We start from the raw sequence: 55,774 nt of genomic DNA on the forward strand, positions 1-55,774 counted from the left end.
TCCTGCCCCGTAGCGAAGCGTACGGGGGAGGTGGCGCGGCGCCGATAGGCGACGTGACGGAGGGGGCGCTGCTGAGCTAGCCATCCAACTCTCACCCTTCTCGGACTTAGAGTTAGTCCGCTATCGAGGCGAGCCCACTGTCCGGCTAGCGCACGCCGCCCGTCATCTCTCTACCCCACCAAGTTCCGCTCCTTGGCGAAGTGGCTCAGCCCCAGCCAGGTCTGGATGTTGGACGCCAGGTCGCGGTCGCCGGTCAGGGTCATTCGGCCGCTGTCCAGCGCCACGCGAACGGTCTCGTAGCCCATCCAGATCGAGGTCATGGTCTTCAGGTCGGTGGAGACATAGAGGTCGACGTCGAAGCCCAGGTCGGCAGAGCACAGGTCGACGTCGGTGTCGGCGGCGGGATCGACGATCAGCCACCACGAGCGCTGGACGGCCGGGCGCTCGGGATAGACGAACTGGATGACGCTGCGCTGCTTGGGCATTGGCGTCAGGTTCAGGTTGCGGCGCATGTCCCACATCAGCAGTTGGGCGTCGAGGTTCTGCAGCGAGACCTCGGTCTTGATCCGGCGCTGGCCCCACAGGCCGAAGGCCTCGACGATCGGCTCCAGTTCGCGACCGGCCGTGGTCAGGTGGTATTCCAGCACGCCGGGGTCGGTGGGCGAGGCCGAGCGATAGAGGATGCCGGCCGCCTCCAGTTCCTTGAGCCGCTGCGACAGCAGGGCCGGCGACATGCGCGGCACCCCGCGCCGCAGGTCGTTGAACCGCGTCGAGCCGGCGACGAACTCGCGCAACAGCACCACGGTCCAGCGCGTGCACAGGATCTCGGCCGCCATGGCGACGGGACAGAACTGCTTGTAGCTGCCTTGGGTCATGGGTGGTCCCCCTCAGGATGGCGCAAGCTTAGGATTACGCCGTTCTTCGGCATAGTTCAGTTTCTGTATCGCCTTGATTCAGTTTCTGAACTGGCCGCGATCGGGTCGCTCGAACCATGTTATGCCAAGGGCGAGCGACGGGCTGGCCGACTTGGAGACTGGCCATGGACACGCGGGCCGAGACGACGATGCAAACCACGCAAGCCAGCTGGCTGGAGCGCGCCGACAAGATCGCCGAGGCGATCGCGGCCCAGGCCGCCGCCCATGACGAGGCCGACAGCTTCGTCGCCGACGGCTTCGCCCTGCTCAAGCGCGAGGGCTTCTTCAAGGCCGGGGCGCCGGCCGAGTTCGGCGGCGGCGGGGCCAGCTATCGCGAGATCTGCCAGATCGTGCGCCGGCTGTCGGCGGCCTGCGGCTCGACCGGTCTGGCCTTCTCGATGCACTCGCACCAGGTGGTCACCGCGCTCTGGCGCTGGAAGAACACCGGCGCGCCGACCGACGGCCTGCTCAAGCGCGTGGCGGCCGAGGACCTTGTGCTGATCTCCAGCGGCGGGTCGGACTGGCTGAAGAGCGCCGGGACGGCGGTGAAGGTCGAGGGCGGCTTCCGGATCACGGCCCGCAAGATCTTCTCCAGCGGCTGCCTGGCCGGCGACCTGCTGATGACCAGCGCCGTCTACGACGATCCGGAGGCAGGCCAGACGGTCCTGCACTTCGGCGTGCCGTTCAAGGCCGAGGGGGTCAAGATCCTCGACACCTGGCGGGTGATGGGCATGCGCGGCACGGGCTCGCACGATGTGGAGCTGACCGAGGTGTTCGTGGCCGACGCGGCGATCGCGGGCCGGCGGCCGCAGGGTAAATGGCACCCGCTGTTCCACATCATCAGCATGCTGGCCTTCCCGGTGATCTATTCAGCCTATGTCGGCGTCGCCGACGGGGCGCGGGCCAAGGCGCTGGAGGCGGCCCGCCGCAAGGGCGAGGACGAGAGCCTGGCCTATCTGGTCGGTGAGTTGGAGAACGCTCATACGGCCATGGACCTCAGCCTGGAGATGCTGATCGCCCAGGCCGAGACCGGGACGCCAGGGCCGGATACCACCAGCAAGGCGATGATCGGCCGGACCCTGGCGGGCGACGGCGCCATCCTGACCGTCGAGCGGGCGATGCAGGCAGCCGGCGGCGGAGCCTTCTATCGCGAGCTGGGCCTGGAGCGGGCCTTCCGCGACGTGCAGGGCGCGCGCTTCCATCCCCTGCAGACCAAGCCGCAGCTGCGCTACACCGGCCGCGTGGCGCTGGGTCTCGACATCGACGGCTGAGCGGTCGGAGGGGTGACGTCCGGCCGGACGTCACCCCTCCATCGAACGGCGGTTCCTGGCCGCGCCACCATGTCGCACCCGCGATTAACTTCGCCCAAGGCCGCCTCTGGCAAGCATCGCCGAACTCAGAAAGAGGGATCGGCCAAGTGGTGGAATTCGAACAGTCCAGGTTGCAGGCTCTGCTGGGCTATCGCGTGCTGGACACGCCGCCCGACGCCGCCTTCGACCGGCTGACCGCCCTGGCCGCCGACATCCTGGACGCGCCGATCGCCCTGGTCTCGCTGGTCGACAGCGAGCGCCAGTGGTTCAAGTCGCGCGTGGGCCTGGACGCCTGCCAGACGCCGCGCGACCAGGCCTTCTGCGCCCACGCCATCAAGCTGGACCCGGGCTCGGTGATGGTGGTCGAGGACGCCTCGCTGGACCCGCGCTTCGCCGCCAATCCCCTGGTCACGGGCGCGCCCGACATCCGGTTCTACGCCGGGGCGGTGCTGACCAGTCCCGACGGCCACAACCTCGGCACCCTCTGCGTCATCGACACCCAGCCGCGCCCCGACGGCCTGTCCGACAAGGACCTGGGCCGGCTGCGGGCCCTGGCCAAGGTGGTCGCCGACGAGCTGGAGCTGGCCCGCGCCAACCGCGAGGGCGCCGAGAAGCGCCGCCTGCTGGCCCTGGCCGAGACCGTCTCCGGCGTCGGCCATTGGCGTCACGTGATCAAGACCGGCGAGGTGCGCTGGTCCGACGAGGTCTATCGCATCCACGGCGTGACCCGCGACGCGTTCGACCCGGCCTATAATCAGGCCGTCGAGTTCTATGACGTCGAGGGGCGCGCGACGATCGACGCCCTGGTCCTGAAGTCGCTGGCCACCCGCGAAGGCTACGATTTCGAACTGCCCCTGCGCCGCGCCGACGGCGAGATTCGCGTGGTGGTCTGCCGTTCGGTCTGCGAGCTGGACGAGGCCGGCGAGGTCGAGGCGATGTTCGGGGTGTTCCAGGACGTCACCGACCACGTCCAGGCCCTGCGCGCGGCCCACGCGGCGGCCCTCGCGAAGGCCGAGTTCCTGGCCAATATGAGCCACGAACTGCGCACGCCGCTGACCAGCGTCATCGGCTTTTCGGGCCTGCTGATGCAGAGCCAGACCCTGGCCGCCGACGAGCGCCGCTACGCCGACCGCATCCAGAGCGCCAGCCAGGCCCTGCTGTCGGTGATCAACGACATCCTCGACTTCTCCAAGCTGGAGGCCGGCGGCGTCGAGCTGGACCCGCGTCCGTTCGGCGTGATGGACCTGGCCCGCGAGGCCATGGACCTGATCGAGCCCCAGGCCCGCGCCAAGGGGCTGGAGCTGACCCTGACCGGCGGCGAGGGCCTGGACGGCCAGCTGGTCGGCGACGGTCCGCGCCTGCGCCAGGTGATGCTGAACTTCCTGAGCAACGCGGCCAAGTTCACGGCGCGCGGCTCGATCACCCTAGACGCCCGGGGCGAGCCCGACGGGGCCGGCGGCGTGCGGCTGGCGGTGCGGGTCACCGACACGGGCATCGGCTTCGCCCCCGAGCAGGCCGAGCGCCTGTTCGAGCGCTTCGTGCAGGCCGACGGCTCGACCACCCGCGACTATGGCGGCACGGGCCTGGGCCTGACGATCTCGCAGCGCTTGATCGAGATGATGGACGGTGACATCGGCGCCATCGGCCGGCCGGGGCAGGGGGCCAGTTTCTGGTTCTCCGTGCCGCTGGGCGCGGTCGCGACGCCCGCCGTCTCGCCGCAGGCGGCCAACCGTCCGCGCCTGGTCAACGCCAAGGTGCTGCTGGCCGACGACGCGCCGGCCAATCGCGAGCTGGTCAGCGGCGTGCTGACCCAGCTGGGCCTGGAGGTCGAGACCGTCGACGACGGCGCGGCCGCCATCGACGCGGTGGCCCAGGGCGACTTCGACCTGGTGCTGATGGACATCCACATGCCGCACATAGACGGCCTGACCGCCACGCGGGCCATCCGGGCGCTGGGCGGCCGCTTCGCGCGCCTGCCGATCCTGGCCCTGACGGCCAATGTCGAGCCGGCTCACCTGAAGGTCTGCGCCGAGGCCGGGCTGAGCGGCCACGTCGCCAAGCCGATCGACTTCGCCGCCCTGGTCGAGGCCCTGATGCGCCATCTGCCCGCGCCGCCGCTGGAAAAGTGCGCCTGACGGCGGCGTTCGGATTTCACCGTTTGCTCACCAAGTTCGAGAACCGTTCCTAGACGTCTGGCCGCCTAAGCTTGGCCCATGTCGAACCTGGACGCCTTCCTGGATCTGCCCGTCGAGCGCCGCGCCGAAAGCCGGCGCGCCTGCCTGCTGCGCGGCGACCTGATCTCGGCCGGCGGCAAGGCCGAGCCGGTGGCGGTGCTGGACCTGACGGCCGACGGCGCCCGCGTGGCGATGCGCCGCTCGGTGCTGCTGCCCACCCGGCTGGTCCTGCGCCTGACCCTGCGCGACAGCATCGTGACCTACGACGCCGAGCTTCTGTGGCGCCGCGGCCTGGACGCTGGCCTCCACCTGCACGACCGCCGCGAAGACCTGGGCGCGGCGCACTAGGGCCCTTCAGGACTTCGCCGGCGCTTGAGCCTGACCCGCTCCGTCATTCCGCCTCGTGGAGGGCCGCACGGGGCGTACGCAGTCGCCGCGTCCGGACACCACCGCAAGGACTTGGAGGCGTCGGCCGGCGTTGCCAGGGCAGCGGCGATCCGTCGAGGTGGCCTTCGATCACCGCACCTGAAACGTCTTGGCGGTTCCTTTCAGGCCCGCGCCCGTAACGGCCAGCCTGACGCTGCCCGCCTTGCGTTCCGAACGTAAGATCGCCAGGGCGAAGCCGTTGTGAAGGACCTTCTTGTCGCCGGAGAACAGGTCGTTGCTCCAGTGATCGCCGTTGTCCACCGCGATCAGGCGCGCCGCGCCGGTGACGTCGAAGGTGATCTCGCCGGTCGCCGTGGGGACTTTGCGGCCCTTGCTGTCCACGGCGTAGACCTTGACGTACTGCAGGTCCATGCCGTCCGCCTTCCAGCCGGGGTTTTCCGCCTCGACCCTCAGGGCGACGGCTTGGCCCGTCGTCTCGATCTCGTCCCGGGCGATGACCTTGCCACCCGTTCTCGCCACCGCGGTGATCCTGCCGGGCGCGTAGGGGACGTTCGTCCAGTAGATCGTGTTGCGCTTCCTGACGTCCGTGGAGTTCTTCTGCACGCCGATAGACTTACCGTTGACCAGCAGCTCCACCTCGTCGGCGTTCGTATAGGTGTAGACGTTGTAGGTCTTGCCCGGCTGCCGGTTCCAGTGTGCCGAGATGACCTTCTGGCCGACTATCACGTCGTTCCACATCTTCGACTCGCCTTCATTGTCGACGACGCCGATATGGACCAGCGGCTCGTCGGTGAAGATGCTCTTCACCAGCCACGCCTGGGGGAACGGCTCAAGGGCGTGGTTGAAGAAGGAATAGGCCCAGCCCTTCTTCGGCCAACCGTCAGATTCGCCCCAGTATTCAATGGCTCCCCAATAGGCGAGACCCACCATCCGGTCGTGATCCATTCCGAAATAGGGCGCGGCCAGTTCGTTTGTGACGGCCTCGCTCTGGTAGATGATCATGTCGGGCGCGTGCTTCAGGTACGCTTGGTAGTCGTCCCAGACGTAGTTGAAGGCGGCGACGTCGGTGATCGTCGCCAGTTCGGGCGGGACGACGTTTTCCTTCACGTTGAAGGCCGGGTCGGCCTTGATGATGCCCTTGGCGCGCGCCGGGTACATGGCGACCGTCGTCTTGCGGGTCGGGTCATAGCGTTTCGCCACCACGTCCATGATGCGATAGGTGGTCTGGCCCCAGTCGCCGGTCGGCCAGTTCCAGCGCTGCTCCTGGAACTGCAACTCGTTCCCGAAGCTCCACAGGATGACGGACGGGTGGTTCCGGTCGCGCTTGATCCACTCCTTCATGTTGTCGAACCAGATGTCGTTCCAGGGCGCGCTGCCGCCCCACGCCTGGGTGCTGCCCCACTTGTCGTAGAGCTCGTCGACGATCAGCAGGCCCTTTTCGTCGGCCAGATCGAGGAAGGACTGCGAGTAGGGGTTATGCGAGGTGCGGATGTGGTTGAAGCCGTACGCCTTCAGGGTGTCCATCATCCTGGCGATGGAGGTCCGATAGGCCGCCACGCCGACCGCGCCGAGATCGTCGTGATTGGCGACCCCCTTCAGGAACACCTTCTTGCCGTTCAGGCGCAGGCCGAATTCCTTGGAGAATTCGATGGTGCGGATGCCGAAGCGCTTGGTAAGCCGGTCGATTACCTTGCCGTCGGCCACCAGTTCGACTTCGGCGCTGTAGAGCTTCGGCGTTTCGATCGACCAGAGCTGCGGCTCCGCCACGCTCATGTTCGCCAAGGCGACTTCGACCGTCGGCAGGTTGCGCGGGGCAGGGACGGCGCCACGGGTTTCGCCGACCAGCTTGCCTTCGGGCGAGAACACCCTGGTCCGGATTTCGACGGCGTCTGGCTTGCCCTTCAGGCCCGCGATCTCGACCTGGACATTGACCTCCGCCCTGTCGGCGGCGACGACCGGCGTCGTCACGAAGACGCCGTGGCGCGCTATGGCCACCGGGTTCCTGACAACCAAGTGGACATCGCGGAACAGACCGCCGCCGGTGTACCAACGAGACTGGGTGTCCATGGTCGTGGCGCGCACGGCCACCACGTTGTCGGCGTCGTAGCGCAGGACACTGGAGATGTCGGACTCGAAGCCGAGGTAGCCGTAGGCCGTGCCTCCGACCTTCTTCCCGTTCACCCAGACCTCGCCGGACGCCATGACGCCTTCGAAATCCAGCAGGACCTGTCGGCCCCTCCAGCCAGCGTCGGCCTTGAAGGTCTTGCGGTACCAGCCCACGCCAGGCGCCTTGAACCCGCGGCCTCGGTTCGCGGTCTTGTCCCAGGGTTGTTCGATCTGGAAATCGTGCGGCAGGTCGAGCTTTCGCCAGGCCCCGTCCTTGAAGGCGGGATCTTGCGCGCCGGTGATGTCGCCGGCCTGGAAGCTCCAGTCGAAATCAAAAAGTTCGTCGACCCGAGGATTGTCCCGGCCACCCTCCGACTGGGCGAAGACCGGCGTTGCGCAGAAGAGGGCGAACAGGATCACAAGCAGTCTGGCGTGCATCGTCAGGGCCTTATCGCGCATTGGGAGTAGAGTGGTCATTGGCGGGCTTGGCAGGCGTCGGGATAGGCGACCGCGAGCGCCTTCGCTTCGGCGGCGCTGATCGACACGATCGCGCCGAGAGGCAGCGTCGTCAGTCCGAATAATGATGCCATTCGGCCGCGACTTTTGTCGCCTCCCATTTATCATATTTATGATATGTCTGGAGCGTCCCGCCCTGTCAATCCGCCCTCAGACGCGGCATGCAGCCTCCAGCGCCTGGACGATCAGCGCGTGGTCCTCGGCCTGGGCCAGGCCCGAGACTGTGATCGCGCCGATGCAGCCCAGGCCCTTCAGCGTCAGGGGAAAGCCGCCGCCGTGGGCGGCGTGGTCGGCGGGCGACAGGCCGTAGCGCTGCTCCAGGGTCTCGCCCGAGGCGGCCAGTTTCAGGCCGACGGCCAGGGTGCTGGTTCCCAGCCTCAGCACCGTGTTGCGCTTGCGGCGGGCCCAGTCGGCGTTGGCGATGTCGGATCCGGGCAGGGCGGCGTGGAACAGCGGCCGCTCGTGCAGGCTGATGTCGATGGCCACCGGCGCGGCGAGGGCAAGGGCGGCTTCGCGCAGCGCGCTTCCCAGGCTCCAGGCCATGTCGAGATCGAAGCGCGGGAGGACGAGGCGGCGCTCCTGCTCGGCGATCACCGCCAGGCGTTCAGCGCTCACAGGTCGATCTCGCGGCGCTCGGCGGCGCTGCGCTGGGCCGCGTCGATGACCTCCATGACCCGCAGGGCGTCCTCCGGCGGCACCGGATTGGGCGCGCCGGCGGTGATGGCGTCGCGGATCCCGGCGTAATAGGCGCGGTAGTCGGCGGGCAGGGGATGGACGGCCGTGCTGACCGGCTCGCCGTCCTCCAGCTGGATCAGGACGCCGGGGCGCGGATCCACGCCATAGCCGGGCGCCCCCGGGGTCATGCCGGCCTTCAGGTGGTCCTCCTGGGCGTCCAGGCCGCTCTTGATGAAGCTGCCGTTCGTGCCGTGCACGGCCATGCGCAGGTTCGTCGCCTGGGTCATCTGGCTGGCGTGCAGCAGCACCCGCAGGCGCGGATAGCGCAGCAGCAGGTGGAAATAGTCGCCGGCCACGCCGCCGTCCTTCTGCACCGCGACGTCGGCATAGATCGCCTGGGGCATGCCAAACAGGGTCAGGGCCTGGTCGATCAGGTGCGGACCCAGGTCCAGCAGCACGCCCGCGCCCGGCTTTTCGCGCCAGCGGTCGCGGACCAGCGGGCGGAAGCGGTCGAAGTGGCTCTCGTACTGCACCACCTCGCCCAGGTGGCCGTTGGCGATCAGCGCCTGGAGGGTGAGGAAGTCGCTGTCCCAGCGGCGGTTCTGGAACACGCTGAGCAGCTTGCCGGCGGCCTTGGCGTGGTCGGCGACCGAGCGCGCCTCGTCCAGGGTGACGGCGAACGGCTTGTCGATCACGACGGACTTGCCGGCGTCGAGCGCGGCGTGGGCCTGCTGGGCGTGCACCGCGTCGGGCGTGGCGATGACCACCAGGTCGACCTCGGGGTCGGCGAGGGCCCGGACGAGATCGGCGGCGACGACCGCGACTTCGGGGTAGTCGGCCCGCACCTTGGCGGCGTCGCTGGAGACCACCGTGTGCAGTTCCAGCCCCGGCGTGGCGGTGATCAGCGGCGCGTGGAAGGTCTTGCCGACATAGCCATAGCCGACAAGAGCGACCTTGAGGGGGGCGACCTCGAGCGGGGAAGGGGACATTGGCGGGGCTCCTGTCAGGGTCTGGTCGCAGGCGTTCAGATAGGCGCGCGGCCGGCCCCAGGCCAGAAAAAAGCCCCCGGCGCCGAGGCGACGGGGGCTTGATCGTTTCGGTGTCGGCGAAGACCTAGATCTTCACCGGCTCCATCTTGGGGGTCAGCAGGTGGACCACCAGCAGGGCGACCAGATAGGCGCTGCCGGCCACGATGAAGATCGGGGTGTAGGTGCCGATCTGGTCGAGCACCTTGCCGATGTACTTCGAGAAGGCCATGCCGCCGAAGGCGCCCAGCATGCCGCCGATGCCCACGACGGAGCCCACCGCCGCGCGCGGGAAGACATCCGACGGCAGGGTGTAGAGGTTGGCCGAGAAGCCCTGGTGGGCCGCGGTGGCGACGCCGATGATCAACACGGCCAGCCACAGGCTGCCGACATTGGCCGCGAAGATGACCGGCACGGCCAGCAAGGCGCAGATCAGCATGGTGATCTTGCGGGACTTGTTGATGGTCCAGCCCATCTTCATGAAGTTGGACGACATCCAGCCGCCGGCCACGCTGCCCACGTCGCTCATCAGGTAGATGGCGATCAGCGGCGGTCCGAAGGACTTCAGGTCCAGGCCATAGCGCTTGCCCAGGAAGTCGGGCAGCCAGAACAGGAACATCCACCAGATCGGGTCGATCAGGAACTTGCCCAGGGCGAAGGCCCAAGTTTCGCGCTTGGTCAGCAGCTTGGCCCAGCCGATCTTCTCGACGGGGTCGGCCGGATCCTGCTCGATGTGGGCCAGCTCGGCCGCGCCCAGCTTCTTCTGCTGACGGGGCGTGCGGTAGACCAGCAGCCAGATCGGCAGCCAGACCAGGCCGGCGACGCCGGTGACGATGAAGGCCATCTGCCAGCCGAAGGCCAGGACGATGCCCGGCACGACCAGCGGGGTGACGATGGCGCCGATGTTGGTGCCGGCGTTGAAGATGCCGGTGGCCAGGGCGCGTTCCTTCTTGGGGAACCACTCGGCCACGGCCTTGATGCCGCCGGGGAAGCCGCCGGCCTCGCCGATGCCCAGGCCCATGCGGGCGGTCACGAAGCCGGTGAAGCCCCGCGCGCCGGCGTGGGCGATGTGGGCGACCTGCCAGATCAGGAACGCGATGCCGAAGCCCCAGCGGGCACCGATCTTGTCCATGATCTTGCCCCAGACCAGATAGGCCACGGCGTAGGCGAACTGGAAGTAGAAGACGAGGTCCGCGTAGTGGGTCTCGTTCCAGCCGAACTCCTTGGAGAGATCGGCCTTGAGCAGACCGATGGTCTGTCGGTCGACATAGTTGATGACCATCGCCGCGAACAGCAGGCTGACGATCACCCACCTGTACCGTCCGATCTTCTCGGACGGCTCGGGAGCCGTGGGAGCGTTCATGGACACGCCTTCCTTACCCTGAGTTTCTTGCTTGTTGTTTAGTTCGCCGGGACCGCGACGCACTGGACCTGCCCCAGGGCGCCGAAGCTAACCGTTGCCGCGTCGCCTGCAACAACATCGTGAATCCCGGTGCTGGCGCCGGTGGTGACCAGCATGCCCTTTTTCAGGGGACGGCCGCGCGAGGCGACGTGGCCCAGCAGGAAGGCGAGGGCCGCGAGCGGGGAGCCGGGGATCGAGGCCGCCGTGCCCTTGCCGACGCTGACGCCGTTGATGAGGGTCTCGACGCCCATGTCCTCCCAGGCGATGTCGCGCCAGTTGGCGAGCACCGGGCCCAGGATCTGGCCGTCGTTGTTGCCGAAGTCCGAGGCCACGATGGGCGGGCCCAGCTGGTTGATGGTGGCCAGCGGGCTGCCGGCGATCTCGACGCCCAGAATCAGTTCGCCGACATATTCGCCGGCTTCCTCGGCGGTCCATTCGGTCTTGTCGGCGGGCGCGTCCTTGCCCAGGCGGATGATGAATTCGGCCTCGACGGCGGTAAAGCCGCCGCTGATGGCGCGGAACGGGGTGGGCGCGTCGCCGGCGTTCCAGACGTTCTTCTTGAAGATGCAGCCGGCCAGGCGCTCGGCGCCCAGGCGCTCGCGGTGCTGCGGCGGCACCAGGCCGACCTTCCAGCCGACCAGCTCGTCGGGCCAGCTGTCGATGGCGATTTCCTGGACGGCGTAGCCCTCGGCCATGCTGCTGGGAAGCACGTCGCCCGGATAGCCGGGGACGGAAACGCCGGCCAGTCGGGCCTGTACGAATTGGGGAGCAATGGACGCCGGTGCGAACACAGCGCTCTCGGCTTCAGAAACGGTCACGCCGCATATCCTCCCTACTACTGCCGTCAGCTCGTTTGACGGGTTTGGCTCGTCTCTAATGGAAACCGGTGTCATTGACAATGAGCCCGACGGACACCGGTGGACAAGGGGGAAATCGCCCAACAGCCAAGCTGAGTTCTCTCTGACGTTGAAGTCGCGGGCTCGCGGCGTCCCCAAATGGCGAAGTACCTGAAAAGACATCGAGAACTATAGTAAACTTGAGTGTATGGTGCCGTATCCAATGGCAACCTGAAAAACAGCAGGAATACAACTCTTGGTAAGCGTCGATGGTGACAGGATCGCTTATCTAGAACGCCGGCAACGGCAACTCTTGCGCATATGTGAAATCCAGTCTCGCCTGGCCAAGGCCAACTTCGATCTCGACGATTTCATGCAGACGGTGGTTGATCAGCTGAAAGAGCTGATCGGCGCGGGCGGCGTGGTGGTCGAACTCGTCGAGGACGGCGAGATGGTCTATCGCGCGACGGACCGGGAGCACGCCGCGCACCGGGGGCTGCGGCTGGCGCGGTCGGGCAGCCTGTCGGGCCTGTGCGTCGAGCGCCACGAGGTGCTCAGCTGCGTCGACACCGAGCTGGATCCGCGCGTTGACCGCGAGGCCTGCCGGGCGGTGGGCATCCGGTCGATGATCTGTGCGCCGCTGTTCGAGGAGGACCTCCCCGTCGGCGCGCTCAAGGCCTTCGCCGCGCACGCCGAGGCCTTCGACACCGACGACATCGAGGCCCTGACCCTGATGGCCGACACCCTGGGCGCGGCCCTGGGCAAGCGGCTGGCCTATCATCACCGGCAGGTGCTGATCGAGGAGCGGGCCGAGACCCTCGCGGCGCTGTCGAAGGCCAAGGAGGCGGCCGAGGAGAAGGCCCGGCGCGCCGAGATGGCCGAGGCCATGGGCGGCCTGGGGCACTGGCGCTATGACATCGCCACCAATGAAAGCCTGTGGTCGCCGCTGATGTGCGACATCCATGGCGTGCCGCGCGGGGTCGCGCCTCAGTCGGACCTAGTGGCGTCGATGATCCATGCGGAGGATCGCGACCGGGTCGGCCGACACATGCGCCAGGGCATAGAGCGCCGCGCTGGCACGGAGAGCATCGTCTTCCGGATCTGGCGGACCGACGGCGCGCTCCGCTACCTGGAAGCCAGCACGGCGGTCGAGCTGAACGAGGCTGGCGAGGTGGTGGCCCTGGTCGGTGCGGCGCGGGACGTGACCGAGGCGAGGCTGACGAGCCAGGTGCTGGCCGACAGCGAGGCGCGCTATCGCCTGCTGGCCGACAACGCCCGCGACCTGATCGTCCACGCCGATGTCGAGGGGCGGTTGACCTATGTGTCGCCCTCGGCGCGTCAGCGGATCGGCTGGAGCGCCGAGAGCCTGATCGGCCGGTCGATCCTGGATTTCGCCCATCCCGACCATGTCGGTCCGCTGAAGGCGGCCATCGAGCGCCAGCTGGCGGAGGGGCCGTTGGCGCCGGCCGTGCGGGTCGAGTTCCGGGCCCTGCACGCCGACGGGCGCGAGATCTGGCTGGAGGCCCGTCCCGTGGCCGCCTTCGATGCGCTGACGGGCGTGCTGACGGGGGTCACCGACGTGATCCGCGACGTCACCACCCGTCACCACCAGGAGGCCGAGTTGCGCGAGGCGCGGCGGGCCGCGGAGTCGGCGGCGCGGGTCAAGGCCGAGTTCCTGGCCAACATGACCCATGAGCTGCGCACGCCGCTGACGGCGGTGCTGGGCTTCTCGCGCCTGATCGAAAACCAGCCCGACCTGCCGGCCGAGACCCGGCTGCACATCGGGCGGGTGCTGAGCGCCGGCGGGGCGCTGCTCTATACGATCAACGACATCCTGGACTTCTCCAAGCTTGAGGCCGGCCAGGTCGAGATCCGGCCGCGCCCGGCCTGCGTCCAGGACGTGGCCGGTGAGACGATCGCGCTGCTGAGGGTGCAGGCCGACGAAAAGCGCATCGGGCTGGAGCTGGAGGTCGACGACGACGTCCCGGCTCTGGCGCTGGTGGATCCTGAGCGCATCCGTCAGATCCTGCTGAACCTAGTCGGCAACGCCGTGAAGTTCACCGACGAGGGCGGGGTGTGCCTGAGCCTGCGGCGGGCCGGCGAGGGCGACCTGCTGGAGTTTTCGGTGTCCGACACCGGTCCCGGCGTGCCCACCGAGCGGCTGATGCGGCTGTTCCAGCGGTTCTCGCAGATCGACGGCGGCCATTCGGGCTCGCAGCCGGGCACGGGCCTGGGCCTGGCGATCTGCAAGGGGCTGGTCGAGGCGATGGGCGGTGAGATCGGGGTCGAGAGCCATCTGGGCGAAGGCTCGCGCTTCTGGTTCGTGCTGTCGGCGCCGGCCGTCGCCGAAGCCGAGCCCGCGTCGGTGGAACAGGGCCTGGCCCGGGTGTCCGGTCGGCGAGTGCTGGTGGTCGACGACAATCCGGCCAACCGCGTGCTGGTCCGCTCGATCCTGTCGACCTTCGGCGCGCGGGTCGAGGAGGCCCGGGACGGGCTGGAAGGCGTCGACATGGCCGGGCGAGGGGACTTCGACCTGGTGCTGATGGACCTGCGCATGCCGGGCATGGACGGCGTCGACGCAGCCCGGCGAATCCGCGCCGCCGGCGGTCTGGGCGTGACCTCGCCGATTCTCGCGTTTTCGGCCGATCGCGAGGTCGATCTGCACGACGGGCTGTTCCAGGAGGTGGTCGCCAAGCCCATAGATCCCGAAGCGTTGCTTATGGCCGTGGCTCGCGGCTGCGAGGCGCCGGCGATCGCTTGACAGGACGGCGGACGGGTATAGCGTCAGGCTGTATTACGGATGTAATGAGCCATGCATATCACCTCGGCCGAAAGTCACGTGATGGAAGCGCTTTGGCGGCGCGAGCCGCTGACCGCCGACGAGCTGGTCGCCGAGGTCGGGACCGGCCAGTCCTGGGGCGAAGCCACCGTCAAGACGCTGATCAATCGCCTGCTGAAGAAGAAGGCGATCAAGTCCGAGCGCTCGGAGGGCAAGCACGGCTATCGCCCTCTGATCGCCCGCAGCGCCTATGTCCAGGCCGAGAGCCAAGGCCTGCTGGACCGCCTGTTCGAGGGGCAGCTGGCCCCGATGATCAGCCACTTCGCTCAGCACCGCGCGCTGAAGGCCGAGGAGATCGCGCGCCTGAAGCGTCTGATCGACGAGCTGGAAAATGGCGACTGAAGTCCTCGCCCGCGACGTCCTGAGCCACTGGGCGTTCTGCAACCTGGCCGCCGGCCTGGCGATCCTGCTGGTGCTGATCCTGCGCCGGCCGGTGCGGGCCCTGTTCGGGGCCGAGATCGCCTATCTGCTGTGGCTGGCGCCGCTGGCCGCCGGCTTCGCAGCCCTGCTGCCGGCCAGGGCCGCTCAGCCGGGCGCGGCCGCCGCGCAGCGGTTCATCCTGTCGGGCGACCACGCTGTCGTGCTGGGCGGAGTGTGGATCGCCGGAGCGGTCATCGCCCTGGGTCTGCTGATCTGGGGGCAGGCGCGGTTCCTGAGCAAGGCGCGGGCCGGTGTGGCCGGTCCGGCCGTGGTCGGCGTTCTGAGCCCGCGCATGGTGGTGCCCGACGACTACCAGACCCGTTTCACCGAAGCCGAGCGCGCCGTGATCCGCGCCCATGAGCGGGCCCATATCGAACGGCTGGACCCGCGCGCCAACGCCCTGATGGCCGTGATCCAGTGCCTGGGCTGGTTCAATCCGCTGATCCACCTGGCCGTCCGCGAGGCGCGGCTGGACCAGGAGCTGGCCTGCGACGCCAAGGTGATGGGCCGGCTGTCGCGCGAGCGTGGCCTCTATGCCCGCACCCTGCTGAAGACCCAGCTGGGCGCCCGCGCCCTGCCGCTGGGCTGCCACTGGCCGGCCCCCGCGCCGCATCCGCTGGAAGAGCGGGTGACCATGCTGACCCGGCCCCAGCCCACCCTGCGCCGCACGGCCCTGGGCGGGGCCCTCGTCACGGCCATGAGCCTGACCGCCGCCGTCGGCGCCTGGTCGGCCCAGCCGGAGGGGCCGCCCAAGCCGGTGCTCGAGCCGGTCAAGTGGCCGGTGGTGATCTATGCGCGGATCTCGCTGCCCAGCGAGCCGTAGCGATCTCTCGAGTCTTGCGGCTGCCTGCCAATTTTTGCCAAGACGCCATTCTGCCCGCATGACGACGATGAACATATCGCTGCCCGAAGCGCTGAAGGCCTTCGTCGACGAGCAGGTCGCGGGCCGAGGCTATGGGACCAGCAGCGAATATGTTCGGGCGCCGGATCGAGCCGCTACGCCCACGAGCTCGACCTGCCGGGTCTGAAAAGCTGGCCCCTGCGCCGACTACCCCTATGTGGTCTTCTATATTCCCAGAGAAGACCACATGGATGTCTGGCGGATTCTCCACGCGGCCCGGGGCATCCCGAAATGGATGGCGAGGAGAACAGCTAGGCCTGGTTGCCCGCGCGCATCTCGAGGCGCGGCAGGTCCGTCGGCGCGACGACGTCTCGCAGCGACGGCGGCGGCTCGACCGGTTCGATCTCTTCCAGCGAGGCCGTGAGCGCGCCGACGAAATCGTCGCGCCAGGCGGTGACGTCCTTGCGCCGGACGTTGTCGTAGAGCGCTTCCCAGCGGCGCTTGCGTTCGGGCAGGTCCATGGCCAGGGCCCGGCTCAGCGCGTCGGAGATTTCCTCCGGGCTGTTGGGGTTCACGATCAGGGCGTTGGACAGCTGCCGCGCCGCGCCGGCGAAGCGCGACAGGATCAGCACGCCGGGATCCTCGGGGTCCTGCGAGGCGACATATTCCTTGGCCACCAGGTTCATGCCGTCGCGCAGGGGCGTGACCAGCCCGACCTTGGAGGCGCGATAGATGCCGGCCAGTTCGTCGCGGCGGTAGGACTTGTTGACGTAGCGGATCGGCGTGAAGTCCATCTCGGCATAGGCGCCGTTGATGCGGCCGATCAGGCCGTCCAGCCGCGAGCGCAGGTCCTGGTAGGCCTCGACCTCGTCGCGCGACAGCGGCGCGATCTGCAGCAGCATGACCTCGCGGCGCATGTCGGGATTGTCGTGCAGGAAGCGCTCGAAGCCGATCAAACGCTCTTCCAGGCCCTTGGAATAGTCGAGGCGGTCGACCCCGACCACGGTCTTGCGGAAGACGCCGTGGGCGGCCATCCGATCATAGACCTTGCGGGCCCGAGGGCCGTCGACGATGCGGGCGAAGTCCTCGGCGTCGATGCCGATCGGGAAGGCGGCGGCGCGCACCGACTTGCCGAAGGCCTGCAGCTCGCCGGACTTGTTGCGGCTGCCGTCCACTTCCGAGAGCACATAGCCCTCGAAGGCGTGCAGCGATTCCTCGGTCTGGAAGCCGATCAGGTCGTAGTCGAACATCGCCTCCACCAGGGGGCGGTGGCGGGGCAGGGTGACCACCAGCTGATGGGCCGGCCAGGGGATGTGCAGGAAGAAGCCGATGCGGTTGGTCACGCCCATCCGCCGCAGCTCCCGCGCCATCGGGATCAGGTGGTAGTCGTGCACCCAGATGACGTCGTCGGGCTCGATCAGCGGCAGCAGGGTCTCGGCGAAGCGCTTGTTGACCCGGTTGTAGCCCTCGCCGAACGAGCGGTCGTAGGCGGTCAGGTCGACGCGGTAGTGAAACAGCGGCCACAGCGTCTTATTGGCGTAGCCGTTGTAATATTCCTGGTAGTCGCCCTCTTCGAGGTCGACCGTGGCGGTGGTGACGCCGTCGACGCGCTGCATCGACAGCTGGCCGGTGAACTTGTCAGTGGTCTTGCCGCTCCAGCCGAACCAGATGCCGGAATATTCGCGCAGGGCCGCGGCCAGGGCCATGGCCAGGCCCCCGACGCTGCCTTCGCCTTCGCCGCCTTCGTCGCGGCTGGGCGGCGGGTTGACCCGGTTGGAGACGACGATCAGCCGGCTCATGCGGGCGTCAGCGTCACGACGCTCTCCAGCCACGCGGTGACGGCCTCCGTGCTCGGCAGGCGGTACGAGGCCGCGGTCGGCCGCATCGGACCCACCAGCACGCCATAGCCGCCCAGCCGGGCGGCGGCGGCGAAGCCGTCCTCGTCGGTCAGGTCGTCGCCCACGAAGATCGGGGTCGCGCCGGTGAAGGGCCGTTCGCGCAGGAAGGCCGCGACCGACTGGCCCTTGTCCTGGCCGGGGGTGCGCAGCTCGACGACCATGTCGCCCAGTTGCAGGGTCAGGCCGGTGGCGCCGGCGATGCGCTCGGCGGCTTCGATGACCGCCTCGGCGGCCTGGGGGGCGTTGCGATAGTGCAGGGCGACGCTGACCAGCTTGTCCTCGAATTGCAGGCCCTTGTCGCAGCGGGCGAAGTCGCGCAGCAGCTGGCGCGCGTCGGCCATCCCGGGGGCGGCGGGGGAGGTCACCACCTCGCCCGCGGCGTCGCGGCGCACCAGGCCGTGCACGGCGGCGATTGGGGTCACGCCGCGTTCCAGGATGCGGTCCAGGTCGTCCAGCGCCCGGCCGCTGACCACCGCCAGCCGGCCGTTCAGGGTCGTGTTCAGGCGCTTGAGCAGCACCGCGCGGCGGCGATCAGGTCCCACCTGCTCGGGGCGGGCCATGATCGGCGCCAGGGTGCCGTCGAGGTCGAGAAACAGAGCCGCCGAGGCCGGGGGGAAGGACGGCGGGGGCGGCAGGTCGGCGGGCGTTTGTCTCGCGCTTGACCCGGTCGTGGTCATCACCAGACGCCCCTCTTCAAATCGATACATGCCGCTCAAACGCACGCGGCGAAGTTTCGATCCGGGCTTTTTCGCGTCAGCGCACCGAGGTCCAGGGCCTGCTCAAAAGCACGGCGCAATTGATCAGTCCGACCAGGGAGTAGGTCTGCGGGTAGTTGCCCCATAGCTCGCCGTCGGTGAAGCCGATGTCCTCCGACAGCAGGCCCGCAGCGGTGCGGCGCGCCAGCATGTCCTCGAACAGGGCGCGGGCCTCGTCGGTGCGGCCGGCCAGGTGCATGGCCTCGATCAGCCAGAAGGTGCAGATGTTGAAGGCGGTCTTGGGCTCGCCGAAGTCGTCGGGAATGGCGTAGCGCAGCAGGTAGGAGCCCTTGCGCAGCCCGGCCTCGACCGCCGCCACGGTGGCGACGTTGCGGGGATCCTTGGCGCTGGTGAAGCGCAGGTCGACCAGTTGCAACAGGCTGGCGTCCAGCTCGTCGCCGCCGAAGGTGGCCGCGAACCGGCCCAGCTCGGGGTTCCAGGCGGCCTCGTCGATGGTGGCGCGCACCTGGGCGGCGCGGCCGTTCCAGAAGGCCGCCTTTTCGGCCAGGCCCAGCTTCTCGGCGGCGTTGCCCAACCGGTCGCAGGCGGCCCAGCACATCACCGCCGAATAGGTGTGGACATTGGCCCGACCGCGAAACTCCCACAGGCTGGCGTCGGGCTGGTCATGCAGCTTGAAGGCCCGCTCGCCCACCGGCTCCAGGGCCTCGAAGTCGGCGACGGTGGCCTGGCGCAGCAGGCGCTCGTCGAAGAAGGCCTGGGTGGCCGACAGGATGATCTGGCCATAGACGTCGTGCTGCTGGTGCTCGAACGCCTGGTTGCCGATGCGCACCGGACCCATGCCGCGATAGCCGGGCAGGTCGGGGGCGAAGCGTTCGGTCAGCTGCGGCTCGAAGCCCACGCCGAACAGCGGCTGGATGTGGCCGCCGGCCGCCCGGTCGACGATGTTGCGCAGATAGCCCAGATAGTTCTCCAGGATATCCACCGCGCCCAGCCGGTTCAGGGCCTGGACCACGTAATAGGCGTCGCGCATCCAGCAGTAGCGATAGTCCCAGTTGCGGCCGCTGTCGGAATGCTCGGGGATAGAGGTGGTCAGGGCCGCGACGATCGCGCCGGTCTCCTCGTGCACGCACAGCTTCAGGGTGATGGCCGCGCGGATCACCGCCGATTGCCAGTCCAGCGGCACGGCCAGGCCCCGCACCCAGGTCATCCAGTAGGCGGTGGTCTCGCGCAGCATACGCTCGCAGGTCGAGCCGATGTCGGCGTCGAAGCCTTCGTCGGGGCCGAGGAACAGGGCGATCGGCTGCTCCAGGCGGAACGTGCGCTCCTCCAGGATGTGCGAGACCGGGCAGTCGGTGGTCAGGCGCATCGTCAGGTCGGAGCACAGATAGCGGATGTGGTTGGAGCCCGAGGTGTGCTCGGCCCGGCGCGCGCCCCAGGCGGCGGTCGGGCGCAGGCGCAGAGTGACGCGGGCCGTGCCGGCCAGGGGGCGGATCAGGCGGATGAAGGCGGTCGGGCGGAAGATGCGGCCGAATTGCATGTAGCGCGGCGCGAAGTCGATGATCTCGAGGCGCGCGCCGTCGGCGTCGGTGATTTCGGTGCGCAGGATCGGGGTGTTGCGCAGATAGGCCTGATCGACCGACACGGCGCCGTCGACCTCGACATCCCACACGCCCTTGGCCTCGGGCCCGGCCGGATCGACATTGTCGAGCAGGGCGCTGAACACCGGATCGGAATCGACGCGCGGGGCGCAGGCCCAGACGAAGCGGCCGGCGCGGTCGATGAGGGCGCTGACGGCGCAGTTGCCGATCGGGAACAGGTCGAGGTTTTGGGGCAAGGGAACTCCAGGGACGGTCGGGACGGACTGTCGGCCCCCCGACGCTTGTCAGAACCGCCGGTGTGGCTTCCCGGTTCCTGACGCCTGAAAAGAACCCGGCTTTGGTCCCTGTCTTTCGCCTTCCGCGATACACGCGTTGACGGCGAGGGCCGCGACCGGCCATCTGGGGCGGCGCGGACAGGCCCGCGCGCGGACAGCGAGATTCACCGGACGTGAGCGGGCTTTCGAGACGATCTGGCGCTTTGATCGGAGCCGCGCTCTGGCTCCTGGCCGGCGCAGCCGCCCACGCTCAGTCCCAAAGGCCCGCCCTGGCCGGCGCCCGGCCCGTGCAGGCCGCCGCGCCGCAGGTCTATACGGCCCCGACCTATGCGCCGCAGCTCAATCCCTATGCCGTGACTCTGCGCAGCGACCAGATCGACGTGCTGCAGCGGGTGCTGACCGACGCGCCCAGCCACGGCTTCGAGACGGGCGCCTTTTCGCCCGACCAGGCCATCGCCCTGCTGCGCTCGCGCGACGCCGGCTCGCGCCAGGCCGGCCAGAACCAGCTGATCGCCCAGACCCTGGCCTACGCCAAGGCCGTGCGCTCGGGCCGCCTGCCGACGGCCAGCTTCCTGGGCGACTGGGGCCTGCGTCCGGCCGCCTATGACCCGAGCGGCGAGTTCCTCAACGCCGTGGCCCAGGACCGCCTGGCGCCGTGGCTGGACACCCTGCCGCCGCCCTATACCGGCTACCAGACCCTGCGCCGGGGCCTGGTGACCTATCGTGACATCGCCGCCCGCGGCGGCTGGGCGATGCTGCCGGCCGGCCCGGACCTGAAGCAGGGCTCGACCGATCCGCGCGTCATCGCCCTGGAGGCCCGCCTGGCCGCCGAGGACCCGACCATCGCCGTCGACGGCGTGGCGTTGTTCGACGAAGCCCTGACCCAGGCCCTGATGCGGGCCCAGAAGCGCTTCGGCCTCAATCCCAACGGCGTGCTCGACAAGAAGACGGTCGATGCGCTGAACACCCCGGTGCAGCTGCGCCTGGACCAGATCGTGGCCAACATGGAGCGCTGGCGGTGGTTGCCGCAGACGCTTCCGGCCGACCGCATCCAGGTCAACATCGCCGCCGCCGTGCTGTCGGTGTTCCACCGCGACGCCCCGACCCTGACCATGCGCGCCGTCACCGGCCGTCCGGGCGACGAGACGCCGATGCTGTCGTCGAACATCCACAGCATCGTGCTCAATCCGCCGTGGAATGTGCCCTCCTCGATCGCGTCCAAGGAGCTGTGGCCCAAAGAGAAGGCCAGCCCGGGCTATCTGCGCCGCAACGACTTCATCGTCATTCCCACGGAAGGCGGCGGCTCGCGCCTGCAGCAGAAGGCCGGGCCCAAGGCGGCCCTGGGGCTGATCAAGTTCGATTTCGCCAATCCCTACGGCGTCTATCTGCACGACACGCCCAGCCGCTCGCGCTTCGCCAGCTTCAGCCGCCTGGCCAGTCACGGCTGCGTGCGCCTGGAGAAGCCGGTCGATCTGGCCCGTTCTGTGATGGAGGGCGACCCGACCTGGACGCCCCAGGCCATCGACGACACCATCGCCAGCGGCAAGACCGTGCGGGCCCAGCTGCCGCAGCAGATCGCGGTCTTCCTGCTGTACTGGACGGCCTATGTCACGCCCGACGGCCAGGTCAATTTCCGCGACGATCCCTATGGCTGGGACCGCGTCCTGGTGCAGCGGATCGCCGCAGCCCTGACCGGCTCCGCTTGACCTTCGGGTCAGGCTGGGGTGTCCTCCCGGCAGTGTTAGTCGGGGTATGGCGTTGTGATTGAACGGCGGAGACTTCTCCAGCTCGGTCTGAGCGCATTTGGAGCCGTGGCGGTTGCGCCTTCGGCTCATGCTCAGGTCCAGCCCCAAGAGGACGCCATCGGCGCGCTTCTTGACGCGCAGGCGGCCGCGGCGGCGGCTCCCGTGGCGACGATCCAGCCCGCCTTGGCGGTCAATGCCGCGCCCAAGTGGGTCTCTCTCTACAACCTCCACACCGACGAAAAGTTGCAGGCCGTGTACTGGGAAAACGGGACCTATGTTCCCGACGCCCTGGACGCCCTCAACAAGGTTCTGCGCGACCATCGCACCGGCGAGGTCGCCCCGATGAACGTCAAGCTGTTCGACATGCTGACGGACCTGCACGCCAAGACCGAGACCAAGGCGGCGTTCCAGATCATTTCCGGCTATCGCTCGCCCGCCAGCAACAAGCTGCTGTCCGAGCGCAGCGGCGAAGTCGCCAAGCACAGCCTGCACATGGACGGCAAGGCCATGGACATCTATCTGGAGGATGTCGCTCTGGATCGACTCCGCGCCGCCGCCTTGGATCTAAACCGGGGCGGTGTCGGTTATTATCCCGAGAGCAAGTTTGTACACGTCGACGTCGGCCCGGTTCGACGCTGGCAGGGATCGTAAGCCCGCGAGGGCCAAGGAGTCGGAATGAGCGCGGAACGTCGCGGCAACCCGTTCGGGTGGATTCTGCTGGGCTTCGCCGTAGGCGTTCTGGCCACCTTCGGAGCCATCCTGTTCCTGACCGCCGGCGTCGGCGGCTACGACCAAGGGCCGGACGAGGTGCGCACCGCCGCCGATGACGCCGCCGCTGCGGCCGTCAACACCCCGGTCTCGACGATCCCCGCGCCGCACAAGGTCGAGACCCCGGTGGCCGACGCTCCCGTCGCCGCCGCGCCCGTCGGCTCGACCCCGGCGCGCGACACCCCGCCGGTCGACGCCCAGATGGCCGACGACGCCGCCGCCGCCGGCATGACCTCGCGCGCGACCCCGAACTAAGCCTTTCGGAACCTTCCTGGCCGGCCGGCGCTGCTGTGGCGAACACTGATCGCTGGAGCATTCGCCATGACCACCTCGAAGATCGTCGCCCTGGGCGTCACCCTGACCTGCGCCGCCAGCCTGGGCGCCTGCGCCATGGGCGGCGGAGCCTATACGCCGCGCCTGCAGACCAAGGCCTCGGACGAGCGCGCCTTCGCCACCACCTTCGCCGGTTGCCGCGATCAGGTGCGGGCCGGCCGGACCAGCGACTTCAAGATCTCGTCGGCCAGCCCGGCCGCGCGCGAACTCTCGGCCGGCGACACCGGCCTGACGCTGAAGGTGCCCTACGACAAGGCCAAGGGCGGTTCGCGCGCCGCACGCATGGCGCAGGACAACGCCCACAAGGCGGTCATGGACCGTTGCCTGGGCGAGAATGGCTATCAGGTGGCCGGCTGGGACGCCAAGTCACGCTAACGGGCGTCTAGGCGGCTTCGCTCTCGTGAGGGTGCAGCCGCATCGCCGCTTGGCGAGCCAGCCGCATCACGGCGTTGAGCTGGTCTTCGAGCTCTTCGATACGCTCGGCCTGCCGGACGACCAGGCGTTCCAGGTCTCGCAGGCGTTCTTCGACACGTTCGGCCATGGGGCTCTCCGCGATCTTGTCCGATCATGGGGCTGCAAGGCGGGGCCGTGGTCAAGCCCTTTGGTGCATTTGCACGAGCATTCCGTAGCACAAAATCCCTGTCATCCCGGCCGCAGCGAAGCGGAGAGCGGGGACCGCCACAAGCGCGGAGCTTGCTGCGGTCCCGGATAGCCTCTGCGAGGCTTCCGGGATGACAGTCTTTTGCTACGACTTGGGCGCGGGCATGGCCGGCAGGCTCTGGGCCTTGGCCTTGTTGTCCATGTGCAGCTTGGGCGGCAGCGGGATCAGGCCGCGACCCTGCAGGTAGCCGCCACGACCGGTGGCCGCGTCGGACACGAACTCGTTGACGAATTCCTTGAGGCCCGGGGTCACGCCGACCTGGCTCTTCTTGACGTAGATGTAGAGCGAGCGCGACAGCGGGTACTGGCCGCTGGCGATGGCCTGGGCGGTCGGCTTCACGCCGTTGATGCTGGCGGCCTTGATGCGGTTGGCGTTCTCTTCGAGGAAGGAATAGCCGAACACGCCCAGGGCGTTGGGGGTCTTTTCGATGGTGCCGACGATGGCGTTGTCGTTCTCGCCGGCGTCGACCCAGGCGCCGTCCGTGCGCATCGGCGAGACCTTGGCCTTGAAGGCCTTCTCGTCGTCGGTCTTCAGCTTGGCCAGGGTCGGCAGCTTGGCGGCGCCGCCCTCGATGGCCAGTTCGACCCAGGCGTCGCGGGTGCCGGAGGTGGGCGGCGGGCCGTAGGCCAGGATGCGGGTCTTCGGCAGGCCGGGACCGACCTCGGCCCAGGTCTTGTAGGGGTTCTTGACCAGCTGGCCGCCGCGGAAGCTCTGGTCGGCCAGGCCCAGATACAGGTGCTCGAGCTTGAAGTTGAAGTCGGGGGACTTCTTGTCCATCGCCACGACGATGCCGTCGAAGCCGATCTTGATCTCGACGATGTCCTTCACGCCGGCCTTCTTGCAGGCGTCAAACTCGGACTTCTTCATCGGGCGCGAGGCGTTGGCGATGTCGGGATACTTCTCGCCCGTGCCGCCGCAGAACATCTTGATGCCGCCGCCGGTGCCGAGGCTCTCGACCTTGGGCGACTTCTTGCCGGTCTTTTTCGAATAGTTCTCGGCCACGCGGGTCGAGAAGGGGAAGACGGTCGAGGAGCCGGCGGCCCAGACATAGTCGCGGGCGGCGTAGGCGTTGTCGGCGACCGCCAGCAGCGCGATGGCGGCGGCGGCTCCAAGGAACTTGTTCATGGCGTCGTTTCCCGTTGGCGTCGGGCGGCAGTAAGCACCCGGGTCACCGGGCTTTTGTCACAGTTCGACGACAGTTTTGCGACACACGATCCGTGGGCGGATCAAGCTTGGCCGTGTGCGGTCAGTCCTGGGGGGAGACCACCTGGCCGTCTTCCTTGGTGAAACTGTCGGGAGCCTTGTCCAGCAAGGCAAACACCGTCTCGGACGGACGGCAGAGGGCGACGCCCTTGGGCGTGACCACGATCGGGCGGTTGACCAGGATCGGGTGCTCGACCATGGCCGCCAGGATCGCGTCCTCGCTGGCGTCGGGCTCCAGCAGGCCCAGCGCCTCGGCGGGCGAGCCCTTTTCGCGCATCAGCTCGCGCAGGCTCCGGCCGCTCCTGGCCGACAGGTCCAGCAGCTGCTCGCGGGTCCAGCCGGCCTTCAGATATTCGACGACGGCGGGTTCGTAGCCGGCCTCGCGGACAGCCGCCACGACGTTGCGCGACGTGCCGCAGTTGGGGTTGTGATAGATGGTGACGGGGAAATCGGCGGTGCTCATGGGGCGGGTTTCTCCTTCAGGAGCCAGGCGAAGACAAGGGCCCCGACGACCGCGCCGACGGTCTGGCCCAGCACGAAGCCGGAGATCGAAGCGGGCGCTATGCCGGCAAAACTGTCGGTCAGGCTTCGCGCCAGGGTGACGGCCGGGTTGGCGAACGCGGTCGAGGCGGTGAACCAGTAGGCGGCGGTGATGTAGAGCCCGACGGCCGTGGCGACGGCGTCCGGCCGAAACCGCGAGACGCCCAGGATGGTCGCGATCAGGCCGAAGGCCGCGACGGCCTCGGCGAAGGCCTGGGCCGGTCCGTCGCGCAGCTTGGCCGACACCTGCAGGATCGGCTCGGCGAACATGGCGTGGGCGATCCAGACGCCCAGCACCGCGCCGACGATCTGCGCAAGGCCGTAGAGCGCCGCCGCGCCGGGCGGGATCTCGCGCCGAAACGCCGCCAGCGCCGTGACCAGCGGATTGAAGTGCGCGCCGCTGATCGGGCCGAAGACGGTGATCAGCACGACCAGCGCCGCGCCGGTGGCCAGGGTGTTGCCCAGCAGGGCCAGGGCGTCGTTTCCGTCCGACAGGCGCTCGCCCATGATCCCGGAGCCGACCACCACGGCCAGCAACAGGGCGGTCCCCAGCGCTTCGGACGCCAGTCGGCGCGACAGAGAGAAGCGGGACATCTCAGGCGGCCGGGCAGCAGGCGACGCGGTCGAGGACCTCGCCCAGCGGCCCGCAGATTTCCGGCGACCCGCCGCAGCAGTCCTCCAGCAGGAAGCCCAGCAGGCCCTGCATGGCCTCGTAGTTGGCCGTGTAGATGATCGACCGACCCTCGCGGCGCGACCGCGCCAGGCCGGCATGGTCGAGGATCTGCAGCTGGGTCGACAGGGTGTTGGGCAGAACTTCCAGCCGCCGGGCGATCTCGCCGGCCGCCAGACCGTCCGCTCCGGCCTTCACCAGCAGGCGGAACGTCGCCAGCCGGCCCTCGTGGGCCAGGGCGGACAGGCTGGCGACGGCGATCTTTGATTCCATACTTCCCGTATAGTCGAAATATAAGGCGGCGAGAAGATTGAACCGCCACACCTCTCGCGGCGCGACATCGCTGGCCCTATATGGGGCCGGCTGTATCCTGTAGTTTCCTGTTCTGAATCAGACGCCGACGCGTGCGGCCAGAAGTGAATCGAGTCGCCGTGGCGCATCCGAAGAAAGCCATCATCCTCAGCGCCGGCCAGGGCAAGCGTCTGTCGCCCCTGACCGACACGCGCCCCAAGTGCCTTGTCGAGCTTTCGGGCCGCACCGTGCTGCACTGGCAGCTGCGCCACCTGCGCCAGGCGGGGATCACCGAGGTGGTGGTGGTGACCGGCTTCGCCGCCGAGACCGTCGAGGCCGAGATCGCCGGCCTGGACCTGCCGGGCATGAAGGTGCGCACCCTTTACAACCCGTTCTACAGCCTGACCGACAATCTCGCGACCTGCTGGCTGGCCAAGGAGGAGATGCGCGGCGACTTCCTGCTGCTGAACGGCGACACCCTGTTCGAGCCGGCCATCGCCGAGCGTCTGATGGCCGCTCCGTCGGCCCCGATCACCGTCACCATCGACCGCAAGGCCGCCGGCTACGACGCCGACGACATGAAGGTGCTGACCGACGGCGACGCCCTGCGCGCCATCGGCAAGACCATCGAGGCCTATGACGCCGAGTCGATCGGCTTCCTGCGCTTCGACAGCGAGGGCGCGGCCCTGTTCACCCGCGTGGTGCAGCAGATCATGCGCACGCCCGAAGGCCTCAAGCGCTGGTACCTCAGCGTCATCAACCAGATCGCCCAGGACCACGACGTGGTCCGCGTGGCCTCGATCCAAGGCCTGGACTGGGCCGAGATGGACTTCCCAGAAGACCTGCCGAAGAACCGCGAGCTGGCGGCCAGCTGGGCGGCGGAGCTGGTTTCCGCTTAACGACGCACTTGCCCCCTACGGATCGCTTCGCGATCGTCTTCCCCCACAGGGGGAAGATGAGCCGCGCTGACCTTCTTATCTTCCCCCCATGGGGGAGGAGCGCGTCAGCGCGGAGGGGGCGAGTGCTCGACCAGGCTCCGCACCAGATCCAGATCCGAAGGCTTGTCGACATCCACCGCCGCCAGGCCATACGACGACCGCACCACCGCCGCCTTGACGCCCGCCGCGCGGCCCAGGCGGTCCAGGGTCTCGTCGATGGTCATCAGGCCCAGCACGTAGCGAACCAGCATCACCGGGCCCAGCAGGGCGGCGATCTTCCAGGGCTGCTTGCGCAGGGCTTCGGCCTGGCGCCAGAAGGCCACCGCGTTCAGGGCGGTCTCGTTCTTCAGCAGGAACAGGTTGCAGCCCGAATAGCCGCCGTCCTTGAACCGCCAGTAGGTGCGCTGGGTCTCCGGCGCGGCGGCGCGAACCACCGCCTCCGGCGCCATCAGCACGGCGATGTCGGCCTCGGCCGGCGCCTTGGCGATGAACTCGGTGATCCATTCCGGCTGGAGCAGGGCGTGGTCCACCGTGGTGACCAACAGCGGCGTGCCCATCAGGCTCGCGCCGTCATGGACGCTCTGGCTGGGACCGCCGGCGGCGGGGAGGGGATTGGCCTTCGCCACACCCTGCAGGGCGTCGACGATGGCGATGTCGGAGGTCGACACCCCGATCCGCGTCGCCCCGGCCTGGTCCAACGCCCGCAGCACCCGCGTCAGCAGGGTCTCGCCGCCCAGGACGATCAGGCCCTTGTGGCTGACGCCGGCGTATTCGGCGACCGGATCGGCGGCGCCGGGCCGCGAGCCGGCGAGGACGAGCGCTTGAAAGGCGCTCAAAGCGCCTTCTCGTAGATGCGATAGGTCTTGTAGATCTCCGCGCCCATCGCCTCGGAGATCCGACGCATCGGCATGTTCTCGTCCAGGATCCACGAGAACTCGAACTTGGTGTAGCCCAGCGCGAGCGAGGCGTTGCGTCCCGCGTTCATCAGATGAAATGGCAGAAGTTGCCCGCGCATGGTCTCGGCGAACTTGCGCTTGACCCCCATCAGCGGCACCCGCGCCGACTTCAGGCCCTTAACCTTCAGGCGCCACAAGAGCTTGGCCCAGCCGAACGGCAGCAGCTTGCCGCCCAGGTCGGCGATGGCCTCGTTGACGTTGGGCAGCAGCACGATGAAGCCGGCCGGCTCGCCGTCGATTTCTGCGAACAGGGTCATCTTCTTCTCGATGACGGGCTTGAGGGCCTTGGCCAGCTGGGCGGTCTCGGCCTCGGTGGTGGGAACGAAGCCCCAGTTGCCGGCCCAGGCGTCGTTGAGGATCTCGGTGAGCGAGACGACCTCCTGGTCGTAACGGCTCATGTCCAGCTCGCGCAGGGTCACGCCGTCGGGCAGGCCGCGGCGCACGCGGCGCACCACGGTGGCGGGCAGGTCGGCGGTCGGGTCGCACAGATAGGCGTAGACGTCCTTGGCCTTGGCGTAGCCCTGTTCCTCGACGCGGGCGCCCGTATAGGACGGGTCGTGGCCCATCATCACCATGGGCGGGGTGTCGAAGCCGTCGACCAGCAGGCCGACCTCCTCGTTGACCGACAGGTTGAAGGGGCCCAGCGCCCTGGTGCAGTCGCGGTCGCGCAGCCAATCCTCGGCGGCGCGGAACAGCACCTTGAAGATGGCCGGGTCGTTCTCGGCGGCGATCAGGCCGAAATTGCCGGTCTTCTGGCCTTCGGCCTGCGGGGCCAGAGCGTCGATCTGGGCGCTGATCCGGCCCACGTCGCGGCCGCCGCGCACGGCCAGCCAAAGCTGCACCTCGGCATGCTGGAAGAACGGATTGGTCTTGGGCGACAGCGCCTCGGTCCGCTCCATCATCAGCGGCGTGATCCAGTTGGGGTCGCCGGCGTTGAGGCGCGCGGGCAGCTTGATGAACCGCTGCATCTCGGCCGGCGTGCGGACCGGGATGACCGACAGGTCGGCGTTGTGCGAGTCGAAAGGCATCAGCCCTCCAGATTGACGAGGACGTTGATGGCCAGGGCCCCGAAGATCACCGGAGCCCCCCAGACGGCCAGGATGGGGGAGATCGCGCCGCCTTCGCCCAGGGCGGTCAGCAGGCCGTTGACGACCAGGAACAGCAGGCCCGAGGCCAGGCCGCCGACCAGCAGCATCGCGCCCTGCGTGCTGCGGAAGCTGCCCAGGGCGACCGGCGCGCTGAGCAGCAGCATGACGATGGCTCCGAACGGGCCGGCGAAGGCGGCCATCAGGCGGGTCTCGTAGAAGCTGGGCGGACGGTCGGTGCCGCCGTTCAGCAGGGCGCGGCGGGCCGAACTGGCCGAGGGCACGGGGTTGGTCGAGAACAGGGCCTGGACGTCGTCGGGCCGCAGCCGCGAGGTCCAGGTCATGGTGGTGGCGGTGACGACCTCAGCCTTGTCGGCGGAAAAGCGCGTGGTGACGGCGTTGTTCAGCACCCAGCCCTTGTCGCCCAGCCTGGCGGTCGGGGCCTCGATGCGCTCGACCAGCCGGCCGGCCTTGTCGCGGCGATAGATCTTCACGGCCGTGAGCGCCTTGCCGTCGGGCGTGCTGGAGGCCGCGACCACCAGGTCGTCGCCGACCCGGAAGTTGCGGGGCCCCTCGGCCTTGCGTTCGGCGGCGGGGGTGGTGGCGCGCCACCAGGCGTCCAGGGTCGGGTCGGTGCGCGGCGCGATGACCTGGGCGCTGACGAAGTGCAGCAGCATCATCGCCACGGCCGCCGGAACGGCGAAGCCCAGGATGCGGTAGGCCGAGACGCCGGCCGCGCGCATCGAGATGATCGCGCTCTCGCGAGCCAGCTGCGAGAAGGCGAACAGGCCGCCGGCCAGGACGGCGATCGGCGCGACCTGTTCGACCAGGCGCGGGGCGCGCAGGGCGGCGTAATAGGCCACGCCGGCCAGGCCCAGGCCCCGATCCATAATGTCGTTGGTCACTTCCAGCAGATCCAGGATCTGCATGATCCCCATCAGCACCAGGGCGGCGCCGAGGATGCGGGTCGCGGCGACCTTGAGGACGTAGAGCTGGAGCCTCATCACGCGGCCTGCTTGGACGGGAGGATCATGCGCACCGTGCGGTCGATCAGCTCGCCGATCCGGCGGACCAGGCGGGTGACGGGTGTGTCGCCTGGCCGCTTGCGGCTGCCCAGGAACATCCAGACGCTGAAGCCGGTGAACAGCACGAACGGGGCGCCCACGGCGACGGCGGGATTGGCGTGGCCGGCGGCGGCCAGACTCTGGCCCAGGCCCAGCGAGTGCTGGAAGGCCAGCATCAGGATGCCGGCCAGGATCAGGCCGGGAGCCCGGCGACCGCGCTTGGCGGCCAGGCCCAGCGGGAAGGCCAGCAGCGGCAGGAAAGGCAGGAACAGGGCCCGGGCCATGCGGGTGTAGAGCTCGGCCATCAGCACGTTCTTGGGCACGATCGGATGGTCCGACCGGGCCTGCCGCAACAGCTCGCCCAGGGTCAGCTCGCGCTCGTCGCCGCCGCGCGCGCGCAGCAGGGTGGCCGCGCCCGCCAGGGGCATCTCGGTGGCCAGTTGGTCGAAGGCCAGGGTGCGGTAGCCGCCGGCGGCGTCGGCCGCGACCCGCTGGCCGTGGCGCAGCATCAGCGTGACCTTGTCGCCCTTGGGGCTGGCGCTGAGGGTGGCGGTGTTGGCGGTGATGATCTCCTCGCGGCCCTTGGCGTCCTGGCGGCGGATAAAGACGCGGTTCAGGCTCTGGCCGGCCGGGTCGGCGCTGTCGGCGGTCATCAGCAGGTTGTCGGTGTCGATGAAGGCCCCGCCCGACAGGCGTCCGTTCCAGCCAGCGTTGACGGCCGCGTGCATCACCGAGCGATAGGCGTAGCGGCTGTAGGGCTGGCTGTAGCCGAACACCACGACGCTGAAGAGGCTGAGAACGACGCCCAGGATCAGGAACGGGGTGGCGATGCGGCTTAGCGACATACCGCTGGCCAGCAGGGCGTCGATCTCCGAGCCGTCCGACAGCTTGGTGATGACGATGAACAGGGCCACGAAGAACGCCACCGGCAGCGCCAGGCCCAGATAGTGCGGGATCAGGTTGGTTGCCAGCTGGGTGACGTAGTCGAAGCGGGCGCTGCTCTGCGACAGGGCGTCGAGCAGGCGCAGGACGCGCTCCAGCAGCAGGGCGATGACGGTGACGCCCAGGCAGCCGACCATGGGCCAGGCCACCAGCTTGAGCATGTAGCGATCGATCAGACGCAAGTTCGGCACGGGGTTGCTCACGCGGTCCAGTCCCGGGCCAGTTCGGCGGCCAGGGCGGCGGCGGCGGCCGGGTCGAGGTCGACGGTCGAACCCAGGGCGGGCGCGGCCGGCCAGCCGGCGTCGACGAACGTCTTGCCGTCGTGCTCGCGAGCGCCGTCGTAGCGGGGGATGACGTGGAAGTGCACGTCGCGGTCGACCATCATCAGCATCAGGTAGTTGATCTTCTCATAGGCCACGACCTTGCCCAGCAATCGCTCGATTCCGCCGATCGCGACCTGCAAATCGGCGAAGGCGGCGGGACTCAGGTCCGAGAAGGCCTGAGCCTCTTCCTTGCATATCAGGACCAAGGCCCCAAATGTCGGCTGTTTGGGACGGACAAGGACGATCCAGGAGTCGGTTTCGGCGACCTTCGTATTCGGGTAACCGAACGCCGCGGCGGTTGGATTGGTCATGAACACGCTCGTCTCGGGGCGCGGACCGCCACTGCCGTTACAATAGGGACCCGTCCTGCCGCATGAAAGTACGATCCGCGTTGTTTGTCGTCGCGCCGGCCGCTCTGCTGGTGTCGGCGACGGCCGCCGCCGCGGCTGACGACTGCGCCGGCAAGGACAGCGCGACGAAGCTTTCGGTTCAGGTCTTGCAGGTGGCCGGCGACGACGGCGAGGTCGCCGTGACGGTCTATCCGTCCGATCCCCGCCGTTTCCTGGCTCCGCGCGGCAAGCTCTTACGGGTGCGGGTCAAGGCTGCGACGCCGACGACGAGGGTCTGTTTCAACCTGCCGGGTCCGGACGTCTATGCGGTGGCGGTCTATCACGACGCCAACGGCAACCGCGATTTCGACCGCACGCGCCTGGGCATGCCGGCCGAGGGATTTGGCTTCTCCAACGACGCCCCGACCAAGTTCGGCGTGCCGTCCTTCGACGCGGCGCGGTTTGCGGTGAAGGCGGGGGAGAACGTGTTGAAGGTGAAGATGCGGTACGGGCGCTGACAAGGTTTGTCATCCCGGAAGCCTCTGCGCTGCGGCCGGATGACAGCATGAGGGGCTAAGCCAGCACGTACCGCCCCAGCTCTCCGACCTCGCCGCTCTCCGGATCGAGCCCCCGGGCGATCACCCGGATCAGCGACACGCCGGCGTCGTCGCGGACGATCTCCAGCGCGTGCCAGCGGGCGGCGGGGTGGCCGCGTTGGCCGAGGGCCGAGGCCGAGGGCACGCCCAGCACCGGGATCGTGACGCCGTCCGGGCCAGGCAGGCTGCCGACCAGGGCCTCGTGGGTGTGGCCGTGCAGGACGAGATCCGCGCCCTGGCTGGCCAGAACGGCGCGCAAGGCCTCCTGATCTTCCAGTTCCTTGCGGCCGGAGACGACGCCCCGGGTCGGGGGATGGTGGATCAGCACCACGCGGATCAGGTCGCGATGCCGTTCCAGCAGGGCTTCCAGCCGCGCCAGCTGGCCGGGGCCCAGCTTGCCGGTGGCCAGGTGCGGGGCGGTGGGGATGGCCGAGCACAGGTTGATGATCGCCACGCCGTCGCGGACCCGCAGCCTGGGGAAGTCGCCATCGTCGTCGCCCATCCAGGCCGACCAGGGCGCGAACCGCTCATGGTCGTCGTCGCCGACCAGGGCGTCGTGATTGCCGGGGCTGACGGTGATGGCGTCGGCCGCGCCCAGGTCGTCCAGCCAATGGCGGGCGGCCTCGATCTCGACGGCGGAGGCGAAATTGGTCAGGTCGCCGGTCACCACTATATGGTCGGCGCGATGGCGCTTCAGGTCGGCGACCAGGGCGGCGAGGATTTCCGGGCGGTGCTCATGATGCTTCCGACGCCAGGCGATTCGACTGAGAAGGCGCTTGGACACGACGTCCCGCCAGCCGAACGCGCCCTTGGGCGGCGGCAAATGCGGGTCGGAGAGGTGGGCGATGCGGAATATCGACAAGTCTGGAACGCGGATTCTGGTCTAGGCCGGCGAAGCTGCTTATCAATCGCCACGAGTTTCAAGAGGTTCTCTCACATTGACCGGCGGAAGTAATCAAGGCGGCGACGGCAAGCTGGCGGCGGTGACCGTCGGCGAGGCGTCCGCGCGCATCTGGGGCATGACCTCGGCCCAGCGCCTGTCCCGCATCTATGCCCGCGTCGGGCTGGAGGAAGTCGCCGCGCCGACGGGCGCCGACGTGGTGGTGGTCGACGCCGGCTGGGTGTTCGACGAGTCGCTGATCCGCGCCCTGGCCGGCCGCAAGGGCGTGGCCCTGGTCGACGACGCCGGTCGCGTGGTCGCCTACAACCTGCCGCGCGACCGCGCCACCGCCGGCATGGCGGCCCTGGTCGAGGGCAAGGACCTGGCGGCCGTGCTGGGCGAGGCCCCGCGCCTGACCGCGATGGAGCTGGGCTCGGCCTACAACAGCGAGCTGCGCAAGCGCGAGCCGCCGGTGCTGGAGCGCCTGACGCCCGACACCGTCGACGCGGTCGAAAAGCGCCTGTTCAAGGGCTCGTACAAGGGCGTCACCGACCTGGTGACCAAGTATGTCTGGCCCGCGCCGGCCCGGGTGGTTACCCGCTGGTGCGCCCTGGCCAAGCTGACGCCGAACATGGTGACCTTCGCCAGCTTCCTGATGGTGCTGGCGGCCTTCTGGCTGTTCTGGACCGGCCACTACGGCTGGGGCCTGGTCTGCGCCTGGATCATGACCTTCCTCGACACCGTCGACGGCAAGCTGGCCCGGGTGACCCTGACCTCGTCCAAGTGGGGCAATGTCTTCGACCACAGCATCGACCTGATCCACCCGCCGTTCTGGTGGTGGGCCTGGTGCGTCGGCCTGGGCGTGCTGGGCTTCACCGTGCCCAACGGCCCGCTGCTGCTGGCCGTCATCGTCGGCGGCTACATCTTCCAGCGGGTGGAGGAGGGGATCTTCCTGGCCCTCTTCAAGGTCGAGATGCACGCCTGGCGACCGTTCGACAGCTTCTTCCGGCTGATCACCGCGCGCCGCAATCCCAACCTGCTGTTCCTGACCGGCACCACCTTGGTCGGGCGTCCGGACATCGGCTTCGTGCTGGTGGCCGCCTGGACGGCGATCTGCCTGGTGGTGCACGCGGTGCAGATCCTGCAGGCCCTGATCGCGCCCAAGGGCTCGGTCACGTCCTGGCTGTCGCGATGAAGATCGGCGTCGTCCACAATCCGCGCAGCCACGCCAACATGGGGCGCGACGCGGAATACTGGGCGCCTGACGACGTCATGCTGGTCAAGCCGGCGACGCGGGAGGCGCTGGAAGTCGATCTGAAGACCTTCGCCGAGCGCGGGATCGACATGCTGGTCATCGACGGCGGCGACGGCACCATCCGCGACGTGCTGAGCCTGCTGCCGCGCGTGTTCGGCGACGCCCCGCCGCTGATCGCCCTGCTGCCGTCGGGCAAGACCAACGTGCTGGCCATCGACCTGGGCGTGCCGGCCGGCTGGACCCTGCCCGAGGCCATCGCGGCCGCGGCGCGGTCGAAGACGGCGGTGATCAAGCATCGCGCGCCGCTGGAGGTCACCTGGGACGACGGCCGGCCCTGCATGCGCGGCTTCGTCTTCGGCCTGGGCGCCTTCGTGCGGGCCACCAACATGTCCAAGAGCGTCAACCGCATGGGGGCCTTCCACGGCCTTTCGGTGGGCCTGACCCTGGCGGGGGCGACCCTGGGCGCGCTGTTCGGCGGCGCGCGCGACCACTGGCGCGAGGGCGTGCCGGTCGAGTTGGCGATCGACGGCGAGACCGCGCCCCAGGGCAACCGCTTCCTGCTGATGGCCACGACGCTCAAGCGCATGCCCCTGGGCATCAAGCCGTTCGGTCCGCCGCGCGAGGGCCTCAAGACCCTGGACGTCGACGCCCAGCCCAAGCGGCTGCTCAAGGCGCTGGTGACTTTGCTCAGCGGCGGCGATGCGCCGTGGCTGGCCCGGCGCGGCTATCGCCGGGGCGACGCCAAGAGCCTGCGCATCCAGACCTGCGACGCCTTCGTGCTGGACGGCGAGGTCTATGACGCCTCGGGCGCCATGACCGTGGCGCTGGGGCCGACCTTGCGGTTCCTGGCCTCGTGACAACGGTAAACGATCTCGCGGCGGCCGAGCTGCGCGCGCCGGCCCCGCCGCACGCCGTGGCCTACGCCGCCAAGCTGGTCGACAAGTTCGAGGCCCCGGTGGCGGTGCTGTTCTACGGCTCGGTGCTGCGGACCGGCGACCTGGACGGGGTGATGGACTTCTACGTCCTGACCGACTGTCCGCGCCGGGGATGGCGCGGCCTGGCGGGGCGCGTGCTGTGGCCCGACGTCAGCTATCACGAGGTCGAGCTGGACGGCCGGGTGCTGCGCGCCAAGGTCGCCTCGATGACTCTCGCCCAGTTCGCCGACGCCGTGCGCGGCAAGGGCGCGGACACCACCATCTGGACCCGCTTCGTACAGCCCTCGGCCCTGGTGTGGTCGACGGGACCGGACGTCGAGGCGACGGTGATCGCGGCGGTGGCCGAAGCGGCCCGCACCGCCACCCGCTTCGCCGCCGCCCTGGGCCCTGACGAAGGCCCGCCCGAGGCCTATTGGTCGGCGCTGTTCCAGCAAACCTACGCCGCCGAGTTCCGGGTCGAGAAGGGCGGGCGAGAACGCTCGATCCTGGCCTATGACCTGCCGCGCTACGACCGACTGCTGCTGGCCTGCTGGCGGGAGGAGGGACTGTTGGCCGACGAGACGCGCGGTGCGATCTCGCCCCGCCTGACCTTCGCCGACCGCAAGCGCCTGAACGCCGCCTGGCGTCTGCGCCGGAGCCTGGGCAAGCCGCTGAACGTCGCCCGCCTGATCAAGGCCGCCTTCACCTTCGAAGGCGCGGCGCGCTACGCCGCCTGGAAGATCGAGCGCCATACGGGCATGGCCGTGCCGCTGACCCCATGGCGCGAGAAGCACCCGGTGCTGGCCGCGCCCGGCGTCTTGTGGCGGCTCTGGCGGGCCCAGAACGCGAAAAAGGCCGAGGCTTGAAAGCCCCGGCCTTTCCGATGTCTCAAGCGGTGACGGCCTAGGCCGAAACGCGCTGGCGTTGGTTCTCGATGATGCCCAGCGCGGCGCCGACCTCGGCGAACACCGACAGCACCTTGTCGATCTGCTCTTCGCTGTGCGCGGCGCTGACGCTGGTGCGCAGCAGCGGACGGCTGTCCGGCGTGGCCGGCGGCAGGGCCAGGTTCAGATAGACGCCGTTGTGGAGCAGGGTGTTCCACATGCCGATGGCGCTTTCCTGGTCGGGCATGGTGATGGCCACGATCGGGCTGGCGGTCGGGCCGGTCTGGAAGCCCAGCTTCGTCAGGCCCTCATAGAGGCGACGGGCGTTGGACATCAGCTTGTGGCGCAGTTCCGGTTGCTCTTCCAGGCGGCGCAGGGCCGTCACGGTGGAGCTGACCACGGCCGGCGGCAGCGAGGCGGTGAACATGTACGGGCGGCAGACGACGCGCATGACGTCGAAGTCGTCCAGGTTGGAGACGCAGAAGCCGCCGATGGCGCCCAGGCTCTTGGAGAAGGTGCCGACCACGAAGTCGACGTCGTCCTCGACGCCCTCCAGCTCGGCCAGACCGCGACCGTGCTCGCCCAGGACGCCCATCGAGTGGGCCTCGTCGACCAGCAGGTAGCCGCCCAGCTCGCGCTTCACGGCGGCGATTTCCTTGAGCGGCGCGGTGTCGCCGATCATCGAATAGATGCCTTCGACCACGATCAGGCGCTCGCCGGGCACGTCCTTCATGCGGCGCAGGCGCTTGTACAGGTCTTCCGGATCGTTGTGGCGGAAGCGGATCACCTCGGCGTGGCCGAGACGCGAGCCGTCATAGATCGAGGCGTGGCTGTCGGCGTCCAGGATCAGGTGGTCGCCGCGACCCACCAGGGTCGACAGCACGCCCAGATTGGCCTGGTAGCCGGTGGTGAACACCATGGCGTGCTTGCGGCGATAGAACTTGGCCAGGGCCTGTTCCAGCTCGACGTGCGCTTCGAAGCTGCCGTTGGCGATGCGCGAGCCGGTGGTGCCGGTGCCGCGCTCCTGGACGGCCTTCACCGACGCCGCGATGGCCTCGGCGTCGAAGGTCAGGCCCAGATAGTTGTTGGTGCCCAACAGGATCGTCGGGCGGCCATCGATCACGCCTTCGGTCGGCGACACGACGGCGTCGAACCGGACGTTGAAGGGGTCGGCCCCGGCTTGGCGGATCGCCTGATAGGCGTCGCGATAGGCGAGGTGCTTGTCGAACAGCCCCATGGTTATCCCTTATTCCGAAGGTCTTTAATCAGATCCGACAGGTCGCCCGCCGTCTCAACGGACGCCAGGCGATCCAGCGGGATCGAGATGTCGAAGGTGTCTTCCAGTTCCATGATGATGTTCATCAGGGCCAGGGAATCGACCTGGAGGTCGCGACCGATGTGGGTTTCATCGGTAACCTCGACGCTGCGTCCCAGAACCTTGGACGCGGCGAGGCCGATTTCACGCAGAGTAAGATCCGTAACCGCTTTCATGCCGACTCGCCGAAACCCCCGATAGCGGGCCTAACTAACTTGAACTGTAACAGGCCTATTGTCGGATTCCTGTCAAAATTGCCTGCTACCATCACCATCACGCAACTAAAAACCCCTTCGCGCGATACCATTGCACGCTCTGGGTGAATCCCGAGTCGATCCCGTATCGCGGAGCGATAGTGTCGGGAAGCTTTTCGCTGTTCGAAACGCTCCAGTCCAAATGGAGCATTTCTCGCGCTTTTCCAGATGTGAAGATCGAAATCTTGCCAGTGAGCGCCGCCAATCCCTGCGACAGATAGGCCGCCGTCGCAAGCGCGGCCGGAGAAATTCGCACCAGCCGCGGCGATCTGCCCACCGACCGTGACACTGCGGCCATAACATCCGACCACGAATAGCCGTCCGCCCTCGCGTCGCAGAGTGCGAAGACGCCCGGCGTCGGCTGGCTGGCCAGGCGAGCGATCTGGGCGGCCGCGTCTTCGACATGGACCATGGCGATCCTGGCCCTGGGGTCGAGCACCGGCAGGATCGGCGAGGTCTGGGCCGTCTTGAACAGTTCCAGCGTCTCCATGTCGCCCGGGCCGTAGATGGCCGGCGGCCGCACGACGGTCAGGGCTTCGCCGAACGCCTCGCGCGCGGCGTCCTCGCCCGCGCGCTTGCTGCCGGCGTAGTCGGACAGCGCCGGTTCGCGGGCCGAGAGGCTGGACACATGGATCAGCCGCGCGCCGGCCGCCTTGGCGGCCAGGGCGACGGCGCGGGACCCGTCGACGTTCACGCAGTCGAATTCTGCGCGGTTTCGCGCCTTGATCAGGCCGGCGACATGGATGACGACCTCGGCGCCGTCGCACAGGGTCGTCAGGGCGCGCGTGTCCGAGAGACCGCCGATCACCACCTGCGGCTCGATCCCGGCCCAGTCGGCGCCCAGCACGTCGCGACGGGCCAGCATGCGGACGGTCCAGCCGTCGGCGGCCAGGGTGCGCACCAGATGTCGGCCGAGGAATCCGGTGGCGCCGGTGATGGCGACGACGCCTCGGGTCACGGTCAGGCGCGTTCGGCGTAGGCGCCGGCCAGGAAGGCGGCCTTGGCCTTGGAGCGGCTCAGCTTACCCGACGAGGTCTGGGGCAGGGCGTGGGCGCCGACCAGGTGAACCTGGGTCTCGACGCTATGGCGCTGGCGCAGGACGGTGGCGACGTTCTCGGCCAGGGCCTTGCGGCTGTCGGCGTCGCCGCCGCGCGCCTGGACCAGCACCACCACGACCTCTTCGCCCTCGCCGGGCGTCGAGAAGGCCGCGACGTCGCCGCTGCGAAGGCTCTCGATCTCGGCCTCGGCGGTCCATTCCAGGTCCTGCGGCCAGATGTTGCGGCCGTTGAGGATGATCAGGTCCTTGCCGCGACCGGTGATGACGATCTCGCGGTCGACCAGGTAGCCGATGTCGCCGGTGTCCAGCCAGCCGTCGGCGGACAGCACGCGGGCGGTCTCCTCGGGCTGCTCGAAATATTCGCGCATCAGGCTGGGGCCGCGGGCGTAGATCCGGCCCACGCCGCGCTCGGGCAGCACGGCGCCAGTGTCGTCGCGGACTTCCAGCTCGTGACCCGGCAGGACCGGACCGTTGCGGGCGAAGTCGCGGGCGCGATCGGCGTCTTCGGTCGTGACGGCGAGGTTGTCGCGCTCCAGGCGTTCGACATCCAGACGTTCGATCTTCAGGCCCTCGCCGAGCGGCGACATCGACAGGGCCAGGGTGGCCTCGGCCATGCCGTAGCTGGCGACGAACGCCTTGTCCGAGAAGCCGACGGAGGCGAAGCGCTCGGCGAAGGCGTGCAGCGGACCGGTGCGGATCATGTCGCCGCCCAGGCCCGCGCTGCGCCAGCGCGACAGGTCCAGGTGCTCGATCGAGGCGGCCTCGGCCCGGCGGGCGCACAGCTCATAGCCGAAGGTGGGGCTGTAGCTGATGGTGCCGCCGTTCCTGGTGATCAGGTCCAGCCACATCAGCGGCCGGCGCACGAAGGCCCCGGTGGGCAGCAGGTCGACCGACATCTGGCTGGTCATCGGGCTGAGCAGGAAACCGATCAGGCCCATGTCGTGATAGAGCGGCAGCCACGAGACGGCGCGGTCGTCGGGCTTCACCTGCAGGCCGTCGCGGGTGATGGCCACGGCGTTGGCCATCAGGGCCCGGTGGGTGACCAGCACGCCGGTCGGGAAGCGCGTGCTGCCCGATGAGAACTGCAGGTAGCAGGTGCGGTCGGGTTCGATGACCGGCAGTTCGGCGCCGGCGGCTTCCGGCAGCTCGGACAGGGTTCCGGCGAAGGACAGCGTTGTCTTGGCGGCGATCTCGGGCAGCCACGCAGCCATCGAGGTCGGGCCGATCAGGATCTTGGCCTTGGCCGAATCCAGCATGCGGGCGATCTGCTCGATATAGGCCTCGCGGCCGCCCAGCGGCGCGGGCAAGGGCAGGGGCGCGGGCGGCAGGCCGGCATATTGGCAGGCGAAGAAGGCGCGGACGAAGTCGGCGTCGGTCTCGGCGATCAGGCCCACGCTGTCGCCCGGCTGCGCGCCGGCCGCCAGCAGGCGCTGGGCCAGCTCGAGCGCCTGCTCGCGCAGCTTGGCGTAGGGCACGGCCTCGACCAGTTCGCCGCGCAGGGAATAGAGATTCACCCCGGTTTCGCCCTGAGCGGCGAAATCCAGCGCCGTGGTCAGGGTGGGGAAATCAGCGAATCGTACCGATCGCTCGGAGCCAGTGGGAGTCATCATTACCTGCCGCCTTTGGCGTCGTTTGCGTCGTCGGCGCAAGAGGGTTCGTTGTCTCTGAGGACGGGCGATTGAGCAAGCTGCGCGCGCAGCGTCAAGAACATGCCGATGGCCATGGCCAGGGACGCGCCGATCAGCGCCACGCCGGCGCCGGTCACGCCATAGGCTTCGACCAGGGGCGCAAGGCCGATCAGGAACGCCACGCAGACCACCAGGCGCACGCGCAGGGCCAGGCCGGCGGCGCGCAGCGAGACCAGCATCGGCTCCAGCGGCAGGGCCAGGATGCCGATCGCGGCGGCGGCGACCTGCAGGGTCATGACGCCCGCGCCGTCGCCATAGCTCTCGCCCAGGATCAGGATCAGCAGCGGCTTGCCGAACAGGGCGCTGACCAGCAGCAGCAGGCCCCCCACGCCGCCGCCCAGCAGGGCGATCTGACCGGCCAGCTTGCGCATGGCCGCGTCGCCGCCGCTGGCGCGCATCTTGGCCAGTTCGGGATAGAGGGCCGGCACCACCAGCTTGGCCGGCTTGGCCATGCCGTCGGCCACCTTGCGGCCGATCTGCCACGAGGCCGCCTGGGCCGGTCCGATCAGGGCGCCGACCACCAGGGTGACGACATGGGTGAAGGCCACGTCCAGGCTGCTGCTGAAATTGGTCGCCCAGGCGAAGCGCCAGACGCCCGGCAGACCCTCGCCTAGCGGACCCCGCACGGTGAAGCCCTGCAGGAACTTGCGCCGGTCCATCTCGCGCCAGGCGACGACGCCGACATAGAGGAACGAGGCCAGCGGCCCGGCGGCCCAGGCCAGCAGATAGGCCCACAGCGGCGCGTGCAGCCAGAAGGCGACGGCCGCGCCGATCAGGCGGATCGTCGAGCTGACGGCCTGCTCGCCGGCCAGGTAGTTGAAGCGATCGAACAGGCGCAGCAAGCCGACCGAGGTGGCCGAGGTCATGAAGGCGATGGTCAGGGCGTAGAGGGCCGCCGCCGGGGCGACATCCTTCGACCAGCCCAGGACCGCGCCGAAAAACAGGCCGCCGATGACGCCCAGCACCACGCCGGCCAGGCCGCTCAGCGCGTCCAGCCAGATCGACAGGCGCACGACCTGCTGGAAGCGCGAACGATCATTCTCCAGAAGCGGCTGGGCCCCGTATTGCAGCAGGGTCTGCCAGGACTGGAACTTGACCACGTCGCCCAGGAACTGGGCGAAGGTGGTGATCAGCACCAGTACGCCCATCCGCACGTCGCCCAGGCCGCGCGCGGTCAGGGCGATATAGGCCAGGCCCACGACGGCGTTGACCGTACGCCCGCCCAGCAGGGTGCCGGCGTTGGCGAGGACGCGGGTGAGAACGGGCTTTTCGGCGCTCATGCGGCGGAGGCGGTCCTGGCGAGTACGCGCTCGGCTATGGCCCGGGCGGCGCGTTCCGACGACGGGGTCGCCGTGAGATCGAAGCTGGCCGCAAAGCCGGCCTTCTGGATGTCCACATAGGAAGCATGGCCTTGGCGCGCCACCTCTATCGCGTCGATCAGGCCCTCGACGGACGTCAGGACCGGACCGTAGCGCCAGTGGTGGAAGCTCTCGTCGCCCTCCCAGGTGATGTTGGCTGGGTTCAGGAACACGCAGGGCTTGGGCGTGCGGAGGAACTCGTAGACCTGGCTGCTGACGTCGCCGAGATAGAGGTCGGCGGCCCGGGTGTAGGTCATGTCGATGGCGGCGGGGCCGCCCAGGTCGATATGGATGCGCGGGTGGTCGCGGAACGGCGCCAGGCCCTGCAGCATCGCCGGACCGGCGCCGTCGAACAGCTTGATGTGCGGGGCGAAGATCAGGTTGAAGCGGTCGTCGGCCGCGAACTGCTCCAGCACCTTCAGGCCCCAGCGCGGCCACGACCCCAGGGTCTCGTGGAAGTGGGGATTGTAGAGCACGATCGGCTTGGCCTGGGCGAAGGCCGGCATCGGCGAGCCGGGCAGGGCGTCGATGATGTCGAACTTGGGATAGCCGACCATGGCGCAGTCGCCGGGCTTGACCCAGCCTTCGTCGACCATGCGGTCGCGCTGCTTGGGGCCGGCCGCCATCACCAGGTCGAACTTGCGCAGGCGCGGCTCGAACGGGCCGCCGCGATCGCCGGCGCCGTGTTGGGTGTAAACCAGCAGGGTGTCGTTGACGCCGAACTTGCGCAGCAGGGCGCTGGTGCGCTCGGGCGTGACGATGGCGTCCAGTCGGCCCAGGGCCTTGGCGTTGGCCGCCAGCATCAAGGCCTTTGGCGGGGTCGAGGCCTCCTTCAGCCGCACGCCGCGCAGCCAGGCCGGCGGCAGCAGGCGCGAGGCGATCGACGCGCCGCCCAGGGCGTCGATCAGGGGGCGGGCGTAGTCGAGGTGGTCCTGGGCCGTGGCGGCGATCTCGACCTCGATCTGCGGCCAGCCGCGCGCCAGGGCCACCGCGATCGGCAGGCTGTGCAGGATCTGGTGCGTCTGGGCGATGTAGAGGAAGCAGACCTTTGGCCTTGGCCCCGTAGGCTTGGGGGCGTCGATCGGCGACGAAATCATGGAGCGCTCGCCGGACCGATCAATTGCCGGGGTTGAGGCGCGTGCGCACCCGCCCCTTGAAGGTGACGCGGTCGCCCTTGTCGGTCACCGAATAGCTGTCGGCCTGCACCTTGTTGCCGTTGACGCCCGCGCCCTGGACGCCGGCGTCGCCCATCACCTGGCCGGTGCGGGTGTCGATCAGCGCCTTCTCGGTCGAGAAGGCGTAGCCGTCGCCGTTGTTGATCTGGACGTTGCCCGTCAGCAGCAGGGCGTTTTTGGACTCGTCGTATTCGCCCTGCCTGGAGATCACCTGGGTCGGGTTCTCCGAGCCGTAGCCGCGCGTCAGCTTGGGGCTCTGCAGCGCGACCTTGCTGGTGTCGTCCTTGTCGCGCACGGCGGCGGCGGCGGTGATCAGGAACTGGCGGCCGTCCTTCATCGCGCCGGTGAAGCGCGGGTTTTCCATCCGCAGCGGCGGGCCGGCCGCGGCGGCGGCCGTGCTCTTGGCCTCGGCGGCGCGGATGAAGGCCTGGCCGATGATCGAAAGGCCGACCACGCCGGCCACCAACGGCAACACGATGCGCAGCGCGCTCACCGACTTGCGTCGGCGAGGGCGGATCTTGCGCCGGACGAGCGCGGGAAGGCGAGCAAGCGTGGGCATGGCGACTGGTGTTGGCGACTGGGGCTGGAAACGTCGGTTCACCGGCTTAATCCCGTCCGCGCGATCTCCCAAGAGATATTCGGAAGCTTCCCCTACCGCGCGAGAACACGGTTCAGGGGCAGGCGTCGGCGCCCTGGGCCGGCGCCAGGCGGATGTCCTCCAGCGTGATGGCCAGCGGACCGGTCGCGGCGAGCCGGAAACCCTCGCTCACCGCCGTCAGATCCGCGCCGGCCTTGGCCAGGCAGGTCAGGCGGACCTCGACCGCGCTCCACGGGCCGGCGGACAGCTTCGGAGCCACGTCCAGCCCGACGCCGCCCAAGCCCAGCAGCACCGGACCGGCGGCGGGCTTGTCGAGGCGATAGCGCACACGCAACGCCAGGTCCTTCTCGGCCTGGGCCGTGAGGTTCACGGGCTTGCCCGACAGGACGACCTCGCCCCCCGAGGCGAAGGTCAAGGCGCGGGCCGATTCCTGGGCCGCGCCGTCGACCAAGGCGTAGCGCGAGCCGCCGCCGGGCGTGGCGGCCTGGTGCGACTGGCCGGCGCGGACCGTTCCGGACGCGTCCTTCAGGCTCAGCGACCAGGGTGGGATGATCCGGCCGTCGGCCAGGAAGCGCTCGACGCCGCCGGGCAGGGCGCCCGACTCCTCGGCCAGATGCGCGACACGGCCCGGCGTCTTGTAGGAGAGGCCGTAGCCATAGGCGAACTGCGGGTCATAGCCAGCTTCGCCGACGTTCAGCGGTCCTTGCACGGCGGTCTTGGGCCACGAGAACGACAGCTTGCCCGTGAAGTCGTGGCGCGGACGGCCGTCCGCGCCGCCCACCAGCACGTCGGCCACGCCGCCGCCCTCGGTCCCCGGCAGCCAGGCGGCCACGAAGGCGTCGGCGGCGTTGATCTCGGGGTTGGTCCACAGCGGTCTACCCGACAGGAACACCGCCACGGTCGGCACGCCCTTGGCCTTAAGGTCCTTGAGCAGCTTCAGCGGGCCTTCGGGCACGAAGTCCAGGGTGTCGACGTCGCCCTGGAACTCGGCATAGGGCGTCTCGCCGAACACCACGACGGCGACGTCGGGCTTGTCGGTGAAGGCGCCGTCGGGGCTCAGGATCGCCGAACCGCCGGCGGCCGTGGCGGCCTCCTTCAGGCCCGACCAGATCGACTGACCCTGCTTGAAGTCGGCGTTGGTGGTGTTGGTCCCTTGCCACGAGATGGTCCAGCCGCCCGAGGCCTGGCCGATGCTGTCGGCGGCGTCGCCGGCGACCAGCACCTTGGCGCCGGCCCGGATCGGCAGGACGCCGTCGTTCTTGATCAGCACCAGCGACTTGCGCACGGCCTCGCGCGCCAGGGCGCGGTGCTGGGGCGAGGCGATGACCTCGTACTTTCCCTCGATGGAGGGGCGCTTGGCTTCGAACAGGCCAGTCTTGACCTTGACGCGCAGGATGCGGGTCACGGCCTCGTCCAGCCGCGCCATCGGAATCTCGCCCGACTTCACCTGGGCCAGGGTGCTCACGTAGAGGCCCTTCCAGCTGTCGGGGGCCATGTACATGTCCAGGCCGGCGTTCATGGCCAGGGCGCAGCTTTCCTTGGTGCAGCCCGGCAGTTGGCCGTGGGCGTTCCAGTCGCCGACCGTGAAGCCGGTGAAGCCCAGCGGACCGCGCAGCACGTCGGTCAGCAGGCTCTTGTTGCCCGTGTGCTTGACCCCGTTCCAGCTGGAGAACGAGGCCATGATGGTCAGCACGCCGGCGTCGATGGCCTCGCGATACCCCGACAGGTGGACATCGATCAGCGCCTGCTCGGAGCCCTTGAAGTCGCCCTGGTCGAGGCCGGCGTCGGTGCCGCCGTCGGCCAGGAAGTGCTTGGCCGAGCCGGCGATGTGGCCGTCGGCCAGATGGCCCGCCGTCAGCTTACCCTGCAGGCCCTCGGTCATCGGCCCGGCATAGCTGCGGGCGATCTCGGGGATCTCGCCATAGCCTTCATAGGTGCGGCCCCAGCGGTCGTCGCGGGGCACGGCCAGGGTCGGGCCGAACGTCCAGTCCGCGCCGGTGGCGGCGACCTCCTGGGCGGTGGCCGCGCCGATGCGGCGGATCAAGTCCGGATCGCGCGCCGCGCCCAGGCCGATATTGTGCGGAAACAGCGTCGCGCCGACCAGGTTGTTGTGGCCATGCACGGCGTCGATGCCGAACATAAGCGGGACCCGCGCGCCGGGACGCTTGGCGACCTCGGCGCGGAAGGCCGTGACCATCTCCCGCCACTTGGCGGCGTCGCCGCGCTCGTCGCCGAACGGGCCCGAGCTGCCGCCCGCCAGCAGCGAGCCCAGCGGATAGGTCAGCAGGTCCTGCGGCTTGATGTAGGAGATGTCGGCCTGGATCGTCTGGCCGACCTTTTCCTCGACGGTCATCTTCGCCAGCAGTTCTCGAACGAAAGCCTCGGTCTTGGCGTCCGACAGGGCCCCGGGGCTGGCGGCCTTGGGCCAAGCCTTAGGATGGGCCTGGGCGATCGGGCCGGCGAGGGCGCTGGTCCCGAGCATCGCCGCCGAAGCGCCCAGCAGCAGCGCGTTGCGCGGATGGAACATGGACCACTCTCCCACTGTCGATCACGGCTGCCGACTTCGGCGTCCTGAATAACGGCGAGGGTGTGGATTGGCCAGGCCAATATCGAGATTTCTGAAATTGGCTTGACCAAAGTTCGGCGGCGGCTAGTCATGGCGAAACAGGGAGTGACCGATGACCCGACGCACGCGCGCCGTCTGCCTGGCGATGATCCTGATGGCCGGCGGATCCGTCCTGGCCGCGCCGCCCGTCGAGGCCCGCCCGATCGCCGCCGCCAAGAGGCTCGCGCCCGAACTCGCCTTGGCAGGCAAGGTCGCCGACTGGCAGCTGGCCCACATGGACAGCTTCGACTACGTCACCAGCTTCAGACGCGACACCGAGGCCCCGCGCGACTGGGTGCAGGCGACCTTCTTCATCGGCTTGGCGACGCTGGCCGACGCCACCGATGACCCGCGCCAGGTCAACGCCGTGCTGGCTCATGGCCAGGCGCAGGACTGGGGTTTCGACGGCCGTCCGCGCCATGCCGACGCCGACGCCATCGGCCAGGTCTGGCTGTGGACCGCCGCCCGCTCGGGCGACAAGGCCCAGCTGGAGCCCCTGAAGGCCCGCTTCGACGCCGTGCTGGCCGCGCCGTCGTCGGTGTCGCTGGACTTCGCGCCCAAGCCGCCGACCGGGGGCGATCCTTACTGCCAGGCGCGGTGGTGCTGGAGCGACGCCCTGTTCATGGCCCCGGCGGCGTGGGTGGGTCTCGCCAAGGCGACGGGCGACAGGCGCTATCTGGATCACGCCGACGCTGAGTTCTGGGCGACGACCGACTATCTCTACGACGCCGGCGACCACCTCTATTTCCGCGACAGCCACTTCATCACCCGCCGCGACGCCGACGGCCGCAAGATTTTCTGGGGACGCGGCAACGGCTGGGTTTTCGCGGGGCTGGTCAACATTCTCAAGGTCCTGCCGGCCGACCATCCCAGCCGGCCGCGCTACGAGGCGTTGTTCAAGCAGATGGCCGCCAAGGTCGTGACCCTGCAGGGCGCGCAGGGCTATTGGCCGGTGTCCCTGCTGGAGCCGCAGGAGCATCCGGAAACCAGCGGCACGGGCTTCTTCACCTATGGCCTGGCCTGGGGCGTCAACCAGGGCCTGCTGCCGGCCAAGACCTATCGTCCGGCGGCGCGGAAGGGCTGGGACGCCTTGGCGCGCGCCGTCGGTCCCGACGGCCGGCTGAACTGGGTGCAACAGGTTGGCGCCGCGCCGGACAAGGTGGCTCCGACGGATACACAGCTCTACGGCGTGGGGGCGTTCCTGATGGCGGCGACCGAGGTAGCGAGACTGAAGCGGTAGGGGGCTTATTGAAGCTCTCCCACCTTGTCATCCCGGCTCTCCGCTTAGCTGCGGCCGGGATGACAAACGATTTGGATTAAGCGAGCTATCGCCTGCCTTTGCCCACCTCGGTGGCCGCCAGCAACAGCGCCCCGACCCCATACAACTGCGTGTCCTCCGGCTCGACCTGCTCTGGCGCATAGCCCACCTGCTGCACCCAGGTCAGCTTGCCCTCGGGGGTCACTGAGCGTTCCAGCGCACCCCAGCCCTTGGCCACGGCCGCCGTGTACTTCGCGCCCTTCAGCACGCCGTTGTTGACGCCCCAGGCCAGGCCGTAGGTGAAGAAGGCCGTGCCGCTGGTCTCGGGGTGCGAGTTCTCGGAGGCCAGCAGGGACGGGGCCCAGTAGCCGTCGGGCTTCTGGATCGAGACCAGCTTGGCCGACATCGCCTGGAACAGGGCGACGTAGCGCGGGCGGGAAGGGTGGTCCTTGGGCAGCAGCTTCAGGATGTTGACGATCCCGGCATAGGACCAGCCGTTGCCCCGGCTCCAGAACACCTTGCGGCCCTTGTCGTCGCGGCGGGTCAGATAGCGGCTGTCGCGGAAATAGAGGCTGTTGTCCTTGTCCAGCAGGTAATCGGTGCTGGCCCAGAACTCCTTGTCGGCATAGGCGGCGTAGCGGGCGTCGCCGGTCGCCTTGGTGAGGCCGAACCAGGTCGCCGGCGCCATATAGAGCGCGTCGCTCCAGCACCAGCGGGTCTGGCAGGGCGGCTCGCCGACGCCGTCCTGGAAGTTCAGGTCCTCGTGCGGCGGATCGGCCAGGATGGCGTCGAAGCGGGTCTTCAGGGCGGCGATGCGCGCCGGGTCCCTCTGCTTGCCATAGGCCCACAGCCAGGTCTGGCCGATCACGTGGTCGTCGGCGTGCAGCGGCCGGCGGCCCAATTGCCAGTTCATGGCCACGCCGTGGTCCAGGGCGGCCTTGGCGTATTTCGGATCGCCCGTACGGTCGGCGAAGGCGGTGACGCCGGTATAGAACGCGCCCTGGATCCAGCCCTTCGGATCGATGGTGTTGTTCTTGTACGTGCGGATGTAGTCGAAATTGTCGAGGCGCGAGAGCTGCCAGTCGGCGACCTTGCGGCCCAGCGCCAGGGCCTGGGCCTCGGTCGGCAGGGCGGGAGTTGCTGAGGCGGGCGGGGAGGCGGCCTTGGGCGTCGCGGCGCAGGCCGGGGTCGAGGCCAGGGCGGCGGCGATCAGGATCAGGCTGGCGCGCATGGAAGCTCCCTTTGATCTCGCGACTTATGACGCCGCGTCGAACCTCGTTGCTAAGCGGCTTTGGCAATTGGTCAAGCCGACGGATCGCGAAACCGCGTGCGTTCAACCTGTCAGGCGATTGTTTCGGCCGCGTCCCCGAGCGCTCCGGGTATGTCCAAGGTCGTTTGAAGTGGTTCAAGCCATTGAACGCATGGGAATTTCAATCGACTTTGCAATTGGTAAGGCCAATTGTCTTGCCTGGGCGACCAATTTCGATAAGGTGATCGCATCAGCCCTCATCCCCTGCGGCGCATGATCCGTCTCCGGGCCCGCCGCTCCCTCGTTCGCGGCGGGCTCCTTTTTCCCAAGGCGCCGATGATCCGATCCTCGCTCCGCGTTCTGTTGCTCGCCTCGGCGCTGGGCGTCGGCGGCGTCGCCATGGCCGGAGAACCGCCGGCCATGGCGCCCACCGCTTGCAAGGGCGGCGACGGCTATGCGGCGAGTTTCGAGGGGCGGCGCACCTTCCGCTGGCGGCCCGAGTGGCTGGCGGCCAGCAAGGCCCACCAGACCGACCCGGCCGTCGCGCCGGCCTACAAGGCGCTGATCAGGCGCGCCGACGCGGCGCTGGCGGGGCCGACCTACACCGTCACCGACAAGTCGCGCACGCCGCCCAGCGGCGACAAGCACGACTATATCAGCATGGGTCCCTACTGGTGGCCCGACCCGGCCCAGCCGAACGGCGAGCCCTATGTCCGCCGCGACGGCCAGTTCAATCCCGAGCGCGCCACCAACGCCTTCGACGTCACCGATCTGGACGCCATGAGCGCCGGGGTCGAGGCGCTGTCGCTGGCCTACTACTTCACCGGCGACAGGCGCTACGCCGACAAGGCCGCGCTGCTGCTGAAGGTATGGTTCCTGGACCCGGCCACGCGGATGAACCCCAACGCCAAGTTCGCCCAGGGCGTGCCGGGCCGCACGCTGGGCCGGGCCGAGGGCGTGCTCGACACCTACCGCCTGCTGCGCGTGGTCGAGGGCGTGGGCCTGCTGGGTCCGTCCAAGGCGCTGTCGGCCGCCGACCAGGCGGGCCTGGAGCGGTGGTTCGGCGACTACGCCCAGTGGATGCAGACCAGCCCGACCGGCCAGGAAGAGCGTGCGGCGCTCAATAACCACGGCAACTGGTTCGACTATCAGCTGGCGACCTTCGCGCTGTTCTCGCGCAACGAGGCCCTGGCCCGCGACGTCATCGCCAAGGCCGGCGACCTGCGCATCGCCACCCAGGTCACTCCCGAAGGGGCACTGCCCAAGGAGCTCGAACGCACCCGGGCGCTGCACTACAGCTATTTCGCCATCGAGCCGCTGGTCGGCCTGGCCGACCTGGGCCGCTGCACCGGCCAGGACCTGTGGCGCTACCAGAGCGCCGACGGCCGCAGCCTGCGCAAGACCTTCGATTTCCTGGGCCCCTATGTCGGGCGCGAGGACAGCTTTCCCTACAAGGAGCTGGAGCCAAAAGGCGCCGCCGGCGAGGCCGCGCCGCTGTTTGGCCTGGCGGCCTGGGCGTATGGCGAGCCGTCCTACGCCGCGACGGCCGCGGTCTCGGCCAAGGTCAAGCCGGACGACCTGAGCAACATCCTGATCGCCCCTTACGGGCGCTGACATTCGTCGACCATGCGGGCGATGCGTAACTTTCCCCCGCACCTCCTCCCGAGGTTGACCGACGAAGGGCGACTGGGGCCTTCCCCCAGTCGCCCGCTATCTTTCAAGGTCTGCCTGCGTTGGGTTTGCGCGCCGTGCATATGGCGGCATCCGATCAGGCGTCAGAACTTCAATCCGTCTTTCGCTGAAAAGGGCAGATGGAGAGCGGACGGCCGGCTCAGCAGCGCCCCTCCGTCACGTCGCCTGTCGGCGCCGCGCCACCTCCCCCGTACGCTTCGCTACAGGGGAGGAGGGGGGCCGGCGCTCCGCGACCCTTCCATCACCATCTTAGCTAAAGCGTGAGGCAGCGAACCTGCGCGTGACGACGGGCGCTCTAGACCCGCGAGCGGCGGACCAGTTCGGAGCGGCGGGCCTCGACCTCGCTGCGGGCCTGTTCCAGGGCGTCGATCTCTGTGGCGGTCAGCAGGTTGTCGATCACCCGCCCCAGATGCTCGCGCATGGCGCTGCGGGCGGCCTTGGGGTCGCGGGCCCGCAGGGCCAGCAGAATCTCCTGGTGGTCGTCGATCAGCGGCCGCACGCCTACCTGGCGGGCGCGCTCCAGCATGGCGCGGCACAGCGGCGACTTATAGCGCAGGTCCCAGAGGTTCTCGACCACGGTGACCAGGGCGCTGTTGCGAGTGGCCTGGGCGATGGCGACGTGGAAGCGGCGGTCGGCCAGCTCGCCGTTCACGTTGGCGTCGTTCTCGACGACCATGTCGTCCATGATCGCGGCCAGCTGCGCCAGCTCGGCGTCGGTGATGGTGGTGGCGGCCAGGGCGCAGCTTTCGCCCTCGATCAGGCGGCGGGCCTCGGTGAGTTCGAAGGCGCCGATGTCGAGCTCCGGCGCGGCGATCTCGGCCTGGGGCTTTTCGGTGACGTAGACGCCCGAGCCGTGGCGGGCCTCGACCAGCCCCCGGATCTCCAGGGCGATCATCGCCTCGCGCACCGTGGGGCGGCTGACCTTGTAGTCCTCGGCCAGGTCGCGCTCGGACGGCAGGCGCTGGCCGGGCAGGTGCAGGCCTTCCCGGATCGACTCCGCGATGGCGTTTGCCACCTGCTGATAGAGCTTGCGGGTTTCGGCGGTCGAAGTGGTCATGTGACTCTTTTGCCCCACCGGTCTGACCGGTGCGAGCGGAAAATAGTTCAGTCCGGACCCCAGCGCCACCGCGCAACGGGCTGGCATTGGGCAAACAACCATCCTAAAGTGGTCAGGCCACTATCGTTCAGCTTCAGCCCCGCCAAGGTCCATGCTCAAGATCATCGACGCCAAGGTCATCGTCACCTGTCCCGGCCGCAACTTCGTCACGGTGAAGATCACCACCTCCGACGGCGTGTATGGTATCGGCGACGCCACCCTGAACGGGCGTGAACTGGCCGTGGTCAGCTATCTGCAGGATCACATGCTGCCGTGCCTGATCGGGCGCGACGCGCATCGGATCGAGGACATCTGGCAGTTCTTCTATCGCGGTTCCTACTGGCGCGGCGGGCCGGTGGCCATGACCGCCCTGGCGGCGGTCGACATGGCGCTGTGGGACATCAAGGGCAAGGTCGCGGGCCTGCCGGTCTATCAACTGCTGGGCGGCGCGTGCCGCGAGGGCGTCACCGTCTATGGCCACGCCAATGGCGAGACGATCGACGACACCATCCAGGAAGCCTTGAAATACAAGGCGATGGGCTACAAGGCCATCCGCCTGCAGACCGGCGTGCCGGGCCTGGCCAGCACCTATGGCGTCTCGGGCGACAAGCTGTTCTACGAGCCCGCCGACGCCGACCTGCCCACCGAGAACCTGTGGTCGACGGCCAAATATCTGAGCCACGCGCCCAAGCTGTTCGCCGCCGCGCGCGAGGCTCTGGGCTCGGACGTGCACCTGCTGCACGACGTCCATCACCGCCTGACCCCGATCGAGGCCGCGCGCCTGGGCAAGGACCTGGAGCCCTACCGCCTGTTCTGGCTGGAGGACGCCGTGCCCGCCGAGAACCAGGCCGGCTTCCGCCTGATCCGCCAGCACACCACCACCCCGATCGCGGTGGGCGAGATCTTCAGCCACGTCTGGGACGCCAACATCCTGATCCAGGAGCAACTGATCGACTATCTGCGGGCCACGGTGCTGCACGCCGGCGGCATCACGAATCTGAAGAAAATCGCGGCCTTCGCCGACATGCACCACGTCAGGACCGGCTGCCACGGGGCCACGGACCTGTCGCCGGTGACCATGGCCGCGGCCCTGCATTTCGACCTGTCGATCCCGAACTTCGGCCTGCAGGAATATATGCGCCACACGCCCGAGACCGACGCCGTCTTCCCCCACGCCTACACCTTCGACGACGGCATGCTGCACCCCAACGACACGCCCGGCCTGGGTGTCGACATCGACGAGGAACTGGCCGCCAAATATCCCTACAGGCGCGCTTACCTGCCGGTGAACCGCCTGGAAGACGGGACGATGTTCAACTGGTGAGGTCTCGACGTCGGGTGTCCGGCGCGCAACTGTCTTGACATCTTTCGCGCCGGCGCTAGCAATTGGTCTTACCAAAGCGCCGGCGTTTTTCGTGTCTGACGAGCCGGCCGCGTCCTTTTCCCTCGATGCCGAGTCCCGTTGATGATCACGCGCGCTTCGTCCTCCACGCTCGCGGCGATCCTGCTGCTGTCGGCCGTTCCGGCGCTGGCCCACGCCGACCCGCGCGGCCCGGTACTAGTCACGGCCCCGCCGATGAATCAGACCGTGCGCAACCGGCTCGAGCCGGAGTTGGAGCGCCTGCTGGACGCGCTGCTGGTCCAGGGCCGCGACATGACCCTGGACGGGGTCAAGGTGTTCAGCGCCGACGACAAGTTCCTGCCCGGCAAGGTGGCCATCGGCCTGGCCTATCTGGTGGTCGACACCCCGCGCGACGATCCGAAATTCGCGACCTACCTGACGGGCTTCCGCCGCGTGGCCGACATGACCGTCGACGACACCAACGACACCTGGGGCATGTACTATTACGTCCAGGCGCTGCGGATGCTGCAGCAGGCGGGATTGCTCGAGCAGGCGGTGTCGCCGCAGACCCTGGTCAAGCTGAAGGTCAAGCTGGACTGGCGGCGGTTCGTGCGCACCAACGACCTGACCCTGATCAATCTGCCCAACAACTATTACGGCGTGGCCTTCAGCGTGGCGCGGCTGCGCTACCAGCTGGGCTGGGAAGACGCCACGGCCAGCGAGGCGCTGCTGGAGCAGACGCTGGATCACTATCGGAAATATTCGGGCGAGTACGGCTTCGCCGACGAGACCGACGGGGAAGGTCGGTTCGACCGGTACAGCGTCCTTCTGATCGGCGAGATCAGCCACCGCCTGATCGAGGCCGGCATGCCCGCCACGCCCGAGGTGAAGACTTGGCTGCGCAAGTCGGTCGACCTGATGCTGCCGCGCCTCAACCTGCGCGGCGAAGGCTTCGAATATGGCCGCAGCATCGGGACCTATGGCGAGACGGCCTTCCTGGAGGTGCTGACGGCGGCGGCCAAGCTGGACGTGCTGACGCCGAAGGAAAAGGTCATGGCCTACGCCTTCTCGACGCGGGTCAGCGCCCGCTACGCCGACTTCTGGTACGATCCGAAGATGGGCTCGGTGAACATGTGGGAACATGGCCGCCGCACCGACGGCTATCGTGGCAAGCACCGGATTCTGGGCGAGAATCTCAGCCTGGTCCGCCAGCACCTCTACACCAACGCCATCTGGAACGAGCTCGGTTTCAAGGACAGGGCGCCCGATCCCGGCTATGCGGCGTGGCTGGACGCTCTGCCCAAGCGCACCGTCACCTGGTTCGCCCGGGGCGACCACGACCGGCTGCTGGTGACCCTGCGCGACGGCCGGCGCGTGGTCAGCCTGCCGATCATCAACGGGGGCAGGGGGCAGCACGAGAACTCGCCCTACTACCCGGTCCCCTCGTCGCCGGGGATGCTGCAGGGCGTGGCGGACACGATGTTCCCGCAACTGCTGCCGACCGTGACCCTGGAGGACGGCGCCAGGCTGGCCCCGCTGGCCTACGCCAAGGGTGCGACGGTGACGGGCAAGGGCGCCGTGACGACGGTGACCTACGGCCAGGACCAGGTCGACCGGCTGGGCGACGACGCGCCGATCGCCGACGACCGCCTGAGCGTCCGCACCACCTATGTCTTCGCGCCGGGCAGGATCACCCGCACCGATGTGATCACGGCCAGGACGCCGCTGGCGGTCACAGGGATCGATGTGGATTTCGCGGGCTTCTCGAGCGCGCCGACCACGAAAGGCGGCGAGACCCGCTTCAAGAGCGGGGATGTCACCGCGTTCGCGGCGAAGGGCTACAAGAGCTGCAAGTCGCGGCCGTTGGCCGACGAGAAGGCGTATCGCGCGCCGACCGGGGCGATGACGTCGTTGGTCCAATGCTCCACCGGCCCGATCCGCATGGCGGAGCCCGTGACGCTGAGCTGGACCCTGACCTATCGCTAGCACGTCGCGACAGGTTGAAACAAAAACGGCCGGCGTCTTGGGGATCGCCGGCCGTTTCCGTTAGCCGAAGGGCTTAGCCGTTGACGGCGTCCTTCAGTTGCTTGGCCGGCGTGAACGCGACCTTCTTGGAGGCCGCGATCTCGATGGCGGCGCCTGTGGCCGGGTTGCGGCCGGTGCGGGCCGGCTTGGCCTGAACCTTGAACTTGCCGAAGCCCGGGATCGAGACTTCTTCGCCCTTCACGGCGGCTTCCGTCAGCGACTTGAACACGCCGTCGATGATCGACTTGGCCTGAGCCTTGGTCAGCTTGTCGTCGGCAGCAACGGCGGCGTCGACCAGATCCGAAACGTTCATGATGTTAGCTCATCTCAAGTGGAATCAAGGAGCCATGACCCTGACGAACCGGGAAGGATTTGTCACGTCATCCCAGCAAATACGGGCGTTTCTGGAGCATTTGGGGCATGGATTACCGTCACAAGCCCGATATAACCTGACAAAATGCCGATCCGGCCGGGTCCGAGCCCCCGTGACGCTCAACTCATGCCGTGGTAGCGATAACAAAAACGGGGGAAATGCATGGCAAACGCCGGAAATACGGGCGCAAAAGATGGCGTGGTGGTCGGTCGCAAGGATGCGCTGGTAATCGGGGCGGCCTCGGTGGGCACCGTCTTCGAGTGGTACGACTTCTATCTGTACGGCTCGCTGGCCACCTATATCACCCACCATTTCTTCTCCGGCGTGAACGAAACGACCGGCTATATCTTCGCCCTGCTGGCCTTCGCGGCCGGGTTCGC

Annotated in this window: 51 protein-coding genes (1 of these 51 cut by a window edge); 20 read left to right on the plus strand and 31 right to left on the minus strand. The window is 68.6% G+C overall.

Features of this window, described 5'->3' with window-relative positions:
- Window positions 1–170: 170 nt before the first annotated feature.
- A complete protein-coding gene (locus tag AC1RUS_RS23125; RefSeq protein ID WP_492918971.1) occupies window positions 171–875 on the minus strand; it encodes a winged helix-turn-helix transcriptional regulator in 705 nt (234 codons plus the stop codon).
- Window positions 876–1,039: 164 nt separating this feature from the next.
- Between AC1RUS_RS23125 and AC1RUS_RS23130 the strand changes: the two genes are divergently transcribed.
- The 3 genes from AC1RUS_RS23130 to AC1RUS_RS23140 all read left to right on the plus strand — a co-directional run bounded on the left by AC1RUS_RS23130 (window position 1,040) and on the right by AC1RUS_RS23140 (window position 4,746).
- Complete coding sequence (locus AC1RUS_RS23130; protein WP_492918972.1) at window positions 1,040–2,185, plus strand: acyl-CoA dehydrogenase family protein; 1,146 nt, start codon at window positions 1,040–1,042, stop codon at window positions 2,183–2,185.
- A gap of 146 nt (window positions 2,186–2,331) precedes the next feature.
- Window positions 2,332–4,359, plus strand: a complete 2,028-nt coding sequence (locus tag AC1RUS_RS23135; protein WP_492918973.1) for an ATP-binding protein — start codon at window positions 2,332–2,334, stop codon at window positions 4,357–4,359.
- Window positions 4,360–4,437: 78 nt separating this feature from the next.
- Window positions 4,438–4,746 carry a hypothetical protein gene (locus AC1RUS_RS23140; protein ID WP_492918974.1) on the plus strand — a complete coding sequence of 103 codons (309 nt, stop codon included), beginning with the start codon at window positions 4,438–4,440 and terminating at the stop codon, window positions 4,744–4,746.
- A gap of 168 nt (window positions 4,747–4,914) precedes the next feature.
- Here the strand turns inward: AC1RUS_RS23140 and AC1RUS_RS23145 are convergent, their stop codons facing one another.
- From AC1RUS_RS23145 to AC1RUS_RS23165, 5 genes are all read right to left on the minus strand, one after another.
- The gene (locus AC1RUS_RS23145; RefSeq protein ID WP_492918975.1) at window positions 4,915–7,368 is read right to left on the minus strand and encodes a glycoside hydrolase family 2 TIM barrel-domain containing protein; all 2,454 of its coding nucleotides are present in this window, start codon (window positions 7,366–7,368) and stop codon (window positions 4,915–4,917) included.
- Between the two features lie 189 nt (window positions 7,369–7,557).
- Complete coding sequence (locus AC1RUS_RS23150) at window positions 7,558–8,022, minus strand: heme-degrading domain-containing protein (protein ID WP_492918976.1); 465 nt, start codon at window positions 8,020–8,022, stop codon at window positions 7,558–7,560.
- Window positions 8,019–9,071, minus strand: a complete 1,053-nt coding sequence (locus AC1RUS_RS23155) for an oxidoreductase (RefSeq protein ID WP_492918977.1) — start codon at window positions 9,069–9,071, stop codon at window positions 8,019–8,021. Before AC1RUS_RS23155 ends, AC1RUS_RS23150 begins: the two co-directional genes overlap by 4 nt.
- Before the next feature lie 124 nt (window positions 9,072–9,195).
- Entirely contained in the window at window positions 9,196–10,470 is a 1,275-nt protein-coding gene (locus AC1RUS_RS23160; protein WP_492918978.1) for an MFS transporter, read from the minus strand.
- A 38-nt stretch (window positions 10,471–10,508) separates the two neighbouring features.
- A complete protein-coding gene (locus tag AC1RUS_RS23165) occupies window positions 10,509–11,327 on the minus strand; it encodes a 2-keto-4-pentenoate hydratase (RefSeq protein ID WP_492918979.1) in 819 nt (272 codons plus the stop codon).
- 331 nt (window positions 11,328–11,658) lie between these two features.
- Here AC1RUS_RS23165 and AC1RUS_RS23170 point away from each other — a divergent pair, with 331 nt between their 5' ends.
- Genes AC1RUS_RS23170 through AC1RUS_RS23180 form a run of 3 tightly spaced genes read left to right on the plus strand, consistent with a single transcriptional unit; the run spans window position 11,659 to window position 15,427 of the window.
- A complete protein-coding gene (locus AC1RUS_RS23170; protein WP_492918980.1) occupies window positions 11,659–14,106 on the plus strand; it encodes a PAS domain S-box protein in 2,448 nt (815 codons plus the stop codon).
- 51 nt (window positions 14,107–14,157) lie between these two features.
- On the plus strand, window positions 14,158–14,526 hold the full coding sequence (locus tag AC1RUS_RS23175; RefSeq protein WP_492918981.1) for a BlaI/MecI/CopY family transcriptional regulator: 369 nt from the start codon (window positions 14,158–14,160) through the stop codon (window positions 14,524–14,526).
- Entirely contained in the window at window positions 14,516–15,427 is a 912-nt protein-coding gene (locus tag AC1RUS_RS23180; RefSeq protein ID WP_492918982.1) for a M56 family metallopeptidase, read from the plus strand. Before AC1RUS_RS23175 ends, AC1RUS_RS23180 begins: the two co-directional genes overlap by 11 nt.
- A 329-nt stretch (window positions 15,428–15,756) precedes the next feature.
- Here the strand turns inward: AC1RUS_RS23180 and AC1RUS_RS23185 are convergent, their stop codons facing one another.
- From AC1RUS_RS23185 to AC1RUS_RS23195, 3 genes are all read right to left on the minus strand, one after another.
- Complete coding sequence (locus tag AC1RUS_RS23185; RefSeq protein WP_492918983.1) at window positions 15,757–17,244, minus strand: alpha,alpha-trehalose-phosphate synthase (UDP-forming); 1,488 nt, start codon at window positions 17,242–17,244, stop codon at window positions 15,757–15,759.
- Window positions 17,241–18,020, minus strand: coding sequence for a trehalose-phosphatase (otsB, locus tag AC1RUS_RS23190; protein WP_492919031.1), 780 nt, complete (start codon window positions 18,018–18,020; stop codon window positions 17,241–17,243). The genes AC1RUS_RS23185 and otsB overlap by 4 nt, the downstream gene beginning before the upstream one ends.
- A 76-nt stretch (window positions 18,021–18,096) precedes the next feature.
- Entirely contained in the window at window positions 18,097–19,893 is a 1,797-nt protein-coding gene (locus AC1RUS_RS23195) for a glycoside hydrolase family 15 protein (protein ID WP_492918984.1), read from the minus strand.
- Window positions 19,894–20,135: 242 nt separating this feature from the next.
- On the opposite strand from AC1RUS_RS23195, the gene AC1RUS_RS23200 reads away from it, so the two are divergent.
- From AC1RUS_RS23200 to AC1RUS_RS23215, 4 genes are all read left to right on the plus strand, one after another.
- Window positions 20,136–21,638, plus strand: a complete 1,503-nt coding sequence (locus AC1RUS_RS23200) for a L,D-transpeptidase family protein (protein WP_492918985.1) — start codon at window positions 20,136–20,138, stop codon at window positions 21,636–21,638.
- A 105-nt stretch (window positions 21,639–21,743) separates the two neighbouring features.
- On the plus strand, window positions 21,744–22,328 hold the full coding sequence (gene mepK, locus AC1RUS_RS23205; RefSeq protein WP_492918986.1) for a peptidoglycan L,D-endopeptidase MepK: 585 nt from the start codon (window positions 21,744–21,746) through the stop codon (window positions 22,326–22,328).
- A 24-nt stretch (window positions 22,329–22,352) separates the two neighbouring features.
- On the plus strand, window positions 22,353–22,700 hold the full coding sequence (locus AC1RUS_RS23210) for a hypothetical protein (protein ID WP_492918987.1): 348 nt from the start codon (window positions 22,353–22,355) through the stop codon (window positions 22,698–22,700).
- Between the two features lie 66 nt (window positions 22,701–22,766).
- Entirely contained in the window at window positions 22,767–23,153 is a 387-nt protein-coding gene (locus tag AC1RUS_RS23215) for a hypothetical protein (RefSeq protein ID WP_492918988.1), read from the plus strand.
- 7 nt (window positions 23,154–23,160) lie between these two features.
- Here the strand turns inward: AC1RUS_RS23215 and AC1RUS_RS23220 are convergent, their stop codons facing one another.
- The 5 genes from AC1RUS_RS23220 to AC1RUS_RS23240 all read right to left on the minus strand — a co-directional run bounded on the left by AC1RUS_RS23220 (window position 23,161) and on the right by AC1RUS_RS23240 (window position 26,125).
- Window positions 23,161–23,319 (minus strand): hypothetical protein, encoded by a 159-nt coding sequence (locus tag AC1RUS_RS23220; protein WP_492918989.1) that lies wholly within the window; start codon window positions 23,317–23,319, stop codon window positions 23,161–23,163.
- 204 nt (window positions 23,320–23,523) lie between these two features.
- Window positions 23,524–24,564 (minus strand): substrate-binding domain-containing protein, encoded by a 1,041-nt coding sequence (locus AC1RUS_RS23225; RefSeq protein ID WP_492918990.1) that lies wholly within the window; start codon window positions 24,562–24,564, stop codon window positions 23,524–23,526.
- A 121-nt stretch (window positions 24,565–24,685) separates the two neighbouring features.
- The gene (gene arsC / locus AC1RUS_RS23230; RefSeq protein ID WP_492918991.1) at window positions 24,686–25,105 is read right to left on the minus strand and encodes an arsenate reductase (glutaredoxin); all 420 of its coding nucleotides are present in this window, start codon (window positions 25,103–25,105) and stop codon (window positions 24,686–24,688) included.
- Window positions 25,102–25,776: an aquaporin gene (locus AC1RUS_RS23235; protein WP_492918992.1), complete on the minus strand. Its 675-nt coding sequence runs from the start codon at window positions 25,774–25,776 to the stop codon at window positions 25,102–25,104. Before AC1RUS_RS23235 ends, arsC begins: the two co-directional genes overlap by 4 nt.
- Before the next feature lies 1 nt (window position 25,777).
- A complete protein-coding gene (locus AC1RUS_RS23240; RefSeq protein ID WP_492918993.1) occupies window positions 25,778–26,125 on the minus strand; it encodes an ArsR/SmtB family transcription factor in 348 nt (115 codons plus the stop codon).
- A gap of 158 nt (window positions 26,126–26,283) precedes the next feature.
- Here AC1RUS_RS23240 and AC1RUS_RS23245 point away from each other — a divergent pair, with 158 nt between their 5' ends.
- Window positions 26,284–27,042, plus strand: coding sequence for a phosphocholine cytidylyltransferase family protein (locus AC1RUS_RS23245; RefSeq protein WP_492918994.1), 759 nt, complete (start codon window positions 26,284–26,286; stop codon window positions 27,040–27,042).
- 104 nt (window positions 27,043–27,146) lie between these two features.
- On the opposite strand, the gene AC1RUS_RS23250 is transcribed toward AC1RUS_RS23245, so the two are convergent.
- Genes AC1RUS_RS23250 through AC1RUS_RS23270 form a run of 5 tightly spaced genes read right to left on the minus strand, consistent with a single transcriptional unit; the run spans window position 27,147 to window position 31,762 of the window.
- The gene (locus tag AC1RUS_RS23250) at window positions 27,147–27,917 is read right to left on the minus strand and encodes a nucleotidyltransferase family protein (protein ID WP_492918995.1); all 771 of its coding nucleotides are present in this window, start codon (window positions 27,915–27,917) and stop codon (window positions 27,147–27,149) included.
- Window positions 27,914–29,065: a dATP pyrophosphohydrolase gene (locus tag AC1RUS_RS23255; protein WP_492918996.1), complete on the minus strand. Its 1,152-nt coding sequence runs from the start codon at window positions 29,063–29,065 to the stop codon at window positions 27,914–27,916. Before AC1RUS_RS23255 ends, AC1RUS_RS23250 begins: the two co-directional genes overlap by 4 nt.
- Window positions 29,065–30,126: an LptF/LptG family permease gene (locus AC1RUS_RS23260; protein WP_492918997.1), complete on the minus strand. Its 1,062-nt coding sequence runs from the start codon at window positions 30,124–30,126 to the stop codon at window positions 29,065–29,067. The genes AC1RUS_RS23255 and AC1RUS_RS23260 overlap by 1 nt, the downstream gene beginning before the upstream one ends.
- Window positions 30,126–31,289, minus strand: coding sequence for an LptF/LptG family permease (locus tag AC1RUS_RS23265; protein WP_492919032.1), 1,164 nt, complete (start codon window positions 31,287–31,289; stop codon window positions 30,126–30,128). Before AC1RUS_RS23265 ends, AC1RUS_RS23260 begins: the two co-directional genes overlap by 1 nt.
- Window positions 31,290–31,327: 38 nt before the next feature.
- Complete coding sequence (locus tag AC1RUS_RS23270; RefSeq protein ID WP_492918998.1) at window positions 31,328–31,762, minus strand: HIT family protein; 435 nt, start codon at window positions 31,760–31,762, stop codon at window positions 31,328–31,330.
- A 62-nt stretch (window positions 31,763–31,824) separates the two neighbouring features.
- Here AC1RUS_RS23270 and AC1RUS_RS23275 point away from each other — a divergent pair, with 62 nt between their 5' ends.
- A complete protein-coding gene (locus AC1RUS_RS23275; protein ID WP_492918999.1) occupies window positions 31,825–32,298 on the plus strand; it encodes a DUF2141 domain-containing protein in 474 nt (157 codons plus the stop codon).
- A 55-nt stretch (window positions 32,299–32,353) separates the two neighbouring features.
- Here AC1RUS_RS23275 and AC1RUS_RS23280 read toward each other — a convergent pair whose 3' ends face one another.
- Complete coding sequence (locus AC1RUS_RS23280) at window positions 32,354–33,238, minus strand: metallophosphoesterase family protein (protein ID WP_492919000.1); 885 nt, start codon at window positions 33,236–33,238, stop codon at window positions 32,354–32,356.
- Window positions 33,239–33,395: 157 nt separating this feature from the next.
- On the opposite strand from AC1RUS_RS23280, the gene AC1RUS_RS23285 reads away from it, so the two are divergent.
- From AC1RUS_RS23285 to AC1RUS_RS23295, 3 genes are read left to right on the plus strand one after another with little or no spacing between them, the layout of a single operon-like run.
- Window positions 33,396–34,451, plus strand: coding sequence for a CDP-alcohol phosphatidyltransferase family protein (locus AC1RUS_RS23285; RefSeq protein ID WP_492919033.1), 1,056 nt, complete (start codon window positions 33,396–33,398; stop codon window positions 34,449–34,451).
- Window positions 34,448–35,368 carry a diacylglycerol/lipid kinase family protein gene (locus AC1RUS_RS23290; protein WP_492919001.1) on the plus strand — a complete coding sequence of 307 codons (921 nt, stop codon included), beginning with the start codon at window positions 34,448–34,450 and terminating at the stop codon, window positions 35,366–35,368. Before AC1RUS_RS23285 ends, AC1RUS_RS23290 begins: the two co-directional genes overlap by 4 nt.
- Window positions 35,365–36,291 (plus strand): hypothetical protein, encoded by a 927-nt coding sequence (locus AC1RUS_RS23295; protein ID WP_492919002.1) that lies wholly within the window; start codon window positions 35,365–35,367, stop codon window positions 36,289–36,291. Before AC1RUS_RS23290 ends, AC1RUS_RS23295 begins: the two co-directional genes overlap by 4 nt.
- Before the next feature lie 37 nt (window positions 36,292–36,328).
- Here AC1RUS_RS23295 and spt read toward each other — a convergent pair whose 3' ends face one another.
- The 8 genes from spt to AC1RUS_RS23335 all read right to left on the minus strand — a co-directional run bounded on the left by spt (window position 36,329) and on the right by AC1RUS_RS23335 (window position 46,281).
- Window positions 36,329–37,546: a serine palmitoyltransferase gene (gene spt, locus AC1RUS_RS23300; protein WP_492919003.1), complete on the minus strand. Its 1,218-nt coding sequence runs from the start codon at window positions 37,544–37,546 to the stop codon at window positions 36,329–36,331.
- A 2-nt stretch (window positions 37,547–37,548) separates the two neighbouring features.
- A complete protein-coding gene (locus AC1RUS_RS23305; protein WP_492919004.1) occupies window positions 37,549–37,800 on the minus strand; it encodes an acyl carrier protein in 252 nt (83 codons plus the stop codon).
- A gap of 97 nt (window positions 37,801–37,897) precedes the next feature.
- Entirely contained in the window at window positions 37,898–38,836 is a 939-nt protein-coding gene (locus tag AC1RUS_RS23310) for an NAD-dependent epimerase/dehydratase family protein (protein ID WP_492919005.1), read from the minus strand.
- 2 nt (window positions 38,837–38,838) lie between these two features.
- Entirely contained in the window at window positions 38,839–40,545 is a 1,707-nt protein-coding gene (locus AC1RUS_RS23315; RefSeq protein ID WP_492919006.1) for a fatty acyl-AMP ligase, read from the minus strand.
- A complete protein-coding gene (locus AC1RUS_RS23320; protein ID WP_492919007.1) occupies window positions 40,545–41,903 on the minus strand; it encodes a lipopolysaccharide biosynthesis protein in 1,359 nt (452 codons plus the stop codon). Before AC1RUS_RS23320 ends, AC1RUS_RS23315 begins: the two co-directional genes overlap by 1 nt.
- Window positions 41,900–43,078: a CDP-glycerol glycerophosphotransferase family protein gene (locus AC1RUS_RS23325; protein WP_492919008.1), complete on the minus strand. Its 1,179-nt coding sequence runs from the start codon at window positions 43,076–43,078 to the stop codon at window positions 41,900–41,902. Before AC1RUS_RS23325 ends, AC1RUS_RS23320 begins: the two co-directional genes overlap by 4 nt.
- Before the next feature lie 19 nt (window positions 43,079–43,097).
- Complete coding sequence (gene lptC / locus AC1RUS_RS23330) at window positions 43,098–43,649, minus strand: LPS export ABC transporter periplasmic protein LptC (RefSeq protein ID WP_492919009.1); 552 nt, start codon at window positions 43,647–43,649, stop codon at window positions 43,098–43,100.
- A gap of 178 nt (window positions 43,650–43,827) precedes the next feature.
- Window positions 43,828–46,281 (minus strand): glycoside hydrolase family 3 protein, encoded by a 2,454-nt coding sequence (locus AC1RUS_RS23335; protein WP_492919010.1) that lies wholly within the window; start codon window positions 46,279–46,281, stop codon window positions 43,828–43,830.
- Between the two features lie 151 nt (window positions 46,282–46,432).
- Here AC1RUS_RS23335 and AC1RUS_RS23340 point away from each other — a divergent pair, with 151 nt between their 5' ends.
- The gene (locus tag AC1RUS_RS23340) at window positions 46,433–47,599 is read left to right on the plus strand and encodes a glycoside hydrolase family 88/105 protein (protein ID WP_492919011.1); all 1,167 of its coding nucleotides are present in this window, start codon (window positions 46,433–46,435) and stop codon (window positions 47,597–47,599) included.
- Between the two features lie 85 nt (window positions 47,600–47,684).
- Here the strand turns inward: AC1RUS_RS23340 and AC1RUS_RS23345 are convergent, their stop codons facing one another.
- Window positions 47,685–48,848: a glycoside hydrolase family 88/105 protein gene (locus tag AC1RUS_RS23345; RefSeq protein WP_492919012.1), complete on the minus strand. Its 1,164-nt coding sequence runs from the start codon at window positions 48,846–48,848 to the stop codon at window positions 47,685–47,687.
- Between the two features lie 354 nt (window positions 48,849–49,202).
- Here AC1RUS_RS23345 and AC1RUS_RS23350 point away from each other — a divergent pair, with 354 nt between their 5' ends.
- Window positions 49,203–50,480 (plus strand): alginate lyase family protein, encoded by a 1,278-nt coding sequence (locus tag AC1RUS_RS23350; protein WP_492919013.1) that lies wholly within the window; start codon window positions 49,203–49,205, stop codon window positions 50,478–50,480.
- 373 nt (window positions 50,481–50,853) lie between these two features.
- Here AC1RUS_RS23350 and AC1RUS_RS23355 read toward each other — a convergent pair whose 3' ends face one another.
- Window positions 50,854–51,615 (minus strand): FadR/GntR family transcriptional regulator, encoded by a 762-nt coding sequence (locus tag AC1RUS_RS23355; RefSeq protein ID WP_492919014.1) that lies wholly within the window; start codon window positions 51,613–51,615, stop codon window positions 50,854–50,856.
- 151 nt (window positions 51,616–51,766) lie between these two features.
- Between AC1RUS_RS23355 and manD the strand changes: the two genes are divergently transcribed.
- Window positions 51,767–52,978, plus strand: coding sequence for a D-mannonate dehydratase ManD (manD, locus tag AC1RUS_RS23360; RefSeq protein WP_492919015.1), 1,212 nt, complete (start codon window positions 51,767–51,769; stop codon window positions 52,976–52,978).
- A 141-nt stretch (window positions 52,979–53,119) separates the two neighbouring features.
- Window positions 53,120–54,982: a hypothetical protein gene (locus AC1RUS_RS23365; RefSeq protein ID WP_492919016.1), complete on the plus strand. Its 1,863-nt coding sequence runs from the start codon at window positions 53,120–53,122 to the stop codon at window positions 54,980–54,982.
- A 73-nt stretch (window positions 54,983–55,055) separates the two neighbouring features.
- Here AC1RUS_RS23365 and AC1RUS_RS23370 read toward each other — a convergent pair whose 3' ends face one another.
- On the minus strand, window positions 55,056–55,334 hold the full coding sequence (locus AC1RUS_RS23370) for an HU family DNA-binding protein (protein ID WP_035046230.1): 279 nt from the start codon (window positions 55,332–55,334) through the stop codon (window positions 55,056–55,058).
- Between the two features lie 222 nt (window positions 55,335–55,556).
- Here AC1RUS_RS23370 and AC1RUS_RS23375 point away from each other — a divergent pair, with 222 nt between their 5' ends.
- On the plus strand, window positions 55,557–55,774 hold the 5' portion of the coding sequence (locus AC1RUS_RS23375; protein ID WP_492919017.1) for an MFS transporter. Its footprint extends 1,450 nt past the window's final position; the window shows 218 of its 1,668 coding nt (coding positions 1–218); its start codon is at window positions 55,557–55,559; the stop codon falls past the right edge of the window.

The organism is Caulobacter sp. GW821-FHT10F06 (assembly GCF_058809215.1).

Excerpts from the sequence above, each read along its gene's own strand:
- AC1RUS_RS23125 (WP_492918971.1), bottom strand. The coding sequence starts at position 875 with ATGACCCAAGGCAGCTACAAGCAGTTCTGTCCCGTCGCCATGGCGGCC.
- AC1RUS_RS23130 (WP_492918972.1), top strand. The coding sequence starts at position 1,040 with ATGGACACGCGGGCCGAGACGACGATGCAAACCACGCAAGCCAGCTGG.
- AC1RUS_RS23140 (WP_492918974.1), top strand. The coding sequence starts at position 4,438 with ATGTCGAACCTGGACGCCTTCCTGGATCTGCCCGTCGAGCGCCGCGCC.
- AC1RUS_RS23145 (WP_492918975.1), bottom strand. The coding sequence starts at position 7,368 with ATGACCACTCTACTCCCAATGCGCGATAAGGCCCTGACGATGCACGCC.
- AC1RUS_RS23155 (WP_492918977.1), bottom strand. The coding sequence starts at position 9,071 with ATGTCCCCTTCCCCGCTCGAGGTCGCCCCCCTCAAGGTCGCTCTTGTC.
- AC1RUS_RS23160 (WP_492918978.1), bottom strand. The coding sequence starts at position 10,470 with ATGAACGCTCCCACGGCTCCCGAGCCGTCCGAGAAGATCGGACGGTAC.
- AC1RUS_RS23175 (WP_492918981.1), top strand. The coding sequence starts at position 14,158 with ATGCATATCACCTCGGCCGAAAGTCACGTGATGGAAGCGCTTTGGCGG.
- AC1RUS_RS23180 (WP_492918982.1), top strand. The coding sequence starts at position 14,516 with ATGGCGACTGAAGTCCTCGCCCGCGACGTCCTGAGCCACTGGGCGTTC.
- AC1RUS_RS23185 (WP_492918983.1), bottom strand. The coding sequence starts at position 17,244 with ATGAGCCGGCTGATCGTCGTCTCCAACCGGGTCAACCCGCCGCCCAGC.
- otsB (WP_492919031.1), bottom strand. The coding sequence starts at position 18,020 with ATGACCACGACCGGGTCAAGCGCGAGACAAACGCCCGCCGACCTGCCG.
- AC1RUS_RS23210 (WP_492918987.1), top strand. The coding sequence starts at position 22,353 with ATGAGCGCGGAACGTCGCGGCAACCCGTTCGGGTGGATTCTGCTGGGC.
- AC1RUS_RS23215 (WP_492918988.1), top strand. The coding sequence starts at position 22,767 with ATGACCACCTCGAAGATCGTCGCCCTGGGCGTCACCCTGACCTGCGCC.
- AC1RUS_RS23220 (WP_492918989.1), bottom strand. The coding sequence starts at position 23,319 with ATGGCCGAACGTGTCGAAGAACGCCTGCGAGACCTGGAACGCCTGGTC.
- AC1RUS_RS23225 (WP_492918990.1), bottom strand. The coding sequence starts at position 24,564 with ATGAACAAGTTCCTTGGAGCCGCCGCCGCCATCGCGCTGCTGGCGGTC.
- arsC (WP_492918991.1), bottom strand. The coding sequence starts at position 25,105 with ATGAGCACCGCCGATTTCCCCGTCACCATCTATCACAACCCCAACTGC.
- AC1RUS_RS23235 (WP_492918992.1), bottom strand. The coding sequence starts at position 25,776 with ATGTCCCGCTTCTCTCTGTCGCGCCGACTGGCGTCCGAAGCGCTGGGG.
- AC1RUS_RS23240 (WP_492918993.1), bottom strand. The coding sequence starts at position 26,125 with ATGGAATCAAAGATCGCCGTCGCCAGCCTGTCCGCCCTGGCCCACGAG.
- AC1RUS_RS23255 (WP_492918996.1), bottom strand. The coding sequence starts at position 29,065 with ATGCCTTTCGACTCGCACAACGCCGACCTGTCGGTCATCCCGGTCCGC.
- AC1RUS_RS23260 (WP_492918997.1), bottom strand. The coding sequence starts at position 30,126 with ATGAGGCTCCAGCTCTACGTCCTCAAGGTCGCCGCGACCCGCATCCTC.
- AC1RUS_RS23265 (WP_492919032.1), bottom strand. The coding sequence starts at position 31,289 with ATGCTCAAGCTGGTGGCCTGGCCCATGGTCGGCTGCCTGGGCGTCACC.
- AC1RUS_RS23270 (WP_492918998.1), bottom strand. The coding sequence starts at position 31,762 with ATGACCAATCCAACCGCCGCGGCGTTCGGTTACCCGAATACGAAGGTC.
- AC1RUS_RS23275 (WP_492918999.1), top strand. The coding sequence starts at position 31,825 with ATGAAAGTACGATCCGCGTTGTTTGTCGTCGCGCCGGCCGCTCTGCTG.
- AC1RUS_RS23285 (WP_492919033.1), top strand. The coding sequence starts at position 33,396 with ATGACCTCGGCCCAGCGCCTGTCCCGCATCTATGCCCGCGTCGGGCTG.
- AC1RUS_RS23290 (WP_492919001.1), top strand. The coding sequence starts at position 34,448 with ATGAAGATCGGCGTCGTCCACAATCCGCGCAGCCACGCCAACATGGGG.
- spt (WP_492919003.1), bottom strand. The coding sequence starts at position 37,546 with ATGGGGCTGTTCGACAAGCACCTCGCCTATCGCGACGCCTATCAGGCG.
- AC1RUS_RS23305 (WP_492919004.1), bottom strand. The coding sequence starts at position 37,800 with ATGAAAGCGGTTACGGATCTTACTCTGCGTGAAATCGGCCTCGCCGCG.
- AC1RUS_RS23315 (WP_492919006.1), bottom strand. The coding sequence starts at position 40,545 with ATGATGACTCCCACTGGCTCCGAGCGATCGGTACGATTCGCTGATTTC.
- AC1RUS_RS23320 (WP_492919007.1), bottom strand. The coding sequence starts at position 41,903 with ATGAGCGCCGAAAAGCCCGTTCTCACCCGCGTCCTCGCCAACGCCGGC.
- AC1RUS_RS23325 (WP_492919008.1), bottom strand. The coding sequence starts at position 43,078 with ATGATTTCGTCGCCGATCGACGCCCCCAAGCCTACGGGGCCAAGGCCA.
- AC1RUS_RS23335 (WP_492919010.1), bottom strand. The coding sequence starts at position 46,281 with ATGTTCCATCCGCGCAACGCGCTGCTGCTGGGCGCTTCGGCGGCGATG.
- AC1RUS_RS23340 (WP_492919011.1), top strand. The coding sequence starts at position 46,433 with ATGACCCGACGCACGCGCGCCGTCTGCCTGGCGATGATCCTGATGGCC.
- AC1RUS_RS23345 (WP_492919012.1), bottom strand. The coding sequence starts at position 48,848 with ATGCGCGCCAGCCTGATCCTGATCGCCGCCGCCCTGGCCTCGACCCCG.
- AC1RUS_RS23350 (WP_492919013.1), top strand. The coding sequence starts at position 49,203 with ATGATCCGATCCTCGCTCCGCGTTCTGTTGCTCGCCTCGGCGCTGGGC.
- AC1RUS_RS23355 (WP_492919014.1), bottom strand. The coding sequence starts at position 51,615 with ATGACCACTTCGACCGCCGAAACCCGCAAGCTCTATCAGCAGGTGGCA.
- manD (WP_492919015.1), top strand. The coding sequence starts at position 51,767 with ATGCTCAAGATCATCGACGCCAAGGTCATCGTCACCTGTCCCGGCCGC.
- AC1RUS_RS23365 (WP_492919016.1), top strand. The coding sequence starts at position 53,120 with ATGATCACGCGCGCTTCGTCCTCCACGCTCGCGGCGATCCTGCTGCTG.
- AC1RUS_RS23370 (WP_035046230.1), bottom strand. The coding sequence starts at position 55,334 with ATGAACGTTTCGGATCTGGTCGACGCCGCCGTTGCTGCCGACGACAAG.